General features: G+C 48.0%; 45 protein-coding genes and 2 pseudogenes. 23 read left to right on the forward strand and 24 right to left on the reverse strand.

Annotated elements, in window-relative coordinates; translation table 11 throughout:
* On the reverse strand, window positions 1-407 hold a 407-nt coding region (locus QMA35_RS07570), incomplete at its 3' end, for a transposase (protein ID WP_281646539.1).
* A gap of 308 nt (window positions 408-715) precedes the next feature.
* Between QMA35_RS07570 and QMA35_RS07575 the strand changes: the two genes are divergently transcribed.
* From QMA35_RS07575 to QMA35_RS07585, 3 genes are all read left to right on the forward strand, one after another.
* Window positions 716-1,000, forward strand: coding sequence for a hypothetical protein (locus tag QMA35_RS07575; protein WP_281646540.1), 285 nt, complete (start codon window positions 716-718; stop codon window positions 998-1,000).
* On the forward strand, window positions 970-1,284 hold the full coding sequence (locus QMA35_RS07580) for an alpha-ketoglutarate-dependent dioxygenase AlkB (protein ID WP_281646541.1): 315 nt from the start codon (window positions 970-972) through the stop codon (window positions 1,282-1,284). Before QMA35_RS07575 ends, QMA35_RS07580 begins: the two co-directional genes overlap by 31 nt.
* A gap of 82 nt (window positions 1,285-1,366) precedes the next feature.
* Window positions 1,367-1,756 carry a hypothetical protein gene (locus QMA35_RS07585; protein WP_281646542.1) on the forward strand — a complete coding sequence of 130 codons (390 nt, stop codon included), beginning with the start codon at window positions 1,367-1,369 and terminating at the stop codon, window positions 1,754-1,756.
* Between the two features lie 52 nt (window positions 1,757-1,808).
* On the opposite strand, the gene QMA35_RS07590 is transcribed toward QMA35_RS07585, so the two are convergent.
* A complete protein-coding gene (locus QMA35_RS07590; RefSeq protein ID WP_281646543.1) occupies window positions 1,809-2,777 on the reverse strand; it encodes a ribonuclease Z in 969 nt (322 codons plus the stop codon).
* A 230-nt stretch (window positions 2,778-3,007) separates the two neighbouring features.
* On the opposite strand from QMA35_RS07590, the gene dapA reads away from it, so the two are divergent.
* The 4 genes from dapA to QMA35_RS07610 all read left to right on the forward strand — a co-directional run bounded on the left by dapA (window position 3,008) and on the right by QMA35_RS07610 (window position 8,014).
* Window positions 3,008-3,886, forward strand: a complete 879-nt coding sequence (dapA, locus tag QMA35_RS07595) for a 4-hydroxy-tetrahydrodipicolinate synthase (RefSeq protein WP_281646544.1) — start codon at window positions 3,008-3,010, stop codon at window positions 3,884-3,886.
* Between the two features lie 64 nt (window positions 3,887-3,950).
* Window positions 3,951-5,099: an outer membrane protein assembly factor BamC gene (gene bamC / locus QMA35_RS07600; protein WP_281646545.1), complete on the forward strand. Its 1,149-nt coding sequence runs from the start codon at window positions 3,951-3,953 to the stop codon at window positions 5,097-5,099.
* 143 nt (window positions 5,100-5,242) lie between these two features.
* Window positions 5,243-6,346, forward strand: coding sequence for a phosphoribosylaminoimidazolesuccinocarboxamide synthase (locus tag QMA35_RS07605; protein WP_281646546.1), 1,104 nt, complete (start codon window positions 5,243-5,245; stop codon window positions 6,344-6,346).
* Between the two features lie 762 nt (window positions 6,347-7,108).
* Window positions 7,109-8,014 (forward strand): tetratricopeptide repeat protein, encoded by a 906-nt coding sequence (locus QMA35_RS07610; RefSeq protein ID WP_281646547.1) that lies wholly within the window; start codon window positions 7,109-7,111, stop codon window positions 8,012-8,014.
* A 40-nt stretch (window positions 8,015-8,054) separates the two neighbouring features.
* Here the strand turns inward: QMA35_RS07610 and QMA35_RS07615 are convergent, their stop codons facing one another.
* Window positions 8,055-10,802, reverse strand: coding sequence for a response regulator (locus QMA35_RS07615; RefSeq protein ID WP_281646548.1), 2,748 nt, complete (start codon window positions 10,800-10,802; stop codon window positions 8,055-8,057).
* Window positions 10,803-10,931: 129 nt separating this feature from the next.
* Here QMA35_RS07615 and cysM point away from each other — a divergent pair, with 129 nt between their 5' ends.
* The gene (gene cysM, locus QMA35_RS07620) at window positions 10,932-11,855 is read left to right on the forward strand and encodes a cysteine synthase CysM (protein ID WP_281646549.1); all 924 of its coding nucleotides are present in this window, start codon (window positions 10,932-10,934) and stop codon (window positions 11,853-11,855) included.
* Between the two features lie 49 nt (window positions 11,856-11,904).
* On the opposite strand, the gene QMA35_RS07625 is transcribed toward cysM, so the two are convergent.
* On the reverse strand, window positions 11,905-12,717 hold the full coding sequence (locus QMA35_RS07625) for a transporter substrate-binding domain-containing protein (protein WP_281646550.1): 813 nt from the start codon (window positions 12,715-12,717) through the stop codon (window positions 11,905-11,907).
* A gap of 284 nt (window positions 12,718-13,001) precedes the next feature.
* On the opposite strand from QMA35_RS07625, the gene QMA35_RS07630 reads away from it, so the two are divergent.
* Window positions 13,002-14,585, forward strand: a complete 1,584-nt coding sequence (locus tag QMA35_RS07630) for an alkaline phosphatase (protein ID WP_281646551.1) — start codon at window positions 13,002-13,004, stop codon at window positions 14,583-14,585.
* 41 nt (window positions 14,586-14,626) lie between these two features.
* On the opposite strand, the gene QMA35_RS07635 is transcribed toward QMA35_RS07630, so the two are convergent.
* Window positions 14,627-15,391: a transporter substrate-binding domain-containing protein gene (locus QMA35_RS07635; RefSeq protein WP_281646552.1), complete on the reverse strand. Its 765-nt coding sequence runs from the start codon at window positions 15,389-15,391 to the stop codon at window positions 14,627-14,629.
* 232 nt (window positions 15,392-15,623) lie between these two features.
* On the opposite strand from QMA35_RS07635, the gene rlmD reads away from it, so the two are divergent.
* The 4 genes from rlmD (at window position 15,624) to QMA35_RS07655 (ending at window position 21,432) form a co-directional block, all read left to right on the forward strand.
* Window positions 15,624-16,991: a 23S rRNA (uracil(1939)-C(5))-methyltransferase RlmD gene (rlmD, locus tag QMA35_RS07640; RefSeq protein WP_281646553.1), complete on the forward strand. Its 1,368-nt coding sequence runs from the start codon at window positions 15,624-15,626 to the stop codon at window positions 16,989-16,991.
* A 75-nt stretch (window positions 16,992-17,066) separates the two neighbouring features.
* On the forward strand, window positions 17,067-19,325 hold the full coding sequence (gene relA, locus QMA35_RS07645) for a GTP diphosphokinase (protein WP_281646554.1): 2,259 nt from the start codon (window positions 17,067-17,069) through the stop codon (window positions 19,323-19,325).
* A 57-nt stretch (window positions 19,326-19,382) separates the two neighbouring features.
* Window positions 19,383-20,201, forward strand: coding sequence for a nucleoside triphosphate pyrophosphohydrolase (gene mazG / locus QMA35_RS07650; RefSeq protein ID WP_281646555.1), 819 nt, complete (start codon window positions 19,383-19,385; stop codon window positions 20,199-20,201).
* Between the two features lie 295 nt (window positions 20,202-20,496).
* On the forward strand, window positions 20,497-21,432 hold the full coding sequence (locus QMA35_RS07655) for a hypothetical protein (RefSeq protein WP_281646556.1): 936 nt from the start codon (window positions 20,497-20,499) through the stop codon (window positions 21,430-21,432).
* Between the two features lie 51 nt (window positions 21,433-21,483).
* Here QMA35_RS07655 and trmJ read toward each other — a convergent pair whose 3' ends face one another.
* Window positions 21,484-22,224 (reverse strand): tRNA (cytosine(32)/uridine(32)-2'-O)-methyltransferase TrmJ, encoded by a 741-nt coding sequence (gene trmJ, locus QMA35_RS07660; protein WP_281646557.1) that lies wholly within the window; start codon window positions 22,222-22,224, stop codon window positions 21,484-21,486.
* Between the two features lie 203 nt (window positions 22,225-22,427).
* On the opposite strand from trmJ, the gene cydD reads away from it, so the two are divergent.
* Together cydD and cydC are read left to right on the forward strand one after the other, a co-directional pair.
* Complete coding sequence (gene cydD, locus QMA35_RS07665; RefSeq protein ID WP_281646558.1) at window positions 22,428-24,275, forward strand: cysteine/glutathione ABC transporter permease/ATP-binding protein CydD; 1,848 nt, start codon at window positions 22,428-22,430, stop codon at window positions 24,273-24,275.
* On the forward strand, window positions 24,268-25,971 hold the full coding sequence (gene cydC / locus QMA35_RS07670; RefSeq protein ID WP_281646559.1) for a cysteine/glutathione ABC transporter ATP-binding protein/permease CydC: 1,704 nt from the start codon (window positions 24,268-24,270) through the stop codon (window positions 25,969-25,971). Before cydD ends, cydC begins: the two co-directional genes overlap by 8 nt.
* A gap of 45 nt (window positions 25,972-26,016) precedes the next feature.
* Here cydC and QMA35_RS07675 read toward each other — a convergent pair whose 3' ends face one another.
* Complete coding sequence (locus tag QMA35_RS07675) at window positions 26,017-27,165, reverse strand: SbmA/BacA-like family transporter (RefSeq protein ID WP_281646560.1); 1,149 nt, start codon at window positions 27,163-27,165, stop codon at window positions 26,017-26,019.
* Between the two features lie 163 nt (window positions 27,166-27,328).
* On the opposite strand from QMA35_RS07675, the gene QMA35_RS07680 reads away from it, so the two are divergent.
* Window positions 27,329-28,078 (forward strand): DUF1223 domain-containing protein, encoded by a 750-nt coding sequence (locus QMA35_RS07680; protein ID WP_281646561.1) that lies wholly within the window; start codon window positions 27,329-27,331, stop codon window positions 28,076-28,078.
* Window positions 28,079-28,208: 130 nt separating this feature from the next.
* On the opposite strand, the gene QMA35_RS07685 is transcribed toward QMA35_RS07680, so the two are convergent.
* The 5 genes from QMA35_RS07685 to QMA35_RS07705 form a co-directional block, all read right to left on the reverse strand.
* Window positions 28,209-28,379, reverse strand: coding sequence for a hypothetical protein (locus QMA35_RS07685; protein ID WP_281646562.1), 171 nt, complete (start codon window positions 28,377-28,379; stop codon window positions 28,209-28,211).
* Between the two features lie 138 nt (window positions 28,380-28,517).
* On the reverse strand, window positions 28,518-29,843 hold the full coding sequence (locus QMA35_RS07690; protein ID WP_281646563.1) for a dicarboxylate/amino acid:cation symporter: 1,326 nt from the start codon (window positions 29,841-29,843) through the stop codon (window positions 28,518-28,520).
* Window positions 29,844-30,308: 465 nt separating this feature from the next.
* Window positions 30,309-30,419, reverse strand: coding sequence for a cytochrome bd-I oxidase subunit CydX (cydX, locus tag QMA35_RS07695; protein ID WP_281646564.1), 111 nt, complete (start codon window positions 30,417-30,419; stop codon window positions 30,309-30,311).
* 13 nt (window positions 30,420-30,432) lie between these two features.
* On the reverse strand, window positions 30,433-31,566 hold the full coding sequence (gene cydB / locus QMA35_RS07700) for a cytochrome d ubiquinol oxidase subunit II (protein ID WP_281646565.1): 1,134 nt from the start codon (window positions 31,564-31,566) through the stop codon (window positions 30,433-30,435).
* A gap of 11 nt (window positions 31,567-31,577) precedes the next feature.
* Complete coding sequence (locus QMA35_RS07705) at window positions 31,578-33,158, reverse strand: cytochrome ubiquinol oxidase subunit I (protein WP_281646566.1); 1,581 nt, start codon at window positions 33,156-33,158, stop codon at window positions 31,578-31,580.
* Window positions 33,159-33,491: 333 nt separating this feature from the next.
* On the opposite strand from QMA35_RS07705, the gene QMA35_RS07710 reads away from it, so the two are divergent.
* Window positions 33,492-34,034, forward strand: a complete 543-nt coding sequence (locus tag QMA35_RS07710) for a hypothetical protein (RefSeq protein WP_281646567.1) — start codon at window positions 33,492-33,494, stop codon at window positions 34,032-34,034.
* Here the strand turns inward: QMA35_RS07710 and QMA35_RS07715 are convergent.
* Window positions 34,025-34,270 carry a LysR family transcriptional regulator gene (locus tag QMA35_RS07715; RefSeq protein WP_281646568.1) on the reverse strand — a complete coding sequence of 82 codons (246 nt, stop codon included), beginning with the start codon at window positions 34,268-34,270 and terminating at the stop codon, window positions 34,025-34,027. The genes QMA35_RS07710 and QMA35_RS07715 overlap by 10 nt on opposite strands.
* 135 nt (window positions 34,271-34,405) lie before the next feature.
* Between QMA35_RS07715 and QMA35_RS07720 the strand changes: the two genes are divergently transcribed.
* Both QMA35_RS07720 and fghA read left to right on the forward strand, forming a co-directional pair.
* Window positions 34,406-35,539: an S-(hydroxymethyl)glutathione dehydrogenase/class III alcohol dehydrogenase gene (locus QMA35_RS07720; protein ID WP_281646569.1), complete on the forward strand. Its 1,134-nt coding sequence runs from the start codon at window positions 34,406-34,408 to the stop codon at window positions 35,537-35,539.
* Window positions 35,540-35,607: 68 nt separating this feature from the next.
* On the forward strand, window positions 35,608-36,450 hold the full coding sequence (fghA, locus tag QMA35_RS07725) for an S-formylglutathione hydrolase (protein ID WP_281646570.1): 843 nt from the start codon (window positions 35,608-35,610) through the stop codon (window positions 36,448-36,450).
* On the opposite strand, the gene QMA35_RS07730 is transcribed toward fghA, so the two are convergent.
* The 3 genes from QMA35_RS07730 to QMA35_RS07740 form a co-directional block, all read right to left on the reverse strand.
* Window positions 36,443-38,338 (reverse strand): hypothetical protein, encoded by a 1,896-nt coding sequence (locus QMA35_RS07730; RefSeq protein WP_281646571.1) that lies wholly within the window; start codon window positions 38,336-38,338, stop codon window positions 36,443-36,445. The genes fghA and QMA35_RS07730 overlap by 8 nt on opposite strands.
* A 102-nt stretch (window positions 38,339-38,440) precedes the next feature.
* The gene (locus QMA35_RS07735; protein WP_281646572.1) at window positions 38,441-40,186 is read right to left on the reverse strand and encodes a diguanylate cyclase; all 1,746 of its coding nucleotides are present in this window, start codon (window positions 40,184-40,186) and stop codon (window positions 38,441-38,443) included.
* A gap of 294 nt (window positions 40,187-40,480) precedes the next feature.
* Window positions 40,481-41,032 (reverse strand): RimK/LysX family protein, encoded by a 552-nt coding sequence (locus QMA35_RS07740; protein WP_281646573.1) that lies wholly within the window; start codon window positions 41,030-41,032, stop codon window positions 40,481-40,483.
* 202 nt (window positions 41,033-41,234) lie between these two features.
* Here QMA35_RS07740 and QMA35_RS07745 point away from each other — a divergent pair, with 202 nt between their 5' ends.
* Complete coding sequence (locus QMA35_RS07745) at window positions 41,235-41,855, forward strand: 2OG-Fe(II) oxygenase (protein WP_281646574.1); 621 nt, start codon at window positions 41,235-41,237, stop codon at window positions 41,853-41,855.
* A 62-nt stretch (window positions 41,856-41,917) separates the two neighbouring features.
* Here QMA35_RS07745 and QMA35_RS07750 read toward each other — a convergent pair.
* From QMA35_RS07750 to QMA35_RS07760, 3 genes and pseudogenes are all read right to left on the reverse strand, one after another.
* Window positions 41,918-42,031 (reverse strand): annotated as a pseudogene (locus QMA35_RS07750) (transposase); the annotation flags it as partial.
* 176 nt (window positions 42,032-42,207) lie between these two features.
* Window positions 42,208-44,202 (reverse strand): hypothetical protein, encoded by a 1,995-nt coding sequence (locus QMA35_RS07755; protein ID WP_281646575.1) that lies wholly within the window; start codon window positions 44,200-44,202, stop codon window positions 42,208-42,210.
* A 241-nt stretch (window positions 44,203-44,443) separates the two neighbouring features.
* Window positions 44,444-44,565 (reverse strand): annotated as a pseudogene (locus QMA35_RS07760) (ATP-binding protein); the annotation flags it as partial.
* Between the two features lie 290 nt (window positions 44,566-44,855).
* Here QMA35_RS07760 and QMA35_RS07765 point away from each other — a divergent pair.
* Together QMA35_RS07765 and QMA35_RS07770 are read left to right on the forward strand one after the other, a co-directional pair.
* The gene (locus tag QMA35_RS07765) at window positions 44,856-46,169 is read left to right on the forward strand and encodes a hypothetical protein (RefSeq protein WP_281646576.1); all 1,314 of its coding nucleotides are present in this window, start codon (window positions 44,856-44,858) and stop codon (window positions 46,167-46,169) included.
* Between the two features lie 645 nt (window positions 46,170-46,814).
* Window positions 46,815-48,098: a protein kinase family protein gene (locus QMA35_RS07770; RefSeq protein ID WP_281646577.1), complete on the forward strand. Its 1,284-nt coding sequence runs from the start codon at window positions 46,815-46,817 to the stop codon at window positions 48,096-48,098.
* Window positions 48,099-48,192: 94 nt separating this feature from the next.
* Here the strand turns inward: QMA35_RS07770 and QMA35_RS07775 are convergent, their stop codons facing one another.
* The 4 genes from QMA35_RS07775 to QMA35_RS07790 all read right to left on the reverse strand — a co-directional run bounded on the left by QMA35_RS07775 (window position 48,193) and on the right by QMA35_RS07790 (window position 54,435).
* Window positions 48,193-49,851, reverse strand: coding sequence for a hypothetical protein (locus QMA35_RS07775; RefSeq protein WP_281646578.1), 1,659 nt, complete (start codon window positions 49,849-49,851; stop codon window positions 48,193-48,195).
* Window positions 49,852-50,275: 424 nt separating this feature from the next.
* Complete coding sequence (locus QMA35_RS07780) at window positions 50,276-52,078, reverse strand: ABC transporter ATP-binding protein (protein ID WP_281646579.1); 1,803 nt, start codon at window positions 52,076-52,078, stop codon at window positions 50,276-50,278.
* Window positions 52,078-53,871, reverse strand: coding sequence for an ABC transporter transmembrane domain-containing protein (locus tag QMA35_RS07785; protein ID WP_281646580.1), 1,794 nt, complete (start codon window positions 53,869-53,871; stop codon window positions 52,078-52,080). The genes QMA35_RS07780 and QMA35_RS07785 overlap by 1 nt, the downstream gene beginning before the upstream one ends.
* Before the next feature lie 129 nt (window positions 53,872-54,000).
* Window positions 54,001-54,435 (reverse strand): MarR family winged helix-turn-helix transcriptional regulator, encoded by a 435-nt coding sequence (locus QMA35_RS07790; RefSeq protein WP_281646581.1) that lies wholly within the window; start codon window positions 54,433-54,435, stop codon window positions 54,001-54,003.
* 457 nt (window positions 54,436-54,892) lie between these two features.
* Here QMA35_RS07790 and QMA35_RS07795 point away from each other — a divergent pair, with 457 nt between their 5' ends.
* Window positions 54,893-56,212: a hypothetical protein gene (locus QMA35_RS07795; protein WP_281646582.1), complete on the forward strand. Its 1,320-nt coding sequence runs from the start codon at window positions 54,893-54,895 to the stop codon at window positions 56,210-56,212.
* Between the two features lie 86 nt (window positions 56,213-56,298).
* Here QMA35_RS07795 and QMA35_RS07800 read toward each other — a convergent pair.
* Window positions 56,299-57,087, reverse strand: a 789-nt coding sequence (locus tag QMA35_RS07800) for a transposase (protein ID WP_281646583.1), incomplete at its 5' end; no start/stop codon positions are given.

A 57,087-nucleotide genomic window follows, 5' to 3' on the forward strand; every position in this document is an offset into this window, starting at 1 on the left:
CGCTTGACCTTCAGATTCTGCTTGATCCACTTGAAGAACAATTCGATCTGCCAGCGGGATTTATACAAGGCGGCAATCTCTGCAGCACTTCTCTTCAGGGTGTTACTGATAAAAACCAGTAATTTGCCGTCTTCTTCCCGGCAAATCTTGACCCGCCTGAGATCAGTTGGACAGTCCTTTCTACCTTTGTTAGAAGAGAGTTTGATGATTTGGTCTTCCAGGATAGAGTCGTCTATCGTTTCACGGCATTCAACGACTTCGTAGACGGCTGAGGTTTTCATCCTGCCCACAAACTGCCTACCCTGACAGGTCATTTCGTGATACCAGCTGTAGTCGTCGTAAGCTCGGTCAAAAACATAGATGACACCGGCTATGATGGGAAGGTTCTGAGCCTGCTTTTCAGTCATTTCTCTTGGCGGTGGTCAGTTCGAAAAAAGTAGGCGTATCTGCCTTCGGGTCATACATTGTATGCAGCTTTATGCCTGTCTTGATTTTTTTACCGGCCAGCAGTGCTTACGACTATGTTATCTCCCGGCTTACGGCTATGTTATTTCCCGGCTTATGGCTATGTTATTTCCCGGAAAGATAGAGGCCAAGAGCATGAGTATTCTGTAGTTCTTGAGGCAGATGATGAGGATCTTGATGAGTGAAATGAGCTGACAACTGCCGGGATGACGGCTCAAGCCGAGGAGGCGGGAACTGGCCGAAACGTGTAATGCAACAGTTACCGGATATTATTGATCTTCCAGAAGGCCAGTTGTGTTACTGGCCTGAATGGCTGTCTCTCCCAGAAGCTGACCATTTCTATCAACAGCTTCTGGAAGAGGTGCCCTGGCGCCAGGATTCTATTCTGCTTTATGGCAAGGTTCATAAACTGCCGCGCCTGCAGTGCTGGTATGGAGATTCTGGTACTGGTTATTCCTACAGTGGCATCCGGCTCTTAAAGATATTCAGGAGCGGTTGCGGGGGATGGGTTATGACTTTAACTCTGTGCTGGTGAATCAATACAGAGGTGGCAGAGACAGTAATGGTTGGCATGCTGATAATGAATCAGAGCTGGGTGAACAGCCTGTTATTGCATCGGTAAGTCTTGGTGCCGTTCGTCGCTTCCGCCTGAGAAATAACAAAAATAAACAACAGACCTATTCTATAGATCTTCCCCATGGCTCACTGTTGATTATGGGAGCCGGTGTTCAGGAATTCTGGCAGCACACGTTAACCAAAACTGCAAAAGCTGTTGAACCACGTATTAATCTGACTTTTCGAAAAGTTGTCCATTCATAACAGGCAGTAACCTATAGGCTTCAGTGGAGAGAGCTTCTATTATTGCGAACAAACTGTTTCTCAGCATTTAGAGAGAATGCCTATGAAGATGCTTAACCGGTCAGCCCTGCGCCTGCGTGCCAAACCAGCATTTTTGGAGTGGTGCGCCAGTGTTGCCCCCGATGATGCTGATGAACTGGCTGCATTAAAAGCTCAGCTGGAGCAGACTGGCACGGTGTACCTGGTACCAGAGGTTGAGTCTGAGCAAGACTTTATGGACGCTGTCGTTGAAAATGCTCAGGATATTCTGACTAATGAACTAATGGCCTGGTGTGTGGATAACAGTCTGTGGCCAGAGTTAAGTGCTGAGCTGCTGGAGAACTGGTTTACGATTGATACCGAGTTGATGTGTTTTGATCTTTCTAACCAACCGTTGTTGCTGGCAGACCCGGAAACACTGGGTGGTGATGGTGAGATTGTTGAGAGCTTTTAAAATGTAGATGGTGTTGGAGCCTGTTGTCTCAACAGGCTCCCATAGATCGAATTTAAACTTCTTTCAGATGCCTGTCCCGATCCATCTCCCAGCAACCATGATCTGACGCCAGGGTTACGGTACCGGAATAAACCGCTTTCGCTTCTTCCCGTAACTCTTCCACTCCGAACTGCCCGGGGCGTGGACGCTTCTGGTAGCGATTACTGAAGTGGGTCAGGATCACGTGTTTGACTCCAGCTTTTTCGGCAGCAGTCCCCACCTGAGCCGGTGTGCTGTGCATCCACTGCCCACCTACTTTTTCACGAACGGATGTTGAGAAGGTTGCCTCATGCACCAGAATATCCGCTTTAGTCAGTACATCGTGGAGAATCTCCGGCTGATCATTGTCGCCACCAATGACAGCAAAACGACCTTTAGGAGAAGGTTCCCGCACCATACTTGAATCAACAATTCGACCATCGGGAAGTGTCACTGGCTTCCCCTGTTGCAAAAGCCCCCAGAGTGGGCCGCGGGGAATGCCTAACTGAGCCAGTTTTTCCGGACACAGGTGGTCAATGTCTGGTTGTTCATCAAAACCATAAGCAAAACAAGGTACCCGATGGGACAGAGGATGGGAGGTGACTTTGTAATCGCTGGTGGAGTATTCGAAACCATCTTTATCTGAAGCTTTGAAAATCAGTTCAAAAGGCAGCTGTGAAACGGCTGCGCAGGCCAGAGAGTGGCGAACAAAGCTTTCAACACCATCTGGCGCGCAAATCACCAGTGGCTCTGTTCGCCCCTGCATACTGGCACTGGTAATCAGCCCGGGCAGGCCAAACATATGGTCGCCATGAACATGGGTGATAAAAATAGCTTGAAGACGTTTCAAGGTATAGCGACTGCCAAGCAGGCGATGTTGCGTGCCTTCTCCACAATCAATCAGGCACCACTCCTTGCTGTCGTCTTTGGCAAGAATCAGGGCTGTTACATTTCTGTCTCTCGAAGGAAGGCCGGCGGCCGTACCGAGAAAAGTCAGACGCATAGAGGATGTCCGGCTGGTTTATTACATACTGCAGTTATGATCTCTTTTCTGGCGCGGCGGTTCAATACAACAAGCTGGAATCTGGAAGCTATGATTATTTGTCAACACGCCTTATCAATAGATTGTTAAGCGGTGTTCTAAACGGTAACATTTCTGGTTTCGATATATGTGCAAGAAATCCGGCATATATCAAACTCGTATTATCAAAAAAACGGATTCGGAGTGAACAAATGATATCTGGCAGTTTAGTGGCTCTTGTGACCCCGATGCTGCCCAACGGTGAGCTGGATTGGCAGCGTTTACACAATCTTGTTGAGTTCCATATTGAAAAGGGAACCGATGGTATTGTGGCCGTAGGGACAACCGGTGAGTCTGCAACTGTAACCGTAGAAGAGCACTGCCAGATTCTTAAACGGGTGGTTGAGCAGGTGGATGGCCGGGTTCCGGTAATTGCCGGCAGTGGTGGTAATGCTACCCAGGAGGCTGTTCATCTCACCGCTGAAGCCAAGGCTATTGGCGCGGACGCCTGTCTGCTGGTAACGCCTTATTACAACAAGCCAACCCAGGAAGGCTTGTATCGTCATTTCGCGACTATTGCCGAAGCTGTGGCGGTTCCACAGATTCTCTATAATGTGCCCGGTCGTACATCTGTTGATATGCTCAACGAAACAGTCAATCGACTGGCTGGTTACGAAAATATTATTGCCATTAAAGATGCTACAGGTGATCTGGCACGAGGTAAGGAACTCATTGATCTTTGTGCTGATCGTATCAATGTTCTTTCTGGTGATGATGCTACAGCAGCAGAGTTGATTTTGCTGGGTGGTAAAGGCGATATTTCAGTAACCGCCAATGTAGCACCTGCCGAAATGCACGAGCTCTGCGCATTGGCTCAAGAAGGTAAAGCTGAAGAAGCCCGAGCTTTGAATCAGAAACTGATGCCGTTGCATCAAAAACTGTTTGTTGAATCGAACCCGATTCCTGTGAAATACGCACTTCAGGAAATGGGTTTGATTGATTGTGGTATCCGGTTACCGTTAACGCCTCTGGCGTCTTCATATCATGAAGATGTTAAGGGGGCGTTATCTTCCTGCGGGATCATCAGCTGACCACCGTTGGGGATCATAGATAAGGGGCGTAATTCCGGGGAATTGCGCTGCTAAAGGAGAGTGCATGAAGCACACACATAAGCTTACGACACTAGCCTGTGCCACACTGGTGCTTGGCGGCTGTAGTAGTTTCTTTGGTAAAGATGGCTACATCCGTGACAAGGGGGGCGATTATGTTCAGGAAAAAATCGCGCCAGCGCTGGTAGTGCCTTCCTCTTTGGACGCCATTCCTCCAGTTGAATATATGGTGATCCCTGATATCTCCAACAAGGCCGTACCTGATGAGGGAGATGTTGTTCCTCGTGCAGATCGCCGGGTTGTTCGGGATGATGGTGATGCCTACCAGATCAGCATGGGTCAGAATGGTCGTCAGCTTTTCGCTGATCGTGCACCTGATGAAGTGTGGACCCAATTGATCCGGTTCTGGGAAGCCAATGATATTTTACTGGCTGATCAGGATCCCCGCCGGGGCGTTATGGAAACCGACTGGGTACAAATCAGTGGTACCTCCAATCCTGGATTAATGAAGCGGATGGTTGGCCGGGTTATTGATCTCGATAACTCTCAGGACAATCAGGAAAAGTTTCTGGTACAGGTGCGTCAGGGTGTTCGTGCTGGCACCAGTGAAATCAAACTGCAACATGCGCGCAGGCTGACAGGTTCTGATCTTTTTACTCCTGTAAACTGGAGTAGCAATACTGAAGCGAGTGACAGCCTGGAAAACGGCATGCTTAACGAGATGCTGGTCTTCCTGGTTCAGAATCGCGATGAGCAGAGTGTGTCTCTGCTGGCCAAGGATCTGGATATTGGTGATCAGACCAGCCTGGTGCGGGATGGTAATGGTAATCCGGTTCTGAAGATTGATCAGGGCTTTGCCCGCAGCTGGCAAGGTGTAGAGGTTGCCCTGAAGAGTGCTGGCATCAAAGTACTGGATAAAAACCGAAGTGCTGGACTGATTTTCATCGACTTGCCTGGTGGTAAGGTTGATGGCAGCGCTGAAACAGAAGAAGACAGTGGTTGGTTCGGCGGTATGTTTGGTGGTTCAGGCGATGAGAAAGAAAAATCGGATGTGCCTGGGCAGGATGAATACCGTATTCGTGTACAAAGTGTGGGTAATGCCACTCACGTAACTCTTGAGAAGAGCCTTGATGTTCTGCCTCCGGAAGAGCTGAGTGAGAAGTTCCTGGAGCGCTTGAGAGAGAATCTCGGGTAACTCCAGTGCAAGACAAGAAACCAGGCCTGTTAGCCTGGTTTCTTTTTTTAGGCAGGATGTTTGTACTCATCACCCAGGGTGCAAATAAAAATATGAAACAATATGCAGTAGCCTTCATAGGCCATTTCAGGGGTCGTTCGCGTATGTCTCTTGCAGATAAAGTTCTGGCAGTAAATAACGATCTGCCGATTCGTACAGATAGTCCGGTGCACAGTGGTAAGGTACGCTCAGTTTACTGGCTCACTGAATCAGATAGTCGTCGTTTAATCAGAGAGAAGAACTACGATGTTGCCGAAGATGCCCATCTGGCGATTATGGTGATCAGTGACCGCATTTCGGCTTTTGACTGTATATGGCGCGGCGAAGGTGGAATGAATGGCGTGCCGGGGAAAGGTGCAGCCCTCAATGCTATCTCCAATCATTGGTTTAAGTTGTTCCGTGATCAGGGGTTGGCTGACAGTCACATACTGGATATTCCCCATCCGCTGGTATGGATTGTCCAGAAGGCCCGCCCGGTCATGATAGAAGCGATTTGTCGTCAATATATCACTGGTTCTATGTGGCGCTCTTATGAGAAAGGTGAGCGCACATTCTGTGGGATTGAACTTCCCGACAATCTTGAGAAGAATCAGAAGCTAACAGAACTGTTGATTACGCCTTCTACCAAAGGTGTTATTCAGGGAGTGCCCGGTGTGCCAGCTGTGGATGATGTTAATATCACCCGCAAGAACATTGAAGAAAACTACAGCGCTTTCCAGTTTTCTTGCACCGAAGATATTGGTCTTTATGAAAAGCTTCTAAAAGAAGGTTTTGATGTTATCAGTAGCGCGCTGGCAGAGCTGGGTCAGGTGTTTGTGGATACCAAGTTTGAGTTTGGCTACGTGACTGATGCTGATGGTCGTGAAAAGCTGATTTACATGGACGAAGTGGGTACGCCTGATTCTTCCCGCATCTGGGATGAGTCTTCACTGCGGCGTGGTAAGGTTGTGGAAAACTCCAAGGAGAGTTTCCGCCAGCTCCTTCTTGGTCACTTCCCTGATCCAGATATTTTGCTCAATAAAGACCGTATGGATGAGCGTGAGGCTTTAGCGAAAGACAACGCACTACCAGAAAGCGTGCTTAGGGAAGTGTCCCGAACCTATGTAGAACTTGCTGAAAAAATAACCGGCGAAAAGCTGGTGCTTTCAGATACTCCTAAGGCTGACATTATTTCTATACTTCGTAATGAGTACGGTTTGATAGATTAGGGGCGTTCTCAATTAAACATACAACTCAGTGGCGCTGAAGCCGCCAAGCGTTAGAAAGGCTTGTGAAAATCGTATTCTACATTGAGCAAGCCTGACGCCACAAATGATGGCATTCAGAGTCACCCGAAGGGTATTCCCAAAAGTTTCTATGGCTACGTCTTACCCTGTAAATTTTTGGGAATGCTGAGCCCGATGTTTAATTGCAAACACACTCTGGTTAGCCTTTTGAATGAAGGTTTTTTTGTGGAGGTGCATCAGTTGTGCCTTTTTTATAGTTCGCCTTTTGTATAGCCAAAAGTTATTCACTTATCGAATTGACATACGCAGGGTAAAGTAAGCGACAAGGACGTTGCTTTATTGGCCTGAAAGTCGCCATTTCTACGGTGTTGTTGGGTGTCACTACGCATCGCTATTGTTTTTATGCACAAACCCGAAGGTTAAATAGTCTCATGTCAATAGGTCTTGGCAGAAACTTTTGAAATTCTTGTAGTTGTCGTAACTTGTTGATTTTAAAGATATTTTATACCTGTACAAAAAACGTACAATTTGCTGCGAACCAAGGCGTTGCAAGGGGTCACGCAGGGTGAGTAATAGAATTCCACAGACTTATCCACAGATATGGTGGATAACAGGTAGTGATGAACAATTCATGTTTTTTGTTTTGGGTAACTGCCTTTGTCAAGTCTTTTTCAGTACAATTTCGTGCATTAATTCGTGCATTAATTCGTGCATTGATGAAACGTCAAAAGAGATAATAACTCCATGAATGATCAGCCTGTATACGACCATGGACAACCGCTGGCGCCAGTTGTTGAGGTAACCGCTGATAATCTTCAGTCTGAAGTGCTGGAAGCATCCCAGCAGATTCCTGTGTTACTGGATATTTGGGCCGAATGGTGCGAGCCATGTAAGGTTCAGTTACCAATCCTGATGAAACTTGTAGAGGCTTATCAAGGCAAGTTCCGTCTGGCAAAACTGAATGCGGAAGATGCTGACCCCAGAACACAACAGCTTGCACAGCAATTGATGGCGCAGTTGCAAGTAAGAAGTATTCCTACTCTTGTTCTGATTCATCAGGGCCAGCCAGTTAAAATTTTAACCGGGTTGCAAAAGGAAAGTGATCTGCGTGACTTGCTGGACGAACTGACAATGAGCCCTGCTGATCGTGTTCAGCAACAGATCGATCAGTTGATTGAGGCTGGGCAGCCAGAGCAGGCTTTAGCACTGCTGCAGCAGATTCTTACTCAGGAACCGGGTAACGCTGCACTGCAGGTTTTACAGGCAAAGCTGTTGTTGCAGTTGGGGCGTATCGACGACGCGCGTCAAGTAATTAATGCTCTGCCCGATGATGCTCCTGGAGCAGAACAGCCAAAAGCAAAGTTGGCCTTTCTGGATATGGCCCAGGGGATTGATGCTCGTCTGGTTGTTGAAGAGAAGCTGGCATCAGACGACACTGACCTGGAAGCTCGTTATCAGCTGGCTGTGCATCAGGTTCTTGCTGATGAGGATGAGGCAGCCTATGAGAATCTGTTGCTGATTGTGCGCAAAGATCGCGGCTTTCGTGAAGATGGTGCTCGTTTGCTGATGTTGAAAATGTTTGAACAAAAAGGGGCGACAGATCCTGTTGTCCGTCGCTACCGCAACCGTCTGTTCAGTTTGATGCACTGATACTCTGTCGTATTTTTTCGTTCCAGGGGGGCATGGCTTGCTAAGCTGAAGCGATTTCTTCTGGGGCGAAGCGTTCCCGCCAGATGAGTAGCCTGTCTATTTCTTCCAGAAGGGTGTCAAACAGTTCATCGATATCCACAGCCTGATTTGATTCTGAGCTTGCTTGCTTGATCCGGTTTTCCAGTTCGTGGCAAGCAGTTCGTAGTGGCGGTGTTCCACAGTAGCGCGCAGCTCCATGAAGTTTATGTACTTCAGCCAGTAAAGTGCTGGTATTGTTCAGGTGGTGATAATTCACCAGATCTTCACGGGTCGCCTCCAGAGTTCCCAGTAACATTCCCAGAAGTTCGTCAGCAAGATCTTCACGACCACCAGCCAGTTTGATGCCTTCATTCCGGTTAACCGGTGCCTGACTGTCACTTTTCAGCAAGGTTTCATGACTGTTCTGGAATCTTTGCTGAACAGGCTCTGAATTCCGTGGCTTATCTGCCCAGTCGGAGATGATATGGAGTAGTTGCTGTTCGCTGACAGGCTTGGTCAGGTAATCGTTCATACCCGCTTTCATTAACTCTTTCTGCTCCTCTGCAAGAGCGTGGGCAGTCAGAGCGATAACCGGAAGGTGTTCACCTTGCTTTTCGTTTTGTCTCAGTTGACGAGTTGCCTCAAGGCCATCCATTCCTGGCATCTGAATATCCATAAACACCATATCGTAGCTGTGTTTGGCAATAAGGTTCAGAGCCTCCTGACCGGATGTGGCAGTGTCGGTGGTTATACCTGCATCGGATAAAATTGTATCAAGAAGTATGAGATTGGGCTCATTATCATCGACAGCCAGAATGCGTAGCTTTCTCAAAGACTGAATGACTTTATCCCCAAGCGGAAGGGGGTGTTGAAACTCGCTCTTTTCGGGGAATAGTTTGGATAGTGATTCACGCAGGCGCAGTTGAGACAGGGGACGAGATAGAAGCATAACATTATGACTATTAACCTGACTCGAAAGGGTTTCCAGATAGTCGGCATCTGTAAGAATCAACGTTTTGCAGCCCTCCGGGATATCACGTAAATAATCTGTTAACGGAGGCATGGTATTGGGCTGATATCCCAGAACCATCAAGCTGGGTTGGCTACCCTCTATGGTGTTTATCTTCGATGGGTGATCTATGGCTTGTGCACTGAAGCCCTCGCTCTGCAGAAGCTGGCTGATACCCTTTTGTGATTGAGGGCGGGATTCTATAAGAGCAGCCTGCCCGCGAGCTTCTGGGGCTGGTGTTTCTGCCCGATGATTAATAGGTAAACGTAAAGTAAACCAGAACCGGGTTCCACGCCCGGGCTGACTATCAAAGTCAATCGTGCCCTGCATCTGTTCTATCAGGCTTTTGCAGATAACCAGACCCAGTCCGGTACCATGATTGTTGCGATTGCGGGTCGAATTGACCTGAGAGAAAGCTTTAAACAGTTTTCGGGCGTCTTCCTGACGGATACCTATGCCGGAGTCTTCCACGCTGATGCGGAGTGATGCATGGCTTTTCGAGAGTTTGTCACAGGTTACCTGGATAGCAACAGAGCCAGAGTTGGTGAACTTGATGGCGTTACTGACGAGGTTGCTTAAAATCTGTTTTAAACGGTTTGCGTCGCCTGTTAACTGAACAGGTAGGTCCGGGCGCATAAGTGCGGCCAGTTCCAGACCCTTTTTCTGCGCGCTTGGGCTGCTCATGGCCAACACTTCATCCACTACTGTACGAAGGTTGAGGGGCGCATTTTTCAGCACAAGTTTACCAGCTTCCAGTTTGGCAAAGTCCAGAATGTCATCAATAATCGCTAGCAGGGAATCAGCAGCAGTCGTGAGGGTGCGAAGATGCTCTTTCTGGGAATCTTCAAGGTGAGAACGTTTTAGAAGTTCCGCGTAACCAGAAATACTGTTGAGTGGTGTGCGCATTTCATGGCTCATATTGGCCAGGAAAACGGATTTGGCTTCATTGGCCTGAATGGCTAGCTTTCGGGATAGATCCAGCTCGGCATTATTCAGTTCCAGTGTTTCCATATTTTTCTGAAGCTCATCAGCTACGATATCTACTTCATCTTTCATTTCCCGGTAACTGGCCTGCATTTTTGCCAGCAGGGAATTAATATGCCTGACCAGTACATCTAAACTGGCCGGGTGCCCGGATGGAATGCGGGCGGATAGATCAGCAAAACGGATCTGCGAAATCGCTGTGGTTATGTGTTCAAGTGGCACTGCAATGCTGTTGCCAAGCCGAAGATTGAAAACCGTAGCCAGAAGCATGCAAAGGGTGCAGATGAGAGAGCCTAAAAGAATCCACTGATACTTATTTAGCAGAGTGGCAGAAGTGTTGTATTCCAACTCAAGCCAGAGTCCGTGATCCTTTTCGGGGGGGATCATCCGGCTGGTAATCAAAATAGCGTTATCTTTTTCTAAATAAGGAGCTCGGAGGGCAGGGGAATGTGGCCAGTCTTGCACAAGGAATGGCGGGCCAGCCTGGTAAAGCACGACACCGGTGTTGTTGCTGACGCGCACACCCCGCAAACCACTTTGCTGCAGGGAGGCTCTGGCAACCTTTTGTATGGTTTGCAGATCATCCAGTTCAACGGCTGTTGTCGCCAGAAGTGCAATCTGGCTGGCTGACGTCCGTACCTGTTCTTTAAAGATGAAGTTGGTCTGGTACAGAGCCAGTACTGTGGATAAAACGCTTAAGGTGAGGGACAGGGTTAGAACCGGAATAAGCCCGGCTTTCAGAATATGGTGTTTTAACCCCCTGTACATATGGGTCATGGCTTGGTTCCAGAATCTGGTATTGTTATTCGTTATTTTTCTATTTATATGAAAAAGCAGTATACAAGTCTTTAGCCCAAGACCGTTACTATGTCTTCAACAAAGACATAACAGTAAAAAGATACTGGAATGATTCCAAAACAAAAAAATGATCGCGGTTCGCTTTCTTACCCGACGGTTGAATCGCTGGTTGGCCATACTCCCCTTGTTCGTCTGCAGAGACTGGCAACCACCGATAGAAATAATGTGGTACTGCTGAAGCTGGAGGGGCAAAACCCCGCAGGTTCCGTGAAAGACCGTCCGGCGCTTTCCATGATCAGGGAGGCGGAACATCTTGGGCGCATTCACCCTGGGGACACGTTGGTTGAAGCGACCAGTGGTAATACTGGTATTGCTTTGGCGATGGTCGCTGCGATTCGCGGTTACCCCATCAAATTAATTATGCCTGATAATATGAGCGAGGAACGTAAGGCGGCCATGAGCGCCTACGGCGCTGAGCTGATTCTGGTCTCTAAAGATGAAGGTATGGAAGGAGCCCGGGATCTTGCTTTGGCAATGGAACAAAGAGGTGAAGGTGTGGTGCTGGATCAATTTGGTAACCAGCATAATCCTCTTGCCCACACGCAGGGAACGGGGCCTGAAGTTTGGGAGCAGACTCAAGGTCAGGTAACACACTTCATTAGCTCAATGGGTACGACAGGCACGATTATGGGAACGTCTTCATTTCTAAAACAGAAGAACCCTGATGTCGAAATTATCGGTTTGCAGCCAGCGGATGGAGCCAGCATTCCGGGTATACGGCGTTGGCCGGAAGAATACCTGCCCGCCATCTTTGACGCATCGAAAGTAGATCGGATTATTGATGTTGAACAGCAGGCTGCTGAGCAGACCATGCGCGCGTTGGCTAAACAGGAAGGTATTTTCTGTGGTGTGTCGTCAGGAGGTTCCGTTTCAGCCGCTCTTGCTATTGATAAGGTTGTAAAGAATGCGACGATCGTAGCTATTGTATGCGATCGGGGAGATCGCTATCTCTCCACCGGGGTGTTTAATTGAGTAAAAACAACGCCGGGTGAACACCCGGCGGTCTCACGGGTTGGTTTAATTAGCTGGCATTTTCTTCTGCTTCATCAAGATATTTGCTATAGAACACACTCATCAGGTCTTCATCTTCACGTACACTGCGCAAGGCATCCCAAAGCATTATGCGGGTTTCTTCCGGGAGCTCACTTTTTCTGGAAAAGGTCAGGTAATAATTTTTTGATTTCAGTTTGACCTTCTGAATCGTGTATTTGCCTTTAAAAAATCTATTATTTTGAAACTGTTCTGCAATATTACCCATGAGGGCTGCAGAGCCGGTTTCCATTCTTACCAGGTCAACCAGCGCGCTTCGGTCTGTCGAGAAGCGGTTTTTTACCGGAGCACTTTGTTTTTTCAAATCGTCTGCAATGGAATAAGAGCGGGGTACCCTTACCGGGCCTGGGAGAGAGGCCGGTTTTCCATCATACACATAAGAGCTTTTGGTGGGGGTGGCAATAACATAATCAACCAGGCTCATACTGTGTTCTTCAGACTTCCCTTTTTCAGCATCTGCTGGATACTCCATCCATTCATTCCGTTCATCCTTGTACGAGGCTCCGAGTATGCCGTCGATCTTTCCCTGTTTGGCCAGGCGCAGGCAGCGGGACCAGCTGGTTGGACGAACAACTATACGTTTCCCCGTACGTTCGCCCACTTCCTTGATCATGTCGATAAAAACACCTTCGGCTCGATAATCTTTCATCAGAGTGAAAGGAAACCAGTAAGAGTTATCGCTGCATAACTGGATAGTTTCTCTGGGGGTAGCTGCCTGTGACTGAATGCTGATAAGTGAAAAAACAGCTGTTGCTATTGCAATACTGTGACTGCGCCAAAACATCCTGAACTCCATTGGCTTGTTTTTATAAAGGTCATAACCCTGAAATCAATCAGGTGTATTTTTGTTGAGATTGTTGAAGGGTTTTGCTTCACATTGGATCCGACATCCCCTGCCTTGTCGGCATACATGGCGATTTGTGAATAACCCCTAATCTATTGATATTTGTGGTGGGAATCTTCTCAGAAAACTCTATTATCTGTCACTTGTCGTTAGATAAACGGTCAAAGAATTTCCGGAGATTAACGGCATCACTAATAATCATTACCTCTACGAGAAAGAACAAAATGGGGTTCAAAAAAAATCTTTGTGCTGTTGCTTTGGCAATGGCAGCTTCCACTGGTGCGTTTGCAGAGGCCGGTAAAGCAAAGAATGTTATTCTAATGATTGGCGATGGTATGGGGCCGCAGCAGCTGAGCATGCTGGAGAGTTATGCCCGCTTGGCACCAAGCTCAATCTATAAGGGTGGTGAAACGGCTATGACCCGGCTGGTTAATGCCGGCACGATGGGCTTATCCATGACCTACCCTGACGGTTCTGTGGTGGTTGATTCTGCCAGTTCCGCGAGTCAGCTGGCTACCGGAAAGCCTTCTCCATCTGAAGCTATTGGTTTGGATCAGAGCGGAAATCCAGCAGAAACCATCCTGGAAAAAGCTAAGAAAATGGGTAAGGCGACCGGCCTGGTTTCTGATACTCGTTTGACTCATGCAACACCAGCTTCTTTCGCTGCTCACCAGCCACACCGCTCGATGGAAAACCAGATTGCTGAGGATATGCTGGCAACTGGCGTAGATGTGATGCTATCTGGTGGTATTCGTTATTGGATTCCTAAATCCGTTAACGAGAAGGGTGACACTTATAAGCAAGTGGTTGATCTGACTGGTGGCAGTGTCAAGATCAAATCCAAGCGTAAGGATGAGAAAAACTTGCTTCTGGATGCTCAGAAAGCTGGTTACACTCTGACCTTTGATCGTGACCAGCTGGCCAAAGCCGACGATGATAAGGTTCTTGGACTGTTTGCTTATTCTGGCATGATGGACGGTATTGCTTACACCAAAACCAAGGACAGCAAGGATCGTACTCAGCCAACCCTGAAAGAAATGACCGTGAAAGCTTTAGATATTTTGTCTGAAGATAAGGACGGTTTCTTCCTGATGGTTGAGGGCGGTCAGATTGATTGGGCAGCACACAGTAATGATGCGGCAACTATGCTCCATGAGCTGCTGAAGTTTGATGAGGCTGTTAACGCTGTATATGAATGGGCCAGCAACCGTGATGATACTCTGGTTGTCGTTACCGCTGACCATGAAACCGGTTCTTTTGGTTTCAGTTACTCTGCGGCTAACCTGCCCAAGGCTCAGAAACTGCCAGGTGAAGGTTTTGCCAAGCGTGACTACCAACCCAACTTTAACTTCGGCGCGCCAGGCATTCTGGACAACATGTACAAGCAGACCGAGAGTTTCTACGGCATTATGGGTAAATTCCGTAAGCTGCCAAAAGATCAGCAGACTCCTGCTGCGTTCTCTCAGGTTGTTGCCGAGACCGGATCTTTCTCCATTACCGAAAAGCAGGCTGAGCGCATCCTTCTGCGTGGTCCAAATCCTTACATGACGGAGGGTCACAAATATCTGGCTAGCAAGACTTTGCCTAAAGTATCTGATTTCCGTGCTTTCTTTGTGTATGGAGATGATATTCACCTGAACCTGCTGGCTCGTGAGCTGGCAGAGCAGCAGAATGTTGTTTGGGGTACAGGAACTCACACAAGCACACCGGTTGCTGTGATGAGTTACGGTCCAAAAGATGTCATTGAAGCCTTCGATGGTATGAATCATCACACCGATATTGGTCAGAAGTTGAAGAACGCCCTGTAAGTCGTTCTGGTAACGGAAAGCCTCATCAGTGATGAGGCTTTTTATTCGGCGGCTACTTTAGCTAAAGCTTGCCAGAATCGATTCTTTTCTGAATCGGTCATCTTGCTGTTGCGTGAAAAGGCCAGATAATACTGTTGTTGATAAAGCACTTCCGGGTAGACGATGTACTTGCCTTTGAAAAAATCTTGCTGACTATAGTGTTCCGCTGAGGTCTTTGAAATAATAACCGCCCCTTTCTCTGTTCGTACCAAGTCAATTAACGCCACCCTGTCATTTTTGAAATCAGTATCAATATTCAGGTCGTATTGCGCTACCTCGTTAGAAAATGAATAGGCATAGGGAATGCGAATTGGCTGTGGTGGTGATGTGAGGGAGAATGTTGACACATCTATGGACGATGAAGCTATCAACATATAGCTGGCACGGCCAAGCATGCTCGGCGACCTTTCGGTTTTACTAGCATCCGCTGGAAAGTGAAAAAGCTTTAGTCTCTCTTCCGTGACAGTTATTGGAAGAATGCCATCAACCTTTCCTTGCAATACTTGCCTGAGGCAACGGGGCCAGCTCGTAGGAATGACTCGTAAAGAAAAGCCAGAGAGATCGGCAGCCTGAGTCACAGTATCGATGAACAGACCTTGGGCTTTGCCATCTTCTGACATAGTGTAAGGTGGCCAATCTGAGGAGTCTGTGCAAAGTGTGATCAGTTTTTTCTGAGCTTGCGCTGCCGCTGTCCATACCAACATACTGGTTAACAGGAGAAGGGGCGAAAACTGTTTGTAGGCAATAGCCGTTAAAGGTGAGTACATTCGAGTACTCCGCAGTAATTTCTTTGTACTAAGTCCATTTGTGGCTGGATCATACAGTTGTGCTGGGTAAAAGGGAGCCTAACCCTTATTAAAGTGTGAGGTCAGTGGCAAAAATGATAAAGAACTGTTGAATAATAGTCACTATTGAAGATTTGGATTGCCACCTTTTTCATTACAGCAGCGATAGAAGGCTATACAATGCAGATCTTTTCTGTCTGTCTGCTTTATTTACATGCAAACCAAGCGTAACCCATCTAATCGTTTCGTCTCCTCCCGCCGAACACGCAGCAGTGCTCGTCGAAGCTCAGGTCCGTTGGAAGTGACTATTGAGTCTCTGACCCATGATGGGCGTGGGGTCGCCAGAGATAAGGGGCGGGTTTTATTTGTGGATCAGGCTGTACCTGGTGATGAAGTGTCAGTTCGTATAACCAGGCAGACAACGAAACTGACAGAGGGAGTGATTGCCAGGGTCATCTCTCCCTCGCCAGATCGGGTGACCCCTCCCTGTCCATGGTATAGCCAGTGTGGAGGTTGCAATCAGCAGCACATTTCCGGTGCTCGATTGTTGGAAATAAAGCAGGACATTGCACTCGGGCAGTTGAAACGTTTTGCCTCCTGCGAACCCGTAACTCTGGAGAAACCTCTTGAAAGCCCGACCTGGGGTTATCGAACACGTGCTCGACTGGCGGTGCGCTGGTGGAATGGCAAGCTCCACTTTGGTTTTCGAGCGGCAGGCTGCAAAGATATTGTTGCCATTGAACGTTGCGACGTTTTGGTAAAGGAACTTTCTAATCTTTTACCCGTTTTAAGGGCACGTCTTGAACGGAATAAAAACAAACGGGTTGTTTCCCATATAGAGCTTGCTGCAGCGGATAATAGTCATGGTGTGCTGCTCAGAACCGTAGCGCCTATGCCAGATGAAGATCGGGAAAGATGGATGGCACTGGCCCAGGAACAGAGTGTGCATCTGTATTTTCAGCCAGAGGCATCAGCTGAGTCACTGATCTGTATCCATGCACCCGATGGTTCCGATCGGTTACGCTACAGGCTCCCGGAACAAAATATAACGCTGGAATACCTGCCGGTTGATTTCACCCAGGTCAATCCGCACATCAATCGTCAGATGGTGACTCAGGCTTTGGAGTGGCTGGCCCTTGATTCTCAGGATCAGGTGCTGGATCTGTTTTGTGGTATGGGTAATTTCACTTTGCCTCTTGCTAGCCGCTGTGGTTCGGTTGTAGGGGTGGAAGGCGTTCAGGAGCTGATTGATAGAGGGGAACAGAATGCCCTTCTCAACAGTCTTGATAATATAAGTTTCGCCAGAGCTGATCTGGCGGCAGAACCGGGTCAGAGAGCCTGGCTGAAGAATAAATACAGTGCGCTGTTGCTGGATCCGCCCCGTACGGGGGCGCTGGAAATTCTTCAGTTGATGGCTGACAGTCTGCCGAGCAGGATTCTCTATGTCTCCTGCAATCCGGCTACGCTGGCGCGAGATGCGGGATATTTAAAAGAACAGGGATTTCGTCTGGAGCGTTTTGGCGTTATGGATATGTTTCCCCAGACAACCCATGTTGAAAGTATGGGTCTATTTATCAGATAAGTGCCCCGGTGGTTTTGTTTTCAGAGAGGCATTTATAGGGCATGGCTGTTTACCAGAGGTTAAAGTTGAATCCTTATGGTTAAGGTTCGTGATGATCACCCGGTAACCCCGGATGGTGCAATTGATGTGAATTCCTGGCTGGCGAAGCTGAAAACACTCGTCACTCTCAAGGATGAACAGGCTGTGCTCGATGCCTGTGAAATGGTTCGCAACGCTGCCACCGCACCAGGCAAGAACAGCGCCTGGTCCCAGCAGCAGAGCCTGCTGGCTATCGGCCTGCAGATGGCCGATATTTTGTCTGAGCTGAAACTGGATCAGGCATCTTTGATTGCTGCTGTGCTTTACCGTGCTGTGCGTGAGCATCGATTAAATCTTGATGTGGTAGAAAAGCGGTTCGGACGTGAAGTTTCAGATTTGATCAAAGGCGTTCTGGGTATGGCTGTTATCAGCTCAATTCAGAACCCTGCTCGTACGCAAGTTCTTGGTCAGCAGCAGGATCAGCTGGAAAAAGTCCGTAAAATGCTGGTTTCCATTGTCGATGATGTGCGGGTCGCCCTGATCAAGTTGGCGGAAAGAACCTGTGCCATTCGAGCAGTAAAACATGCTGATCGGGAGCGTCGCCAACGGGTTGGTCGGGAAGTTTTTGAGATTTATGCCCCTCTCGCTCACAGGTTAGGCATCGGTTACATCAAGTGGGAACTGGAAGATCTGGCGTTCCGCTACCTGAAGCCTCAGGACTATAAAAAGATTGCCCGTTTGCTGGATGAACGGCGTATTGACCGTGAGCAATATATTCAGGACACCATGGGCAGTATCCGTAATGCTCTGGCAGCGGAAGGTATTCATGCAGAAGTCAGTGGTCGGGTAAAGCATATCTACAGTATCTGGCGGAAGATGAAGCGCAAGGGCGTAGAATTCCGTGAACTGTACGATATTCGGGCTATGCGGGTGTACGTAGATCAGGTACAGGAGTGTTATGCCGCCTTGGGTATTGTGCATTCTCTCTGGAACCACATTCCCAAAGAGTTTGATGATTATATCGCCACACCTAAAGAGAACGGTTACCAGTCTCTTCATACTGCTGTTGTAGGCCCGGAAGGAAAAACTCTTGAAGTTCAGATTCGTACTCATGCCATGCATGAGGAAGCTGAACTGGGGGTTTGTGCCCACTGGAAATACAAAGGTACAGATATCAAGAATGAGAGCGACAGCTATGAAGAGAAACTGAACTGGTTGCGTCAGGTTCTGGACTGGCAGGAAGAGATTGGTCAGGGCATGGAAGGCCTGGCGGATCAGTGGCGTCTGGATGTCGAGCCGGATCGGGTTTATGTATTTACCCGCGATGGTCATGTAGTCGACCTGCCCGTTGGTGCAACTCCGGTTGATTTTGCCTACCGGGTGCATACCGAAGTGGGCAATAAGTGTCGTGGAGCCAAAGTAGCCGGGCGAATTGTTCCCCTGAACAGTACGTTGAAAACTGGCGATCAGGTTGAAATTCTTACCGCGTCCAATGCTGTTCCCAGCCGTGACTGGTTGAACTCAAATCTCGGTTATGTTGGTACCAGCCGTGCTCGGGCAAAAATTGTCAGTTGGTTCCGCCGTCAGGATCGTGATTCCAATATTTCTGCCGGTCGCGGTATGCTGGAATCCGAGTTGAAGCGGATGGGTATTGTTGGGGTTGATTACGAAAAGCTGGCTGACTCCATCAAACTTCAGGACGAGGATGAGTTGTTTGCCAAAGTGGGGGCCGGTGATCTTCGTACCCTGCAGGTTGTACATGCCGCCCAGCGACTGGTAGAGCCGGAAAAAGAGACCGAACCCTTTACCTTTAAGCCACGCCCGGCCACAGCCCATTCTCACAGCGACAGTGATGTCGTTGTCGAAGGCGTTGGTAATTTGATGACCCAGATGGCCAAGTGCTGCCAGCCTGTACCCGGTGATCCAATTATTGGTTACATCACCATTGGTCGTGGCGTGTCAGTTCACAGAACCGACTGCACCAACGCTTTGCAGCTGCGGGAGCAGGAACCTGATCGGGTGATTGAAGTGAGCTGGGGGCGAGAGCATGAATCAACATATCCCGTGCGGATTATTATTGATGCTTATGATCGCGCCGGGCTATTGCGTGATATTACTATCGTGATTGCCAATGAGAGGGTGAATGTGACAGACATGAGTACCCACACCAATCCTGCGGATAATATGGCCAAAATGTCGTTTGTGGTAGAAATTTCCAGTCTGGAAACCCTTGGCAAGGTGCTGGCTAAAATTAACCAGTTACCCAATGTTCTTGATGCTCACCGGGATCACAAATCCCTGAAAACCCCTGCCTGATCGATTTGATAGTCGCTGGTTATATTCATAATCGGCGACTATCGCTACAATCTTCTGATGAAAAACACTGATGACTACACACTGGATGACCTGTTGCAGGTTATGGCGCGTCTGCGTGATCCGAAAACAGGTTGCCCCTGGGATAAAGAGCAGACCTTTCGCTCTATTGCTCCCTATACTCTTGAGGAAGCTTACGAAGTTGTTGATGCCATAGAGCGGGGTGACCTTGTTCATTTGGAAGAAGAATTGGGCGATTTGCTGTTTCAGGTGGTTTATCACGCCCGTATGGCTGAAGAGCAAAGGGCTTTTGATTTTTCCCGGGTCGTACAGGTGTTGATTGAAAAGCTTGTGCGACGTCACCCGCATATTTTCCCCGAGGGTTCGCTTGAGGAATCACAGCAAAGCAGTAACCTTTCTTCGGAAGATGTCCGAGAAAACTGGCAACAAATCAAATCCAGTGAAAAGCCAGAGAGTCAAGATAAGTCATTACTGGACAGTGTTCCGATCAATCTTCCCGCACTTGTTATTGCCCAAAAGCTTCAGGATAAAGCGGCCAGAGTCAATTTTGACTGGCCAGATGTTCGCCCGGTTCTCGATAAGATAAAAGAGGAAATAGCTGAGATTGAAGAAGCTATTGACCTGGGCGATCAAAAAGCAGTCGCTTCTGAAGTGGGAGATTTCCTTTTTGCTGCAACCAATCTTGCCCGCCATCTCAAAGTTGATGCGGAACAGTCAGTGCGGGGCTGCAATCAAAAATTTCGAGCCCGCTTTGCTTTTATCGAAGAACAGGTAAAAGCCCTAGGTTTGAAGATGGAGGAGTGTTCTCTGGAGCAATTGGACCAGTTTTGGGATTTGGCTAAGAAGAATAGCCTTTAACTACCATTTTTATCGGTATTAATGGCGTGTCGTATGGCAGTTTTAATGTGTGGTGTGTCTGCTTTTTGCAGTTTTTACGTAAAGCCCCTTTTTAATTCTCCAAAAACAAGGCATTTCTTGGCTTGAGACAATGTTTTTGTTTGTGCCTAGTTCAGTATGGAGCCCGCAATAGAACTTTGGTGCTTTATCTGAGTGAGCTGTACACACCTTAATAAGTCTAAATGTCACAGGTAGGCAACATGGAGCAAGCAGCCAGAAAATTAAGTGCAGTGATGGAATAAGAAGGGCAGTACCTATGTTGGAGAATTTCGGATCTTACCTGAAAAATCGGCGCAAGGAAGCCGGCCTGACACAGGATCGGCTGGCCATGGCTTTGTCATGTTACTCCTCGGTGTTATCCGGGATTGATTCGGTCACAATCAGTCGTTGGGAAAGGGCAACCACTGAGCCGACAGGAGAACGGCAACGTCAGGTGATTGCTTATTTTCATGATGATGTAGAGAAAATTTTTCCATTCCGTTCCAGTCGGTCACAGATCCTGACACCAGATCAGTCTATGGAATATTTAACTCGTCATTACCTTAATTCTCCCAAACTGGGACACAAGATAGGTACCTTTCCTGAATTGGAGGGCTGCCAGTACCGGTTGCAAAAATTAACCGCTGATCCGGAGCACCATCGCTTTCTGGATATGATCATCGAATATGATGATGCGATCTATGAAAGTGCGGTACCAACAGACAGAGATCGTATGGCAGGATGGATCAACCGTTGCAACCGATTAAGTCTTGTGTGCTGCAAGTATTCACACTATTTTGGCCACGTGATTGCACTTCCTTTGAAAGAAGAGATTTTCTGGCAGTTAATACAGGGGAAACGGGAAGAGGCCTCCATATCTCAAGATGACATTGTTGCAACCCATGAGCCGCACTGTCTTTATATCTACTCTTTGTACGGTGCAAGCCGTCTGGCAGCTGGCCGGTTGATTATGGAAATCATCTGCTATCTGGGGCGTCATTACGATCATGTGAATTATATCGGTGGACTGTGCGCGACCAGTGATGGTACCCGTCTGGCTCGGTCGTTCCATCTGGAGCCTTATGAAGTGGGCCCTTCCACTCCCCGTGGTGCGGTGCGTTATCAAGGGCGGGAAGTGAAATTTGTGACTTACGCCGCGCAGCTGGCCCATATTCTGGAAGATCCAGGTCTGCGTAAATTACTTCCATCCTGATGGTTAATGAAAAGAACCGGTAACAGCTTTTTGTTACCGGTTTTCTGTATGTCACTCGTTCTCTGCTTTGACCGCTGCATTCTGTCGAATACGGCTAAGTATACCCCTTAAAATATTCATCTCTTCCTGCTCTGGCCGGGCTCGGTTAAAGAGTCGGCGCAGCCTGGTCATAATCTTGCCCGGATGCTGTCGGATAATAAAATTGATATCGCCCAGTGCCAGTTCCAACTGTTTATAAAACAGCTCCATCTGTTGGGTGTCTGGATAGGGAACCTGTTCCTCGTTTGTGACTTCACGACCTGATTGCTCAATGCCCGCCTGACGAATTTCATAACAAAGAATCTGGATAGCGGAAGCCACATTCAGAACAGGGTAATCCGGATTGGCATCAATGGAGACATGGAAGTGACACTGTTGCAGCTCGTCATTGGTCATGCCTGATGTTTCCTGGCCAAATACCAAAGCCACTTCTCCGGTGCGGGCTTCATTCACCAGTTTTTCACCGCACTGGCGGCTGGTCAGCATCGGCCAGGGAAAGCTACGGCTGCGGGCAGAGGTACCTAGAACCAGATTGCAACCATCAATGGCTTCTTCCAGGGAGTTAACGACTTCAACCTTGTCCAACATATCAGCGGCACCGGCTGCCATTGTTTCTGCATCGTTATGGGGCCACTGGTTGGGCTTAACCAGAACCAGACGGGAAAGCCCCATGGTTTTCATAGCTCGCAGTGCAGAACCAATATTGCCGGGGTGCCAGGTTCGAAGCATGACGATACGGATGGAATCAAGCATGGGAGAATCACAGGATCAATGAAATGCCGGGATTATATCGTGAAAGTGGCTGGCCTGTGATCAGGCAGGGAGCCCTATTGCCAGTATCTCGGGATACAACAGGTTGTGATTTAGGTTTTTGCGCCGGTAAGCTGGGTTGATTGGTGTTTGGTGCGTACAATACTTGGCTGTTTTTTCATGTTAACAACTAAGTGTGGTAGTGAATGCACAAGGATCGGGAACAGGTATTGCAGTCCTGGCTCCAGCTCCGTCAGGCAGCAGTTCGGTCTCTTATTGGGCGAACTGTCGCTTTTGGATTTGGTCAGTATGTTTTTGTTGTTTGTCAGGCCGCTCTGCTGGCTTGGATTATTGATCAGGCAGTGATGAGTAGTGCTGCCGTTTCAGAACTTATTACTCCCTTTATTTTATTAATTGTTAGTGCTTCAGGACGGGCTGTGTGTGCTCGCGGGCGGGAACTGGCAGGCCAGAAAGCTGGTGCCGAGCTCAGGCAGAAGTTACGTGGTGAAATTCTTGATAAGGTTTCAGCAACTGGGCCAGCCATTCTGGCAGATAAACAGGCCGGCAGCTGGCTGACTCTGCTGATGGAACAGGTGGATAAACTCCATGATTATTATGGCCGTTACCTCCCGCAGATGAAGCTTGTGCGCATGTTGCCGGTTATGACGGTTTTGCTGGTATTTCCGTTCAGCTGGGCGGTGGCGGTTATTCTTCTGCTGACTGCACCACTGATTGTTGTGTTTATGATTTTTGTGGGCAATCGGGCTGCGGCGGCCAGCCAGAGAAATGTTCAGGCATTGTCCCGGTTAAGTGGCCACTTTCTGGACCGGCTGCAGGGGCTTTCCACCCTGAAACTGTTTGATCAAAGTCAGAAGGAAAAGCAGGCTATCGCTTCTGCTGCGGAATCGTTTCGGGAAAAGACTATGCAGGTGCTGAGGCTGGCATTTCTTTCCTCGACGGTACTGGAATTCTTTACTGCCATATCGATTGCCATGACTGCTGTATATCTCGGTATGAACTATCTCGGTTACATGGATTTTGGTATATGGGGAGAACAGCTAACCCTGTTTACTGGGCTGTTTCTGCTGTTGCTGGCGCCGGAGTATTACCTTCCCTTGCGGGAGTTGGGCACTCATTACCATGCCAAGGCAGATGCCATTGGTGCGGCTGACGATATTGAGGCATTCCTGAATCAGAAGTCATCTCTTGAGCATGCCGGTGTAACCGCCTGCCCTGAGCAGACGGCTGCCAGTATTGCCTTTCAGAATGTCTCAGTAGTCACGGCGAGCGGTCGCCGTATTCTCGATAATGTGTCTTTTGATGTGTCTACAGGTGAACGATTGGCCATTATTGGCGAATCCGGAGCGGGTAAAACCACGCTTCTCAATGTGCTTCTTGGGTTTATGCCCTATGAGGGCGCAGTACTTATTAACGGCATTTCACTGAAAGAACTGGCGATTGATAGTTGGCGCCAGCAGGTTTCGTGGCTGGGGCAGAACCCGCAGCTGTTCCATGGTTCTTTACGGGAAAATATTACACTGGCCGACCCTGATGCCAGTGAAGCCCGCATCGAACAAATCGTAAAGTCAGCCCATATCCATGAGTTTTTGGAGCGATTACCCGGCGGTTTAAATAGCCCGATTGGTGATGCTTCAGCCGGACTTTCCGTGGGACAGGCTCAGCGCGTTGCACTGGCACGGGCATTACTGAAATCTTTTCAGTTGCTGATTCTTGATGAGCCAACCGCAAGCCTTGATTCCCATAGCGCCGGAATTGTCAGTAACGCTGTGGATCAGGCGGCATCAGGACGAACCATCGTGACTGTCAGTCACCGACCTGAAAGTCTGACTCATGTGGATCGGATTCTCATGATGAAAAGCGGCAGGGTCGCTGCATTCGGTTCAAAAGCAGAATTGCTTGAAAGTAGCCCGGATTTTCAGGAATTGAATGAATACTGGCAACAGTTGTCCAGACTGGAAAAGGGCGAGCTGGACGTTGGTGAACTGGGCGTTGGTGAGCTGGGCATTGATGAACAGGAGATAGCCCATGTCTAACAGTTTGGTGAAGGCTTTTCGCGATATCTGGCCTTACCTGAAACTCACAGGGCGTTATGGTGGGCGGTTTGGTATTGGTTACCTGTTGTCTTTAGCGACGCTGGTAGCCAGTGTTGGGTTGCTGGCTTTGTCCGGTTGGTTCATCACCGCAACGGCTCTGGCCGGACTGACAGTTGCCACAGCTCAGGTATTTAACTTCTTTACTCCTGGAGCCGGAGTCCGCGGATTTTCTATTGCCCGTACTGCAGGTCGCTATGGTGAACGGCTGGTGACTCACGATGCCACATTCCGTTTGCTGGCCGGTTTGCGAGTCTGGTTCTTTGAAAAGGTCGAGCCGCTGGCTCCAGCAGGGTTGAGAAACTTTCGGCAGGCTGACCTGCTGAACCGGCTGGTGGCGGATATTGATACTCTCGATGGACTGTATCTTCGCTTGCTGAGCCCGTTATTGCTGGCTGTTACCGGGAGTGTGGCACTCGTTATCCTCAGTGCTGTATTTGCCAGTGGTACCAGTGCTTTTCTAACCGTTGTACTGGCAGGTATTGTTTTGATTCTTCCGGGGCTGTTTTACCGACTTGGCAGGGAATCTGGCGATAGTTTGGTAAACACGCGCAGTGTTTTAAGAACCCGGCTTCTGGATTTTGTTTCCGGACAGACTGAGCTGCATTTATCTGGAGCAACAGCGCGATACCGGGAAAGTATTGAGCAAGCGGAGGCCCAGACTTTTGCGGATGAAAACAGTATTGCCCGCGTAACAGGTTTATCCCTGTTTCTCATCACATGGCTAACGGGCGTAACGGTTGCCGGAGTTTTATGGCTCGGTATCCATGATATGCAGGCGGCTTCATTGGAAGGCCCGTTCGTTGTTATGTTGGTGCTGGCAACCATGGCCGCTTTTGAAGCGATTATGCCACTGCCCGGAGCTTTTCAGATGCTGGGGCAAACTCGCCGCTCTGCCGTGCGGCTGTCGGAAGTGGCCGAACAGAAACCTGTTGTTGTTTTTCCTGGTAAATCGTTGAACGAAGAAGACGATTTGTTCTCAGCTGGTCGGTTGGATATACACGGTGTCAGCTTCAGTTATCCAACCAATAATTCTGTACTCCGTCACTTTAATCTGACGCTTGAACCGGGCGAGCGAGTTGCACTTGTTGGCCCAACCGGCTGTGGTAAATCTACTCTTTTACAGCTGTTAACTCGGGACTGGCCTTGTGAAGGTTCCATTTCCCTTAATGGACAATTACTGGAAAGCTTTTCAGAACGTGATCTGCGCCGCCAGATGGCAGTGATGCCCCAGCGGATTCATATGTTCAGCGCAACTCTGCGGGATAACCTGTTAATGGCCTGCACATCTGCAATCGATAAGCTCAGTGATGAATCACTGCTGGAAGTGCTGGAACAGGTTGGTTTGAATCATCTGGCTCCGGAACATGAACTGCTGGATATCTGGTTTGGTGCGGCCGGGCAGTCGCTTTCTGGAGGAGAGCTGCGTCGTATAGGTTTAGCCAGAGTCTTACTTAGATTGCGTGATCCAGACTGCCGACTGGTTCTTCTTGATGAACCTACGGAAGGTCTGGACCCGGAAACTGAGGGGCGGATGATTGCGGTGCTAAATGAAGAGCTATTGGGTAAAACATTATTGATGGTGACCCATCGCCCAGCAGCTCTGGAGTTAGTTGAACGAGTAGTTAAACTTGATTGAGCGTTTTACCTGTAGAAGTTTTACCATCGGTTGAGGTGATTGGATCTATTCAATCGTCTCAACAGCTTCAATGCCTTTTGGCTTACCACCATTGTTGTAACCGTTATTGTTGTAACCGCTATTGTTGTAACCGCTATTGTTGTAACCACTATTGTTGTAACCAATATTGCGTTCAAATTCTTTCAGTCGTTTGACGACAGACATCAGACTGGTAATAGTGACCCAGTTTTTGATCAGGTAAGAAAAGCTTTCAGACACATTGGAGAATGCATGAGATACCTGGTTTAAAACCCCCAGAGTGACCAGACCGGCCAGAATCCCCGGTGCAATAAGAATGAAATCAGCAATGATAAGAGCCTGATAGAAGAAGTACTCCCAGAGACGGAAGTAGCTGGTATGCATAAACAGGCGGAAATAATTAGTTCTTAAACCCGTAAACAGCTCCATAAATGAGGGTAGGTCAGCAAACTGTTTGTCATCTTCTGCATATGTCATCCGCTTTCGGAAAGAAGCCTCTACTCGCTGATTGTTGTAATGCAGCCCCGGCAGTTTGATTCCCACAATATAAGAAATACCGGTTCCGGCAACTGCGATACCAATCGCCATCCACACCAGTGATCCAGGAACATTGGCAATAAAATCCATACCAATAAGAGATGAGTAAATCATCTCCTGAGTGTCTGATGGAAGTTCTGCCAGCTTTTCCCTGATATCCGGCATATTTGTGGTAATGGTTTCGACCAGTTGAGTGCTGAGAGTCCAGAGAATAGGGATAAAGGCCAGCAGTGTGAGAATGGCTCTGACAAAGCCTAACCCCAGGTCTTCAAGAATCAGGGCAAAATCCCGGGTGTCTTCCTGAAGCCTTTGGGATGCCCCTTCGATTTCGTGTTCTGTATGTTGCCAGTAAGGGCGGTAGGAGAATGATATTGCCTGACGCCAGCGGAAGGTGAAGTGCTGAGCCAGAAAATTAGAGCCTACACGCAGAAACATCAGTGGCATAACCAGATAAACAAACTGCACCAGCAAGCCCAGAAATTCATATACGGAGGCGCTGGTTTTGTTAACGTCAGAAAGGCCGGCCGCGCCACCAAGTAAGTCCCAGATGACCCGATACCAGTCATTGAGCTGGGCCAACAGGTAGACTTCGGCTACGACCAGAGCGATCAACAGAGTCATGCCGCCCCAGGCCCACATTCTCCACTCTTTAGATAAGAAAAAACTACGTAGCATGGCGTTCCCTCTGTCATCTATCTGTGCATCGGCTAATGCTTTTATATGTGTGCAGATCGTTCCTGCAACTGACTCCAAACCACTCAGGTCTGCGTACTATGGGTAAATGGATGGAGGTTATTCAGATATGGGACTTCTAAAGAGTTTCCTGGTTCCGCTGGTATTGTCAGTGCCGCTAACAGTGCAGGCAGCGACAATATCATTGGATTCTGGAGAGCGGCAGAACCGACTTCTGGAGCTTTTTACATCAGAAGGCTGTTCCAGTTGTCCACCAGCAGACGCATTTCTGTCGGAATTAAAGGAAGACAAAAAATTGTGGAATCCCTGGGTGCCAGTGGCTTTTCATGTTGGTTATTGGGACTATCTCGGCTGGAAGGATGTGTTTGCCCAGCCAAAACATCAGGAGCGTCAGTACGCGTATAGAAAGGCTGAACGTTCCAGAGGGGTTTATACGCCGGGATTTTTTATTAACGGTCAGGAGTGGCGTGGCTTCTTTAACTTATTTCGTAGCCTTCCCGATTACACACCCGCACCAGCAGGTCGTTTGCGGGCAGAGATTGAAGGAGGCCAGTTAAAAGCCACTTTCTCGCCTTTGCCGAGTGAAGCAGGAAACCCGGGAGGCTTTATTCTGCATTGGGCTTTAACGGGATCGGGTCGTGTTACCAAAGTTCAAAGTGGTGAGAATGCTCGCAGAACTCTTCCCCATGACTTTGTCGCTTTGGCGTCGGGAACCCTGAACAGTGCGAACCTGTCCTGGTCTGCTGATCTTTCTGTAGAGTCTTATGAGGGACCACTGGCCTTAAGTCTTTGGGTGACTCCAAGGCGTGACCCGTTCGAGGTTATTCAGGCGACGGGGGGGTGGTTGAGCACTCCCTGAGTACTGTTTGCAACATATTGACACCCTGATCAATCTGGTCGTGATAATTCCTGCAGTAGTGTTGATGGCTTTGCTGAGGGAAGAGGTAACAAAATCTGCGCCTTGCTCTGGTAAAATCTGGAAGTGCTCTTCAATCCCCCGACCTGAATGGCCGATGACTTCCCTCTTGAATTGCCCAGGCAACCAGAACAGTGCCAACCGTTGTAAGAACAGCTGCAAAAGGGATAGCCGTTTTCTTTGGGCGGATATCCATAGCAAAAAAGATAAAGGCTATAAAGGTCAGCCAGAGCCAGCCTGTCATATCCAGTGCTCGAAGTTTTGAGGAGGCTAGAAGTTTTGAGGAGGCTGGAAAAGTTAGCTGAAACTGAAGGTATTACAGGGAAGGTGTTGTATGTTTTTGTAACCTGCCAGCTATAGGCTGGCAGGTATTTGGGAGGGATCAGCTGGTTTCAGCGACATTCAAATGATGAACATCAATCTTCTCTTCACTGGTGGCCGCTTCTGGATTGTTGAATGTGTCGAGATCAAGCTCTCCTTCAGACTTCGCAACAATACAGGTCACAGCGCAATCACCAGTAATATTAACGGCCGTACGTACCATATCCAGAAGTCGGTCTACGCCCATAATTAAGGCGATACCTTCCAGAGGCAGGCCGACTTGTTGCAGAACCATCGCCAGCATTACCAAACCAACGCCTGGCACACCGGCAGTACCCACAGACGCCAGGGTAGCAGTAAGAATAACTGTCAGGTAATCGCCCATGCCCAGTTCAATACCAAACGCCTGAGAGATGAATACAGTCGCGACACCTTGCATCATGGCCGTGCCATCCATATTGATCGTGGCACCCAAAGGAATGGTGAAGGATGAAACCTTGTTAGATACCCCCAAGCGACGGCTGACAGTCTCCATGGAAATTGGGATGGTGGCATTACTGGAAGCCGTGCTGAATGCGAACATTATGGCATCTTCCATCTTGCGCAGGAAAACACGGGGGCTCAATCCTGCCAGAATTTTCAGCATGGAGCAGTAAGTCACCAGCAGGTGAGTAATCAGAACAGCAACGAGCAGAACGAAGTATTTTGCCAGATTGGCGATGGCACCAAATTCGATTTCTGTGAACAGGCGCGCCATCAGGGCAAACACTCCATAAGGGGCAATGTTCATCAGCAATGCCACCAGTTTCATCATCACTTCGTTCAGTGACATAAACAGATCGGCGGTTTTTTTACCTTTATCCCCGGAGGCGGCGATGGATATGCCGAACAGCAGAGCAAACATAATAATCTGCAGGGTATTGCCACTGGCCATGGCATTAACAGGATTGCTGGGGAACATGCCAATAATCACATTGACCAGTGAGGGCGCTTCTTTGGCAGCAAATGTGGAGGTGCCTTCGAGGTTGGCTCCAGCGCCTGGTTCAATCAGGAGAGCTCCGAGAATGGCAATGCTGATAGCAATACAGGTGGTCATCAGATAGATGCCAACAGTTTTGAAACCGAGGCGGCCAAGAGAGGTGGCATCGCGCAGAGAACAGGTACCGCATACCAGAGAGGTGAAAATGAGAGGGACAACCAGCATCTTCAAACAGGTGATAAAGATTTTGCCGATGACCAGAAACAAACCATCGGTGAAGTAGGTGGTTACAAATGGGTCAAAAGGGAACAGGGTTCTGGACAGCAGGCCGGTGAACACACCAAACAGCATACCAACAAGAACCTTGGAGGTTAGGGACAACATCGTCCAGCGTTGAACTACAGTCATTCAGTCTTTCCTTTGTTGAATTTGTAAAAACCACATGTGTCAGGACTGAGCAATATGCCGCGATAGTCAGCAGCGGGCACTGTCTGCGCAGTGTCGCCAGAAGGCTTGCAGTCCTGGTGTGGTGTCTCTTGTCTTGTGTCCGGAGGGAAAGTTAATTTAACGGGGTTTTACTTCCCAGTGAGCCAGCAAAAAAACAAGGCTGACAGAGACCTAAGTATCAGGTCCAAAATTTAATGAGCCGGACAGGACAGATGGAGTAAGGCTGACGGGTTGGCAAACTATCAGGGCTTTACCAGAACAGAACATGGCATTGGCTATGTGTTTTTGTAGTTTGTATGCCTATTTTTTGTGGTTTTCTTCTGTTTGTTGATGTGTTTTTGGGGAAAGTTTTTGTTCGTGTTGATCCCATTAACAATGGGATGAGTCTGAATAACAGACTCATCCCTAATAAACACTCTGTAAACGTTACTTATCTTCGTTATCAAAATCATGCTCGTGAAATTCATACCACATCACATTAATAATCCCGAATGAGCAGGCTAGCAGCACGCCCAGTATCCATGCGAAGTACCACATACCGCGCCTCCTCTCAGTAAAGTGAATGGCTGTTGTTTTCAATATGAGCGGAATCCACCCGCCCCCACATTTTGTAGAAGCACCAGGTTGTGTATCCCAGAATGACTGGCACCATCACACCGGCAATAAAGGTCATAATCCCCAGAGTTAATTCACTGGATGTGGCATCCCATACTGTGAGGCTGACATCGGGGTGACTGCTGGATGGCAGAATAAATGGGAACAGAGACAATCCGGCAGTTGCAATAATGCCGCCGACACTCATGGAGCTGGCAATAAAGGTCAGAGTCGGGAAGTTGCGAACCAGCAGCACAACACCAATGCTGCCCACAAAACCAAGAACCGGTGCCAGTATCGTTAGTGGGTACTGGGAGTAGTTATTCATCCATGCACCGACTTCACCAAAGGCAACAGTCTTATTCAAAGGGTTGGAAGGCCCGTTAAGATCTATTGCGCTGGTAATTTCATAGCCGGGGAGTTGTGCAACCCAGATACCTCCAATGGCGAACGTGACCAGTACAACAATGGCAAGAATGCGGGCTATGCCAGAAGCGCGCTTTTGAACAACACCAGACGTCCGCAGGTTCAACCAGCTGGCTCCCTGCATAAGCAGCATAGACAGGCTGACTACACCACATAACAATGCAAACGGATTAAGCAGGTCAGAGAAGCCGGAGGTGTAAGAAACCCGCAGGATAGAATCCAGGCTAAATCCATAACCCTGGAACAGATTACCAAAGGCCACACCGAAGATCAGGGCAGGAACGACACCACTGATCACCAAACCAAGGTCACACCACTTTTTCTGGTGCTCTTCTACTTTGGCCCGGTATTCAAAAGCAATAGGGCGCATCATCAATGAGAACAGAACCACCAGTAAAGCCCAATAAAAGCCATTAAAGGCGGTGGCATAAACTGTGGGCCAGGCGGCGAAAATGGCACCGGCACCGGTGATCAGCCAAACTTGGTTACCGTCCCAGTGGGGAGCTACGGCGTTAACCACTATTCGGCGTTCCGCGTCGTTTTTGCCAAGAATAGTCAGCAGGCCTGCGGCACCCAGATCGTAGCCATCCATAATGGCGAAGCCAATCAGCAGGATGCCGATCAACAGCCACCAGATAAGCTTTAACATTTCATAATCAAACATGGCAGCCTCCGTCAGTGAGTGCTCATGGCGGTTTCGCCAGAAGAGAGTTGTTCATGGTGATAGCGACCAGTATGCAGACTGCTCGGCCCCAGCTTGGCATATTTCACCATCAGGTACATTTCGATCACCGCAAATACACCGTAGAACACGGTGAAGCCAGCAATACTCATATAAAGGTCATTCACTGTGAGATTGGAGGCTGACATCCAGGTGGGCAGCATTCCCGCAACTGTCCAGGGCTGGCGACCATACTCGGCCACAAACCAGCCAGCTTCGGCGGCGATCCAAGGCAGTGGTAATGAGAACAAGACAATAGTCAGGAATGTGCGACTCGTGTACTCGGTGCGGCGTGCGGTTTTGTAGAATGCGGTTGCAAACACAAATAGCATAATAAAGCCGCAACCCACCATAATGCGGAAGGCGAAAAACATCGGCCAAACCTGAGGAATGGTATCTTCAGCAGCCATGCGAATCTGTTCTGGTGTTGCGTCTACCACATCGTCGGTATAACGCTTAAGCAGCAGTCCGTAACCGAGAGTATCCTGGATAGAAAGGAAGGCCTCACGTTTTTCGGGAGTATCATTACCAGACTTCAGGTCTTCTAGCAGGCGGTAGGCCTCCATACCATCGTAAATACGGCGCTCGTTACGATCGATCAGGTCTTTGATACCCATAACTTCTTTATCAAAAGAGCGGGTGGCAATAATGCCCATAGCCCAGGGAACACGGACGGCAAAGTCGGTTTCCATATTTTCCTGATCAGGCAAACCAATCACTGTAAATGGTGCAGGGGCAGGGTGGGTGTTCCATTCTGCTTCGATAGCTGCCAGTTTCACCTGCTGAACATCACCCAGCTCATAGCCAGATTCATCGCCTAGCAGAATAACAGAAAGGATTGAAGCCATGCCGAAGCCTGCGGCTACAGCAAAGGAGCGTCGGGCAAAGCCGATATCACGGTTCTTCAACAGATAGTAAGCACTGATAGACAGCACAAACATAGAGGCAGTTGTATAACCGGAGGCAGCGGTATGAACGAATTTTACCTGAGCAACGGGATTAAAAATCACCTCAGCAAAGCTCACCATCTCCATACGCATAGTTTCAAAGTTAAACTCAGCGCCGACCGGGTTCTGCATCCAGGCATTGGCAATCAAAATCCACAGAGCCGAGAAGTTGGAACCAATAGCAACCAACCAGGTGCAACCCAGATGTTGAACACGGCTCATACGATCCCAGCCGAAGAAGAACATGCCAACAAAGGTGGATTCGAGGAAGAAGGCCACGAGGGCTTCAATGGCCAGCGGAGCACCGAAAATATCACCCACATAGTGGGAGTAGTAAGACCAGTTGGTGCCAAACTGGAACTCCATGGTCAGGCCCGTTGCAACACCCAGAGCGAAGTTGATACCAAACAACTTACCCCAGAAACGGGTCATATCTTTGTAAACCTGCTTGCCGGTCATAACGTAGACCGACTCCATAATGGCGAGCATAAAGCTCATGCCAAGAGTGAGGGGAACAAAGAGGAAATGGTAAAGCGCTGTCAGGGCAAATTGCAGCCGCGACAGATCGACAACGTAGTCTGAGATCATAGGGACACCATGCAGCAGGAAAGGGTGTTCAGTAAGGCCAAAACCGAACGGCAGACGAAACGCTGCTGTGGTTGGTTCAGGGTATTCCTGTAGCCTTGTCGGTAACCTTGCGTAGTATAGGTGGTGGTTGTTTTATGGCCGGTTGATGCAGGTCAATGTTTTCTCGGCGGCTTATGATCTTTTCCTATCGACATGTTTAGTTTTTTCTATGAGTTGTGAACTTCTGGTAGTAACCGTTCGTATAGCTTGTGTTGATGTTAGGGGATGTGTGGAACTAGTGCTGTGTGGTTGTCTCAAAGAAGGGTGTGTCTTTACCTTTCGGAGATTATAGAGATGAAAAAAACGGTACTGACTTTGTTTGGAGTCATTCTTTTTATGGGGGCGGCCAGCGTATTCGGTGAATCATTGAGGCTGAGAGCTTTGAATAAAGACCCCTTTAAGATTGACTGTAACTACGATGTTTATTTTTCTAACGATAATAACAGTTCGCTAATTAAGGCTACGGCAAACTATGTGGCTCCGGGGTATATGGTGTTTAATTACTACAATACCTTGAGAGTGAAGCACGAAGCTTATCAAGATTATAACGGTACAGTCCTGCCCAAACCGGGTAACCGTTTACCTTATAAGACATACCTGATCAGTTATCTGAAGAAAAGTATCGCCTACCCATATTCCGTAACAAAAACTGTGGATAAGAAAGAAACCGGGCTGGCTGTTTGGGATGGATATTCTCTCGACGGAGCTTATGGCGAGGACAATAATTATCTGAAGCCTGGCTCTGTTTATCTGGCACCTGCTGCGCTTGACACTATGAACGATATTGCCGTTAGCCATATTGTTCAACGCTGTGAAGAGATTAATACTCAAGAGTGAGGCAGCTGTTCCGTCAGTAAATCAACCAATACGCGAACCTTGGGGGAAAGGTGTCTGTTCGGTGGATAAACCGCCCAGATGCCTTCGTCCGGCTCCTGAAACTGTTCAAGTAATGTCACCAGTTGATTGTCTTCAATAGCCTGCGCTGTAGATAAACCAAGTTTACGGGACGCCTCGGTAAAACTGCCCAGCTCTGCTATAGCTACAAACTCTGAAATACCCGCCCATTGCAGCATAATTATTACATATAGGTAAAAATGAATTACTTTAGCTGAGGATTATCTCTTAATTAGAAGTGAATACAATGTACGGTATACATCGCAGCCAACGAGTGCTCCATATACACATGTTATTTATTCGGGAGGCAGATTATGTCTGAGCAACAATTTATCAAATCCAAAGCCGCTATTGCCTGGAAAGCAGGTGAGCCACTCTCTATAGAAGAAGTGGATGTTATGTTGCCAAAAGCTGGCGAAGTACTGGTGCGTATTGTAGCAACAGGGGTTTGCCATACCGATGCTTTCACCCTTTCAGGCGATGACCCGGAAGGTGTGTTCCCAGCCATTCTTGGCCATGAAGGTGGTGGTATTGTTGAACAGGTTGGCGAAGGCGTGACCAGTGTTCAGGTGGGTGATCATGTTATTCCGCTTTATACCGCAGAGTGTGGCGAGTGTAAGTTCTGTACATCCGGGAAAACCAACCTGTGCAGTTCCGTGCGTGAAACCCAGGGCAAAGGTTTGATGCCCGATGGTACCACCCGTTTTTATAAAGATGGCCAGCCTGTTTATCACTACATGGGTTGCTCAACTTTCTCTGAGTACACTGTTTTGCCAGAAGTATCTCTGGCCAAAGTGAGCCCTAAAGCGCCTTTGGAAGAGGTGTGTTTGCTGGGTTGTGGTGTGACTACCGGTATGGGCGCAGTACTGAAAACCGCTAAGGTTCAGAAAGGTGACACTGTTGCTATCTTTGGTCTGGGCGGTATTGGTTTGTCTGCCATTATCGGAGCGACTATGGCAGGTGCCGGTCGGATTATTGGTATTGATCTGAATGAATCCAAGTTTGAGTTGGCAACTAAATTAGGTGCGACTGACTGCATTAATCCCAAGAGTTTCGATAAGCCAATTCAGGAAGTCATCGTTGACATGACCGATGGTGGGGTGGACTTCTCCTTCGAGTGTATTGGTAACGTGGACGTGATGCGCAGCGCGCTGGAATGCTGCCACAAGGGTTGGGGTGAGTCTGTGATTATTGGTGTGGCTGGCGCAGGGCAGGAAATTTCTACCCGTCCGTTCCAGTTGGTTACCGGCCGTGTATGGCGTGGTAGCGCGTTCGGTGGCGTGAAGGGGCGCTCTGAGCTGCCGGGTATTGTTGAGCAGTATCTGGCCGGTGAGTTCAAACTGAATGATTTTATTACCCACACCATGGGGCTGGAAGATATTAATGAAGCTTTTGAGTTAATGCATAAAGGCGAAAGTATTCGCAGCGTTATTCATTACAACAAGTAATTTGCCTTGAGGCTCCTGTCGCTCCTTTAGCTAGGCTGTCAGGGGCTTTGACTTTATCGGGTGCTCGAATGTCTCTTGAAAATATAAGTGCTAATAAAAGCTTTGGTGGCTGGCACAAACAATATCGCCACCGTTCCCAGATCTTGAACTGTGAAATGCGGTTTGCTATTTACCTGCCACCGGCCGCTGAATCTGCAAAGGTTCCAGTTTTTTACTGGTTGTCGGGGTTAACGTGCACAGATGAAAACTTTATGCAAAAGGCTGGAGCCTTTCGTACTGCAGCCGAGCTTGGTATTGCCATTGTCGCTCCTGATACCAGCCCCAGAGGAGAAGGGGTGAGTGACGACCCGGAAGGTACCTATGATTTTGGTTTAGGGGCAGGCTTTTATCTGAACGCGACACAGGCACCGTGGAATCGCCACTATCACATGTACGACTATGTTACGAAAGAGTTGCCTGCGCTGATTGAGGAGCACTTTCCTGTTTCTGATATTCGCAGTGTCAGTGGGCACTCCATGGGCGGACACGGGGCCTTGACCATCGCCCTTAAAAATCCGGAGATGTACCAAGCTGTTTCTGCGTTCAGCCCTATCTGTCATCCTGTAAACTGCCCATGGGGGCAGAAGGCTCTGACCGGTTATTTGGGAGATAGTCGCGAAGCATGGGAACAGTATGACGCCAGTCTGCTCATGCAAAAGGCGGCGACAAAAGTTCCTGCTTTAGTGGATCAAGGAACAAATGATAATTTCCTGAAAGAGCAGCTAAAGCCGGAAGCTCTCAAGCAAGCAGCCAAAGTGTCTGGATACCCTCTGGAACTGCGCATGCAGGAAGGTTACGACCACAGTTATTATTTTATCGCCAGTTTTATTGATGAGCACCTAAGGTTTCATCACCAATACTTGGTTAACTGAACAGACTCAAGGTTCTGCGGGCATTGTAAGTAGTGGTTTCCCATTGACGAGGAATCTCCGGCACAGTAATTGTTGGGCTGGTTTGGGTGTTACCTGGTGTTTGTGGCGTTTCATGCTGGGCGATAAACTCCAGTCTTGAACGATCTGCATGGTAATTTTCTGCCAGAAAACTGATAGTGGCCTCCCCAAGCGGAACTCTATAGTAACGTATCAAGTTTTGGGCCAGCTTCTCTGCCATATCCCCAAGATTGACATGAACAGCGCTGGCCATGGCCTGCCCTAACGCAGCCTTGGTCATGGGGCTCATGCCCGGTTCCAAAGGCGCCATGGTCGACAGTGGTGTGTTATCTATCGCTCTTTGCACCTCAGGAGAGTGGAGGTGAATATGAGGGGTTAAAATTAATACCGTTTCAATCGCCAGTTCCCGTGCCCGGCTGATAGTCAGTATCCTCTCATGATTGTTGGCATCTTGATTATAACCGCTGTAATGACGCAGGCGGGTTTCTTCCAGCCAGCTTCCGAGATCCCGGGCAACAGCCATTTTTTCTTCATCATCCAGCATGATGACTTGTTCGGAGATGCGTAACCCCCGTTTCAGGGCAGAGTCTGTGTCGCTTTGCCATTTGCGACTTCTGTGTTGCCACACTTTCAGGGCTCGATTGAATCGGCGGCTGGCTCGCCCCTGCTGTTGGTTAGCAGATTGAACTTCTTTGTAGAGTTCCTGAGTTTTATCCAGTTGAGCCAAGCGCATCTGTAAAGCACCCAGGTTTTGCCCGGTTTGGTTAATATGGCGACGTGCGTCGTTCACTTCCTGAGCTAGCTTGCTGATACCGTCAATGGACGCCTCCAGCAGAACCCGAACACTCAACCCTTGTGCAGCAGCAATATCCTGGTTGGGGAAAACATAATCGATGTACGCTGTCAGGGCGCGTAAGCGGCTGTATACCTTTGCCCGGGCAACCCGGTAGTCATTCCTGCACTGCTCAAGGCGATCCAAAGCTTTGCTCAGGTTCCAGTCACCACCGGTGTATTCCACTTTCAGGTAAGTAATTTTTCGTCCGCACATCAGCTCAAAGCAGAGCGCCATCATGTGCTCAACATCGGGCAGGGTGATAAGTTCCTCATTCTCCTGCTCTATCGCTGCCAGAATACGTTCAAGGAAGAGTCGTTCCCGTGGCTGCCCCTGACGAATATCGGGAGCCTGACCGGCAAGGCGCGCTGCCATAGCCGTTGCAATGCGAGGGTGAGACTGTCGCAGTGTGGCAACATGTTCGGCCGAAGCATCAGCAATACCACTGACAATATCCAGCATCCGGTTATAAAGACCGGCCCGGCGAAACTGTTCGATACGTTCAGCACTGCGAGCAAGGTTGCTGTCGTTTGTTAAATCTTCAATAGCGCCGGCTACCCATTCCGGGCCGAGATCAAATTTACGTAGCAGGATACCTGCGGACTCTATGCGACGGGTATCCTGGCCCAGATTGGCAAGGCGCAGGTCGCGCACCATATAGATAATTTCTGGCAGGCGGTCGATCACTTCCAGTAGTCGTCGGCTATCGTTGGATTGTTTGCGCCCCTGGGTAATGCCATAGAAAAATTTTGTTGCCAGACCAAGCAGGCCGGCAATGATTGAATAGGCGACAAAGTAAAGAGAACGCTCGAGATCCATGGGGTGGCCGTAGCCGATCCATGTTGCGCTCCAGGCTGCCAGGAGTGTGACCGGGCCAGCCGTCCAGGCCAGCATGATCAAGGTCAGGCCGACGGGTTCTTGATGTGGGGCGCTGGCAACTTTTTCCAGGAATTTCTGACCACGGGTTTCCAGCTCCAGACTGCTGGTTCCCTTACTCAGACCTTTACTGGTTCCTTTTCTTAATGAGAATAGCCACATGACAGAACACTGGAATACAAGCACCGATAGTGGGTGGATTGTATGATAACGTGAGAGAAAAATGCCATGGCACAGGTGGTCATAGCACAGGAATATCTATTGTTATGAGCCGATCACAAGTTCAGTCACTGTGACAGTGCGATTACGACCTTCAGCTTTGGCCTTGTAGAGGGCTCTGTCAGATTTGGCCATTAAGTGGCGCAGTTCAAAACCACAAGTTTCACTGTCAGCAACACCAATACTGACGGTGACCGGGCGGCCTTCCAGTTCTGCGAAGTCGAGGCTGGATACACCTTTACGAATCCGTTCGGCAATATTGATCGCCGCATTCATATCCGCCTGCGGCAGAAGTACGATAAATTCTTCTCCACCAATACGAGCCAGCAGATCCCGTTCCCTTAGGTTATCCCGACACACTTCAGCAAACTGTTTAAGTACATGGTCGCCAAAAGCGTGGCCATGGTTATCGTTCAGTGGTTTAAACAGGTCAATATCAAGATAGAGCAATGCTAGCCCGTAGCTATTTTCCTGTAAGCGGCGAATGGTTGCTCTGGCTTCCCTGAAAAACGCTCGACGATTAAGAATGCCTGTCAGACTATCGGCATCAGCTTCGTGTTGCAGCTTTCGATAATTGTTGCTGGCCATAAACAGGGTGCAGGCATGATTAGAGATATCCATGCTCAACTGGAGGTGATCGGCTTCAAGGCTCTTGCCTTCAAGGGACTGCATAATGACCAGTGTCCAGCTGTTACTGTCCCAATACACCGGCACCACATTCAAATGACGGCTGTCTTCTGCTTCCGGTAAAGGGGGAAGAGTGCTGATTTGACCGTGGCGGGCAATACTTTCCAAGAGCTGAACACGATTCTCAAGAGTTCGCTCAAAATATATCTGTTCACTGAAGGTCAGCCCCACAACCTTCATCTGTTTGTCCCGGAAAAGAACCACAACAGAGGTTTCAATGGGGAGGAGGTTGTTGAGAACTTCCAGCAGTCTTGTACCAACGCTCTGCTCACTCATATTAGGAATGTTATGCAGATATTGCCGTACAGCATCATTGTACACTCGGCGCTGATTATGCTGGCGCTGCAGGTTATGCTCCATCAACTCATAACCTTCCTGATACATACGATAACGTTGGGTCGTAAAAGCAGGTAGGGCCAGGCTGTTGGCTATGGCCTGGATAACAATACCGACATTTATACTGAGCGCCAGCCAACTTTGGTGCTCAGTGTTGGAAGCAAGGGGGCTGTTGCCGTAAATCTCTGAACCCAAAAGGCCAAATACCAGAGCTAGCCAGCCGGTGAGAAAAAAAGCGGCGCTGCTATGGCCACGGCTTAACATGTTCAGGCTGCAAATGGCCCCAGCGGTTGAGAACAGTATGACCATTGGAGCTGACCATTGTTCTAATAATGGGGTGAATAATGAAACATTGGCGGCGGAAATAATCGCCAGTATGACTGTCAACCATCGGCCGGTATTGAATGTCAGCCAAATGTTATGACTGGTATGGCGAACGGGAAGAAGGGCAAGTTGAAACTGGATGGCGGCGGTTAAGGCGCAGAATAAAAACAGATGGTTGGGCAGCGGCCAGTTGAAAATAGACAACGACATACTGGTGTTATAGCCGTAATCCCAAGAGTAGAGATAGAGAGCCATTAACAGGCCATACATGCAGTACTCAAGATAGCTTCTCTTGAGAGCTCGCACCAGAATGCAGAAATTGTAAAACACCAGAGACAGGATCATGCCTGTCGTCATGATCTGCAGGTTCTCTATGCTCATTGACCAACCGGTCAGCACCGGCTGTGCAGCAGCCAGTTCTTCTGCTCCTATCGTCTCAATCATCCCTGACGATACCCCCGTCAATTATTGTTTTTCACTTTCAACGGTGTTCCCTTACCCGTGCCTATGATACAGAAAAGGCAACTATCGAGCCAATCTGTGATCTTTATCAATAAATTTATGGTTATTAGTGAGTTAGCTCTGAGTTGTGAGATTGAGCACAGACTCTCGCTTAAATATATGGTGACGTGCCGTGTCACATTATTCGATGAGAAAGTGACACAAAAGTGTCGTTTTTGTTGGAAGTTGTCAGTTGTGGATATGACCAGTTGTAGGTTTGATCAGTTGTAGGTTTGATCAGTTAAAGGGTGAGGAGCTTTTAAGCAGATAGTTGTGGCTGACATCTACAATAGCTTTGCCATGGAGGTAACTTCTACCCAGCAGGATAGGGTGCTCAAAGTTCCTGCGATCCGTTAGGGTGAACAGAGTTTTGTTAGTATCTTCTCCCAGTGAAATTCCCATGCAAACTACCGGACGACACTGGCTCTTCTGAGCATGACGTTTGATCTTTACGTGATTTTTGATAGGCAGTGACAGTTTTTTTTTAACTCCGGATTGACGATCAATAATCTGAAAATTTACCCATTTCTCTCCATCTTTCTTAAATTCCCTGATTTCTCTGGCATCAAGGGATGATAACTCCGCACCGGTATCAATCCGGGCGTCCATCAGCAGGCCACCCTCTGAAAGAGTCAAGGTTTCAACAGCGCCTAATAGAGTTTGTTTGGTTTTTGTAAAGTTAGCTGTCTTTAGCAAGTGAGCGGGTAGCTGAAGTTCATCGGCCTGTAATGGCGTGTGTAAAAGCAGAAGAAGGCTTATAACAGTGAATTGTTTTGTAACCAAAAACACGCGCCCTCTCCTGCTGCCTTAGGGATTGTTCAGCCTAGCAGTGATTTTTTGGTTTTGTAGTACGGTTGTTCTTAATTGCTCTTGCAGCCTGTTCATAATCCTTTCCCGGATACGCCTTTACACCAAAGTTACAGCATCGAAGAAGGGTGGAAACCCTGTTCCCTATACTTTTTGTGAGTATCCGGCAGAAAGGACATCCGCAGTGATTCAGATACCCGTAACTTATAGCACCGGGCAGGCCATCAATGAGGCACCTGTGATCTATCTGTTCGAAAATATTGTCTCTTCCCAAGAGATTGCGGCGATTATTGGAGCGGCTTCGTCAAGGATGGAGCGGGCACTGGTAAGTTCAGAGAAGGCAGGGGTGCTCAGTGAAGGGCGAACAGGTGATAATTGCTGGTTGCCCCATAATCACAGCCCTGAAACGTTTAACCTGGCTCAGCGGGTAAGTGAGCTGGTGGGTATTGAATTGTCTCAGGCTGAGTCGTTTCAGGTGATTCACTATGGTGAAAGTCAGAAATATGCGGCCCATTATGATGGCTGGGATGCCGACACTATACGTGGTCAGCGCTGCATGTCCCGTGGTGGACAGCGGTTGGTGACGTGTTTGATCTATCTGAATAATGTTGCCAAAGGCGGAGGCACAGTATTTCCAAAGCTGGGTCTGGAGATTCAGGCTGTTGTCGGGAGGATGGTGGTTTTCCATAACTGCCTTGAAGGTACCAATAAACGTCACCCAGGCAGTCTTCATGGAGGGTTACCTGTAGAGAAAGGCGAGAAATGGGCGGTTAACCTGTGGTTTCGGGAGAAGCCCTGCCATTGACACAACAGGGCGTACAAAGCCGAATCTGTTCAAGGCCGGTTTCCAGCTCTCTCCTAATTGGCGGAGTCATCCGTAGGAAAGGCTTTACGCTTACTGGTGGCCTTGCGAACGACACTGTTAAGCGATTCTATCGCGTTGGTCGTATAGATGGCCCTGCGAATATCCTGAGGGTAACTGCCCCAAGGCCTGCATAGCTTCTTCCTCGGTGGCGGATTGATGGATCGCCTTGTTGATATCCATGTTTGCCTACCTCAACCTGAATAGGTTTCAAGATAGGCAGAAACACGGTTTTATCTACAGTCTCCAGGGCGTACAAAGTCTCATAGCAATTGAGTTGGCGTTTAACTGGCCATCAAAGATGGCCCCTTTCCATTAACGCACTATTCTTACCGCCAACATATATCTTCCTGCCAACAACAATAAGGCTTTTGACGTTATTGTTGTCGAGACCTGAGTTGAGAGATTTCCATCTATTGTCTGCAAAGGTCAGCTTAACCACACCAAACTTATCAACAGTGATATACAAGCCATTTCCATCAGCGGTAATACTGTTAATTGCGTTGTTACCAATCACACTCTTCAGGTTGTAAGTGAGATCTGCCCAGCTGCTTGCACCATCTGGTCTTCGGTACACGCCGTTACCGGCGCCAAAAAGAGTATTGTTGAGGTAATCCATTGTCTGGACATCTGTCGTGTTATTGAGTCCGTTCTGATAAGGCTGGTAGTTTGTACCGTCGGAAATCAGTACACCCTTCTTGTTACTGACAGAAAACATATTCTTCACCCCTGCAAGCTGTTGGGTAAAGATTTCTCCTTCTGTCATATTGTAAACAATCTTATGATCCGGCGAAGGAGATGAATAGTGACTGATTTCAGAGACTCCTTCTGATGTTGAAGCATATATTTTATCTTTGAAGAAAGTGATAGTGTCACCCGGCCCGTTACTACGTGGCAGACTAATAACCTGCTCCAGTGTTTCTCCTTCATTCACACTCCGTACAACTAACCCGTCGCAGGTTATGGCGAAGATCTGAGTTCCATCTTCAACAATATCTTCAAGGGGACTAATATCTGAATGGCTTACATTCAGCTTCCATGTTCCATCCGGGTACCGAATAAAAGATTGGTTTGGATTACCGCATGTCTCCCAATATGCATCTTCATCATGAAGATCTTCAGCGCCAGAGACAGAGACAATGGCTTTACCACTCTTGAGGGTAATCATCTTATGGGTATAGACACTGTTAATATTTGTTATATTTTTGGGGGTCTTGATACGCTCGTTGAGATCAATACTCAATACATTCCCGGAGTTAACCAGCCCGAAAATCAGCTGATCATCAGATGTGTGCATTGTGGAAACTTTGACTTTTGGATCATAGAGAACGTTCCAATCCCTGCCATCAAGGTGCCCTTCCAGGATGGCGAAAGTAGAGAACCTGTCTTGTTGCTTCAGATATTTATTGTTTAACTTTGATTGTTCACTTTTATCGCTCAGCTGACCTAAATCAATATTCCCTGAGAGATAGAGTTTATCTGTCTGAGCGTTATAAACCATAAAACCATAGGCTGTTAGGTCGTCCAGTTCCTTCACATCGCCGGCTTGTGACCAGGTTTCTCCATCTGTACTTGATGCCAGAATGGTTTTAGGCTCGACAGTTATCAGAACAGCATAAAACTTTCCATTAACAACAGTGATCGGCTTAAAACTGTTCTTAGGTGCATTGTAGTGGGCATACTCCCAACTTTCACCATTGTCATGGCTATAATAATAGGGAGAGTAACTTGCTTCGGTGGCAATGGCTGCCATGACCAGATCGGTACCATTGGATATAATAAACTGAGCAGCAAAATCCTTAGATCCTTTGATATTGAGCTTTTTCCAGGAGGCACCATTATCCTGGGATTTGAACAGACCTTCATTTGTAGCAGCGAACAGATCGTGTCCGTGAGTAATGACAGAGCTCACTGCGTATCCAGACAGCTCTTTGACCGGATCCCAGGTCTTAAGCCCATCGTGGCTTGTATATAGCCCATAGTTCGTAGCAATAAAAAAAATCCCACTGTCTTGTATAAGGTCATTAATGCCATAGATACCAGAAGGACTGATAGGGGTTTGCTCTCCCGTAATGCTGTCAGCTTCAAAGAGCTCACCTGCAGCGGAACCAAAGTAAGTTTTACCGTTAAACTCTTTAATAAAAGTCACGGAACCTGCGTAAACTTCTGTGACAGGGCTCCACTCCTCCTCTGTGGTGGCTTCTGCCTGCTGGGTAAACGACAACATCAAAAAGAGTGTGGTGCAAAGCGTACAAGCCAGCTTTTGCAACCGAGTAAGGGAATCATTCATGAACGGAATCCTCGTGGTTAGGGAATTGATAAACTTTCTTTATATATCGCCTCCGTGTAGATACCGCGTCCCACAAAAGGTTTCAGAATAAGGAAGGATTGTTAACCAGGAAAACAGTGCAGTTAAGTTATGTCCCGAGCCATGTACTGTCTGTATATGGCATATAGTCACTCTATGTGCTGGCTGTTGATGGCATCCGTAGCCGGGCAAATGGGCGGTGAGCTGCTTCCGGCAGTGAAACATCAGAGGCTTTCACTGTTAAAGCAATGGCCAGGTGGGTTTCCCCACTCCGGGAGGGTCAAGCAGCACAACATTTTCTGCTCGATCTACGAAGCCTAACCCCGACAGCTCGCGGAAAACTTCATCCGTGAAAGCTCAGAAGTGGGTGGGGTTGCGGATTCTGGCTGGTATGGTCTGAGTTTGCAACAGAACCTTGTCCCGTACATAGCTTGAACGTTTACCCTGGAGTAGAAATATTTCATGCAAACGGAAACCAATTTTTCATTAACATTTGTTAGTGAAACGATACAGATCCGTTATGAACACCTTAAATTTGAGCATGTAATATTTCTTTTTTTGAGCATGTAATATCTCTTTTTTGGCACATTTTAACGAGCAGACTTAATTCTTTATTACATCTGCAGGGAGGCATTATGGAAACGAGATTACGTTCTTTTCAGGCAAGCCCAACATCAACTCTTAAACCGAGCAGAAAACGACCTTGTAATACAGAAAGTAACGAGGCCACCAAACGTCCCCGTATTGTAGTTTCATGCCAGAGATATCCCGGCCCCATGCGTCATCAAGGATGGGGGGATTTCGCTTTTGGTAAAAAGATCTGTGATGGGCTGAATAAAAGTTTTCCATCTGCATCTTTGCAGCTGGTTGCGCACGGGGAGTGGAGTTCAATTGATAACAGGCGAGTCGAAAAAATTATCGAAGGGGATGGTTTGCCTGTCACACTGGTTAACTACAACAAGACGCAAACACGAAAACAGAAACAGTCCATAGAGAAAACTTACCGGGAAGCTGACATTATAATTAGCGGCCCGGCGGTTGTTGTAGACGAGGTTTTACCTTATCTTGCTGATAAAACAATTGTTATTAGAGAATATAAAACCTGTGCTGACCAGATTCCCAAATATGCTTCCCCCCCCATATCCTTCAGTCAGACTGGATTGCACCACAATGGCGTTTTCATGTGCTCACCCAGGATAGAAGATAGGAAACTACAGAATCCAATACTGAAAAAATACTTGGGAGAAACAATTCCAAGGTGTGAATTCGACTTCCCCTCAAAAGCCTTATATTACAGCTACAACAAGATGTGTGCTCCAGCCTTCGTTTTTGCAGCAGCTTCTGTAGAGCAGGATAGAGCAAAGGATGTCTACGTAGTAACTACCATCCCTCAAGGCGAGGTTGAATTTTTATTCAGATATAAGAACAAACTCAAACGTTTTGGTATTACAGAAATCATCCTCGTCAAAGATGGAAAAGAGCAGAAAACACCTTCCTCCAAAAAGCCCAATCAACCTGGAAAACGGCTTTTTGTCATAGATATACCAGTGGTTACAAACCACGACTTAGAACTTCTTATTGATGGAGCAGGCCCTCTTATTGGAATAACAGGTGATATCAGTTTCTCCTCAGTTTTAGCTGCTGGAAAATTCCCTACCCCTTATTACTTTGATGGCTACTACAGGCAACTGATTTCATGTATCCCTGAGCAGCTGCAGGACCAGAAGCATCCCTTGAGAGAATACTTGTCCTGGACGTGCCATGTTCTTAATACAATCTCGCCGGATGAGTTACTTGAGGATCGCCCTTTATGCTTAACCTGCCCAAAAGAAATGGAACGTACAAATAATGAAATAGTGAAATTAATCTCTCAATTACGCCAGGAACGCTGCCTTGAGAATTTTATTGAACAAGAAGTCAGAAGAACCGAGCTTATTACAAAAAAATGACTTAAAAAGACATTCAGAACGACTTAAATTGAGACGATGCTTCTTAAAAATCTGATCTGAAGCAGTAAAAATGGACACCGGCTTAAGCAACTTCTGCCTGCTGGGTAAACGACAACATCAAAAAGAGTGTGGTGCAAAGCGTACAAGCCAGCTTTTGCAACCGAGTAAGGGAATCATTCATGAACGGAATCCTCGTGGTTAGGGAATTGATAAACTTTCTTTATATATCGCCTCCGTGTAGATACCGCATTCCACAAAAGGTTTCAGAATAAGGGAGGATTGTTAACCAGGAAAACAGTGTAGTTAAGTTCTGTACCGGGCTATATGCTGCCCGTATATAGCATATAGTCACTCTATGTGTTGGCTGTTGATGGCATCCGTAGCCGGGCAAAGGGGCAGTGAGCTGCTTCCGGCAGTGAAACATCAGACACACCAGACAAAATGCCTGACAAAAGAGCTTGAAGAACAAACAAACAACTGCCCGCCGCTGTCTTATTCCCTACATCCAGAGCCAATTCTAGCCACAAGCTAGTGAGAAAAGTGTCAATACGGAGGATTACGATGTGAAAAGTGTTGATGTGAAGTGTTTCGATATGAAGTGTTTCGATATGAAGTGCTTCGATATGAAGTGCTTAGGATAGCGCCGTGGCCTACTCGACAGCTTTCCTCTCAAAAACACGGAGTGGTGCGAGTTACTCTCTGCGACCACCAGATCAGGACGAGCATCTTGCCCACTCAAGGTACGCTGACTTTTGCCTGCATCAGGTACGCCCCTATCAGTGCTCTTCCAGCTGCAATCTCTATTTGCGTAAAAACAGTCAATCCGATATACATGCTCACTCGATTACGACACTGCTCTCAACTTATAACCTGAAAAGCCAGGGCGTACGGCAGCGACTGGCAGAAATCGCGCCCTGGGACGTGAAAGGCGAACGCAACAATATTCAGATCAGGGGAATTGGTCTTGGTGGCTTCGCTGCGGTTGTTGCTTGTCGAGAATCCACTGAAGCGGAAGAAGAGCATGCCATTGCCGTTAAGATTGCTCATGTCCCCACAAAGAGCGATGCCACATTGGCTCAGGCTAACAATCAAATCAGCACTGAAATTGCGGGGTTAACCCAATTCAATCATGACAACATTATTTCACTGCTCGGGTTTATGGAGGATACGAGTCAGATCCCTTCCCACCTGTTAATTATGCCTCTTTGCACCTCCTCCCTTAAGGAATGCCAGAAACTGACCGGCGAACAACAAGAACGCTACTGCCTGGGATTGACCGCAGGACTCAGCTATCTCCATAAGCAGAGCTACTGTCATCGCGACATTAAATTAGCCAACTGTCTGATATCTACAACCGGTGTACTGAAAATTTCAGATATGGGAATGCTCATAGCTTTTGACAAAACAACAGGGGTATACAAACACACACAACAGAGTGGGACTCGTAACTACCTCCCCCCCGAAGCCCAGAAGAAAGATAGTGAAGGACAGTATATTTATGGGGCAGCCGGCGACAGCTATGCTGCCGCTCTTGTTATGGGACAAATCACAGATTTGATCCCCCGTGTTGGGAATACTTTACCGGCTTATCGAACGATAATCCCCAATACAGACAGGAGAATGACCGCCTGGCATACTCCTGCTGATTACCTGCAACGTACTGAGCTATTAAGGCAATCTTTAACCTCTGCATTAACCGCCTTGGGGGGTATTCCTTCCATTGAGACCTGGCTTGAACAAGACCAGGCACCATTTAGAACGTTCCCCTTCAACATCATAAGTGAAACGCTGACACCTCCTGTTTATGCACTCATCATCGCAGCAGGACTCCGGGAAGATATATCTCTTCGCTTAACAGCAACGAGGATGCATGAGTGCCTGCTGAGTTGGTTACCAGAAAAACCTGACAGCCCCGTTAGATATTCCTGAATATCATCCCAGTAAACTGATCCAGCTCTGATTTTTTATCTGACAGTTGCCTGTCATTCAGGAGCTCCGATCCGATCATATTCAAAAGGAATCACTATTCAGATTTCTGCATCAACATTGGCTCATTCAAACAAATACGTTTCTTCGGAATATTCCACCCTTCACAGCACTTGATAACTCGATATTCAGCACTTCCCTGACCGACATGTTCTGCCAGCGCTATAGGGACAACCTTGTTATCAACACATGTGAAGAATACTGTCGCTTTTCTATTACTTTGATTGTCTCTCACTCCAGCCGATTTATGATAAACAGGGAGATTCTTCTTACCAGTGCCCAGCATTGTCGCAGATAGCTTCCCGTCACAACTCTGCAGCATTTTTAAATCATTCCAGGAGTCACAGTTTTCAATTCTCTCAATACACTTATTAATAAATTTCGATCGACCTGTATGGTCACACAGGCCCGTAATCGACGACTTTGCAGCGTCTGGCAGCAGCCCAACAGGTTTCTTATACACCTCCTGAACCGTATGAATGCCAGTGTCCCGTGTACGCCTTTTTTTCTTGCTTTTAACGGGTTGGGCGGGCGCTTTCTGAGCTGAAACAGTAGAAGGCGATACAGGACTTTCTAAACAGGGGATTTGAGTAGAACTGCTTTGACCACTGTTCTGTTTTTCAGTGAGGTAGTTTAACACTGCATTGTGCATTGTGCGGGTTGCATCCGAGTATCGTGTTTTAGTACGCTCTTTCTCCTGAACCGTTGCATTATCAAGAGTAGGTCTAACAACTTCGTAGTAAATGATATTAATCAATATGCTTGAAGATGGAACGCCGTACATAAACTTTTTGATAAATTCAACAAGCCAAAAAGCGAGGTGGTTTTTTTTAATAAGTTCCATTAATGCAGATCTTGTAATCTGGAGTTCTTCATTGCCCTTGTAATTTTCTGATTCGTCATAATTCTGGTGCATTTTATTTAAGAGCTTGTGATAAAGTTGACCTTCGTGACTATGCTGACATGCATGATAAGAACATTGAATAGCACTCTGCTTTAGCTCTTCTTGTAATGCTTGGCTAACGAATTCTTTTTGTTGACCAGGAGACATCCTACTCCATCGGTTACATTTGTTTGCAACTCCTTCGATAAACTCTGCTATTTCATCACTTAAATCCTCTAGATTTGCATTTTTATTAAGGTTGCTAGGATCATTGATCTTAAAGGCTTTAGCTATGTAGCTTTCAGCAAGCTGCTTACCATGATGATTTTTTAGAACTGAAAGCCATTTTGTACCTTCAATCTGGGAAAGACCATGATCATAACACCACCTCATTGCCATGCTATGAAGGTCTGACGAAACAAACCTTATTCCTATCAAAGCAGCAATGCTTGTGATTCCTCCACTAATAATGGGGTACGATAGCAATGTAAAGTTATCAAGTTCTGGCAGAGCCAGTTTTAAAGCTAAGCAAGTAGCACCATAAACAAATCCCCCAAAAAACAAGGCTGTTACAGGTTGGGCAAATACCCCCCTATCTGCTGACGTTACGTCCGCTACCATATTGCAAGCGTAGCCATAAACAGTACGGCAACAGCGACTGCACAAGCTGACATTATCCGGGGGAGGATATTCATTAATAATACGCTGTCCTACTTTTAAAAATTCACTCCTTTTCTTTTCTTCAGGAGATGCTCTGTGCCTTTGAGTCACATGTTGGTATCGAGGACGAGGCATTGCTAGTGGATTGGCCATAAATCACCTCCTGTTAAAACACTCACAACTGTTAAAACAATCACAACGGGAATAGGTTCGACACTTACAACGGGAATAGGTTTGGTTGTTCATGACATGACTGTTAGGAGGCGTTCTCAATAAAGCATCGCACTCAGTGTGTCAGGAAGCCGTTTATCGTTAGAAAGGTTTGTGAAAATTGTAGTTACTCTACATTAAGCAAGCCTGGCGTCAGGAAGGACGGCCTTCTCGAAAAGGCTGAGTGCGATGCTTTATTGAGAATGCCCTCTGGTTACTGTCGCAATGACATCAATAAAGTCGTTGAAGAGCTTCGTTTACATAACGGATTCTCTTTTTATGGAAGGTATGACAACAATAAACGGGGAAGAATGAAAAAGGGCTACGAGAGCAGCCCTTTAAAGATCACAGTGTATGAGAAAGGTGGCTATGCTGGTACTGACTCAGCTGAGCCAATCACTGTTTCCATATTTTCCTGTAATTCTTCTTCCGCTTGTTGAGAAAGGTAGAGGTCACGATAATGGCCTGGTTCTCTCAGCAGCTCAGAGTGTGTGCCACGTTGGGTAATTCGTCCTTTATCCATTACCAGAATCTGGTCTGCATCCTGAATGGTTGAGAGGCGATGAGCCACGGCAATTGTCGTGCGACCTTCCCGCAAAGTAATCAACGCATCCTTAATGTATTGCTCGGTCTCACCATCAATATTCGCGGTCGCTTCATCCAGCAGAAGGATGCGGGGATTCTGGGCTATAGTACGGGCAAAAGAGAGCAGTTGTCGTTCGCCAGTGGAAAGTGATTGCCCGGCAGTTCCCGGTTGGTGATCGTAATTATCCGGCAGGCGTTGAATAAAACGATCAGCGTGAACCTTACGGGAAGCAGCTTCCAGAGTTTCACGATCAACGCTGGCATTGCCCAGGCTGATATTTTCAGCCACAGAACCGGTAAATATATAAGGTTCCTGGAACACCAGCCCGAGACTTTGGCGCAGAGCTGTTTCGTCCATATTTTCAAGAGGGCGGTCATCAATCAGCAGCTGTCCCTGCTGATGCTGATAAAAGCGCATCAACAAATTAATAATGGAACTCTTGCCACTGCCACTGTGGCCCACAATAGCCGTGAACTGCCCCGGTGTGACCGAGAAACTCACATCATCCAGTGCCCGGTTCTTTCCGTCGTAAGAAAGAGTCACATTACGGAATTCCAGCTGCCCCATTTGTACTGGAGTATCTTCGACTTTAACCGGCTTATGCTGCTCAGGTTCTTGCTCCAGAACCTCAAACACTCGCTCAGAAGCCACCAGTGATTGCTGCAGACTCCCCAGTTGCATAGCTATCTGGCGGAAGGGTTCAAAGAATCGCGCCAAGTAATTAATAAAGGCATAGATAGTGCCCACTTCCACTGTGGTGTATCCGGACTTCCAGCCAAACCAGGCAACGATGCCTGCCAGAGCGGAGGTTTGCACCAGATGACCAAAAGGCATCAACAACAAGCTGTTGATGTTGATTTCCTTACGGCGCAGCTGACTCCATTCAAGGTTCTTATCACTGAAGTCATCACACAGGCGCTGTTCATGGTTAGTCGCCTGAATAATACGCATACCCAGCAGAGACTCGTTGAGGGACGTATTGATATCCGCCAGTCGTGAACGAATTCCATGAACAATGGGATGACTGAGCTTCTGGTACAAGCGCATGCTGCCCAGCAGGATAGGAATAATGACCAGCATCAACAGCATCAGACTCCAGTCCAACAGTGCCAATGCGATAAATATACCTACCAGTTTCATCATGCCCCGCAGGATGGCAGGGATCACGCCCACAAACATCTGGTGCAGAACTTCGGAATCATTGGTTAGGCGGGAAACCAGCCGACCCGTTGGTTCGCCATCAAAGTACTTCATTGGCAGTTTCAGCATATGGTTGAACACTTTCTGACGAATGTCGTGTATCACCTCCAGAGAGTTATCTTGAAAAATTACGCTCTGAATATACTGGAACAGTGCTGAGCCCACGTAAGTCATGGTCAGTGCAGCACCTAACCAGGCGAGGGCGGTAATATCGCTATTACCAGCGGCAATATAATCATCCAGAATGATTTTCATCACCCAGGGAGATGCCATTTCAAAAGCCGTCGCCACCATCAGCAGAGCGAAAGCGGTCATAAATCCTTTAGCGTAGGGTTTGCTGTAAGTGAGTAGTCGACCTAAACCGGAGAACTGAGAAAGCTTCATCAGGCAGACACCTCCATTTCTGCATCTTCATTGGTGGCACCCTTCACTAGATCATTGATCTGCAGGGTACGAGCCTGCTGCTGGAATATCTTGGCGTACCAGCCTTCGTTATCCAGCAAGTGATGATGATCACCCTGCTCAGTAATCCGACCCTCATCCATTACCACAATATTATCTGCATGAATCAGTTCCGGCAGACGTTGGGTAATCAGCAATATGGTTTTTTTGTTCCGGTAAGCGGTCAGATTCTTGAGAATGGTAGCTTCGGTTTTCATGTCCAGTGCACTGAAAGAGTCATCAAGCAGCAGAATGCTGGAATCTGCTAACAGAGCACGGGCAAAGGCGACACGTTGTTTCTGTCCACCAGAAAGGTTGATGCCATGTTCGCCCAATTCCGTTTGATAGCCATCTTTAAAGGCCATTATTTCATTGTGAATGGCAGCCAGTTTGGCGGCTTTCTCGATGTTTTCCTGAGAGGCGCCAGGTTTTGAAAGTGCGATGTTGCTGGCAATGGTGCCGGAGAATAGCATTGGCTCCTGCGGTACCCAGGCTAGCTGCTGGCGCAAAGCTCTCAGCTGAATATGGTTCAGGCCGGTATCGCCCATGGTTATGGATGAACTTTCCGGCAGATTAAATTCCCGCAGCAACAGGCGGAATAAACTGCTTTTGCCGCTACCAGTACGCCCGGTAATACCGACAAAAGCACCGGCAGGCACCTTCATATAAATATCTTTAAGTACCAATTGTTCAGCGTCGGGATAGGTAAAAGATTCCACATTTATATGGAGGTCTTTATTTTCCGGAGCCGGTACAGAATCGGGAGTATCCTGAATGGCAGGCTGCTGGTTAAACAGTTTTTCCAGACGGTTCCAGGATGCGCTGCCTCGCTGGAACACACTGAACTGCCAGCCAAATTGCATCATTGATCCGAGCAACTGGCCAAGGTAAAGGGTAAAGGTGGTGAGCATACCAATAGTCATTTCCCCTTTCTGGATATACCAGGCACCTCCCATCAGGGTGATCACAAACGCCAGACCAAAGAACACCTGAACGCTGGGAATAAACAAGGCTTCAACCCGCGCCACCCGGCGGTTAGCTTTCACCGTTTGGCGGGATTGATTATGGAAATGCTGTTGTTGACGTTTATCCAGCTGGTGGGCTCGAACTGCGCGAATGCCGGAAACTGTTTCCCGAGCTTCTTCATTTAAGTCAGAAAATGCCGCCTGAGCTCTGCCAAAACGCTCATGCATCAGAGTGCCGTAACGGCTGGTGGCCCAAATTAATAAGGGGAAAGGGGCGAGAATCATCAGGGTCAGCTCGCCACTCACTGCAAAGACCATCGCTGCAAGAACGGTAAAGCCGGCGATAAAGGAGTCCACCAGAGTCATAATGCCGCCACCGGCACTTTCTTCTACTGCGTTGAGATCATTGGTGGCGTGAGCCATCAGGTCGCCGGTGCTGTGACGCTGATAAAAGTCTGGCGACATCTTGGTGAAGTGGGCAAATAGTTTGTCCCGCTGACCACGTACCAGATCAACAGATGCACCGAACAACAATGCGCGCCACACATAGCGCAGCCCATAGATTATTACGGCTATGGCAATAATGCCGACAACCGTCATAACCAGCTCCTCACCGGCCAGGCTGTCCATGGTGATTTCATCCACTACCCAGCCAATCATCCAGGGGGGCAGTTGGTTGAGTACAGCAACAGTCTGAAGGCTGATAAATGCGAGAAGGTACTGCTTCCAATAATCCTTGAGGATAAAGCGCATCTTCCATAACAGCGTCATAGACAGATCTCCAAAAGGGATAACGCTTGGGGCATAAGTAATTTCCGTAAAAGAGTAATGGTTGATACTGTCAACTAACTGGTGACAAAAAAGGCCGAATGTGTGCTGGTTTAATCCGCGGTATCGGCCTTAATCAGAATGGGGGCGTGGTAGCTCTGCTAACAGAGATAAAATGCCCTCTTCTAGTTGTTGAGAGTTACTTTTCCCAAGTTTGTCTAAGGCTGTAGCGATAGACGCAGACTGTTTTTTCTTCACCGAAACAAGGCAGGCTTTTCCCTGTTCGGTCAGGCTCAGGCATTTGATGCGGCCGTCATCTGGATTTTCGCTGATGGTGACCAGTTCACGACAAACCAGCCTTTTCACGATACGTGTTGCGCCACTCTTGGTAATGCCGAGGCGTTTGCCGACTGTCTGCACCGGACAGTGGCTTTCGCACTGGATAACGCGCATGGCCATCAGGTCGATCAAGGAGAAGTCTTCGCAATCTCCGGAGCTGCATAGGCTGTTAAAGCGCCAAGCCAGTGAAAGCAGGTGATGGTATAAACGTTCTGACTGCTGACTCATAGTGACTGCGGAAGTCGTTTCCTGAAATTTTTTAAAAATGCATTTGAAGATAAATGGTTGACTCTGTCAACTGGTTTTTATGCCTACTACGGTATGTCAGTGCTGTAAAAAAGCACTACATTAATGGAGTGCATGACGCTAACAGGGATTGTTGAAAATGAGTGTCCGAAGCTTCGCCTCTGTTTTTCTTCTTGCCATTATTGGGCTGCGAAAACAGTACAGCGAAGAACAGAGATAAAGACCACAGGTAGCAATATCAACAGGTTCTCCGGGGCTACGTTTCCGAAACTTTTTATGGTGTAAACGTCGAGTCTCCTTAATAGTGGTCATGGAGCAGGTATGTCCCGCAAGGTTCAGGCAGATGGGATAGCGGATATGTTTCTTTGGCGTTCTACAATATGGGTTTAGCAATACCACCAGCAGAACAATAACTTCAATTCTCAGGCTGGAGCTACGGATGGCAAGTATCAGCGGTGTTTATCAATCGCTAAAAACGGTTTTGCATCCTCGCTGGATTTCTTCGGTTATCAGGCAGTGGAAGCATCGATTGGTACAAGTGCTCTGGAAAACCTTCGGTTATTTGCCCAAAAGCGGGGAAGTAGCCAGACCGGAGCGCACCTTTCGTTTCGAAGATGGCTGTGCAGTCAAAGAGGTTCAGCTTCCCAGACCTTATGTAACCAATGAATTGCCCCGGCAATCTTTTGAGCTTCTCCTGTCAGATACCACAGGGTTGTCATCGGAGCAGTGGGTGCAAACAGTGTTTGGGGAAAACCGCAGCAGGCTGCCAAGGTTCCGCCCTGATACTTTGCAAACAAAACGCTTTCTCGCGCAAATGAAAACAGTTATCCGACAATTGCCTGCGATTGAGCAGCGTGAGCAAAAGCTGGCTGCGCTGGATGATCTTATGGCTTTTAATGATCGGGATCCTGAATTGTGTGTTCCTGGAATTCCCCCATCTCTGCTGGCTTTTGGTTTGGCCTTACGTATTTATGATCCTGGACTGATTATGGCCCAAACCCGCCTGCCTATCGCTGATGACGTTGGTTTTTCCGGAACAGGAGTTTGTGGTCCAATAGCCATAATGAATATATTCAGTCATCTTAGGCCCCATGAATTTGCTCGTTTTTCCCTGAACCTGTTTGAAAAAGGAAAAGCCGTACACGAACGTTTTACTCTCAAAGTTCCCACCATTCTTAAGGTTGTCCCTGAGTATATGGAGGTGGTGCACCCTATTGAGCGCACCTTACTTGGTAGTTTTATTCCTACCTACAAAGCATTTCAGGTATTTCGGGGTGTCAGCAGTATGAAACTTCTGGGGTGGATGAAAAAGATAGGGTGGAAACATGCCCGAAGAGAGCTGATATGGCATGGCGGCAATAAGCGGGAAGAGAGTTATAACAAGGTCACGAAACTGCTGTCAGCAGCATCCTTCAAAAGCCCGATTGTATTGTCTACAGATGCCTCCGTTGCTGCAGCAACATTACCAAAGGAGGAAAACATAGAGCATGGGCTGGTGGAGAATTACCATCTGGTCAAGGATGGCAGTAAGCACTTTGTACCTGTGTTTGGTTTCAGGGATATTGGCGAGGATATGGCCCAACTGACCATTGGTAGTTATGGGCGTATCTGCGATATAAGAATTAAAAAGAGCACTCTTCTGGAGTTTTCTGAAGATCTTATTTTGCCAAACCCTGTGCTGGCTCCTGATGCTCAACCCACAGCAGAGTTGTTAAAGAGAAAAGTGCGGCAACATCCTGCTGCCAGCCGCAGGCGCTAGCAGTCTGTCGGACTGATCCGTCCATTTGAGTCCTTTTTGATCATATCGGCCTACGGAGCTCATATCTGCCTTCAGAGGTCACTTACTCAAACAGAACGCCAGCGTAACCTCATGAGACAGTGGCTGACTACAAGCCAATAAAGCACCAGAGCCAGCCATTTTTTATCATCGACTTGCTTCAGGTTGAACATTCGGCGCAGGTTGAATGTCAGGCAGACCAGATCCCACTCTTTCGAGACCACTTCCAGTCCCCGCACCAGGAATCGCCGATATCCCATTGCCTCCTTCTGTATTCCGAAGGTGGGCTCTATCGTGCATTTTCGTCGGCTGTAGATGGCTCGCCCTTCTTGTGTCTGCAAGCGCCAGCGCATCCACTCCAAGACACTGGCATCATCATCCGGGACTGGCGGGTCCGGCTGGAAACGCTGCAAGGGGGGCGGGTTGTGCTCATCCCGTTTTATAGCAATGTAGGGTGTCAGTTCTTCTTTATCCACAGCGCAGACATTAGCCTCGCTGAAGTAGCCCGTGTCGGCCAGTAACCCCTCAGCTTTTCCAAGCACGGGGGCCAGTATGCGTAACTGTCTGAGTGTTGGCTCAACTTCTTTTTTGTCATTCGGTGCCTGAGTCACATGACGTGTCACGATCAGACCACTCCCGATGTCTACAGACGCCTGGGCATTGTAGGCTTGTTCGAATGCACCACCGGCAGTGGGCATAATACGAGATTCGTCGTCTGTCAGGTTGACCTGGTCTTTGTCCCCTGCACCTGGTTCCGGTGGCTTTGGCGCTTTGCCGGGATGCTTGCGCTTATTGCGTTTCTCTATTTTCTCTTCGTACTCTACCTGTTCTTGCTGGTAGCGTTCGTCTGCTCGGCG

The organism is Parendozoicomonas sp. Alg238-R29 (assembly GCF_947331445.1).
Taxonomy (GTDB): Bacteria; Pseudomonadota; Gammaproteobacteria; order Pseudomonadales; family Endozoicomonadaceae; genus Sansalvadorimonas.

Excerpts from the sequence above, each read along its gene's own strand:
- QMA35_RS07705 (WP_281646566.1), bottom strand. The coding sequence starts at position 33,158 with ATGATCTCAGACTACGTTGTCGATCTGTCGCGGCTGCAATTTGCCCTG.
- fghA (WP_281646570.1), top strand. The coding sequence starts at position 35,608 with ATGTCTCTTGAAAATATAAGTGCTAATAAAAGCTTTGGTGGCTGGCAC.
- QMA35_RS07775 (WP_281646578.1), bottom strand. The coding sequence starts at position 49,851 with ATGGCCAATCCACTAGCAATGCCTCGTCCTCGATACCAACATGTGACT.
- QMA35_RS07630 (WP_281646551.1), top strand. The coding sequence starts at position 13,002 with ATGGGGTTCAAAAAAAATCTTTGTGCTGTTGCTTTGGCAATGGCAGCT.
- dapA (WP_281646544.1), top strand. The coding sequence starts at position 3,008 with ATGATATCTGGCAGTTTAGTGGCTCTTGTGACCCCGATGCTGCCCAAC.
- QMA35_RS07590 (WP_281646543.1), bottom strand. The coding sequence starts at position 2,777 with ATGCGTCTGACTTTTCTCGGTACGGCCGCCGGCCTTCCTTCGAGAGAC.
- cydX (WP_281646564.1), bottom strand. The coding sequence starts at position 30,419 with ATGTGGTACTTCGCATGGATACTGGGCGTGCTGCTAGCCTGCTCATTC.
- QMA35_RS07765 (WP_281646576.1), top strand. The coding sequence starts at position 44,856 with ATGGAAACGAGATTACGTTCTTTTCAGGCAAGCCCAACATCAACTCTT.
- mazG (WP_281646555.1), top strand. The coding sequence starts at position 19,383 with ATGAAAAACACTGATGACTACACACTGGATGACCTGTTGCAGGTTATG.
- QMA35_RS07710 (WP_281646567.1), top strand. The coding sequence starts at position 33,492 with ATGAAAAAAACGGTACTGACTTTGTTTGGAGTCATTCTTTTTATGGGG.
- QMA35_RS07575 (WP_281646540.1), top strand. The coding sequence starts at position 716 with ATGCAACAGTTACCGGATATTATTGATCTTCCAGAAGGCCAGTTGTGT.
- QMA35_RS07585 (WP_281646542.1), top strand. The coding sequence starts at position 1,367 with ATGAAGATGCTTAACCGGTCAGCCCTGCGCCTGCGTGCCAAACCAGCA.
- QMA35_RS07635 (WP_281646552.1), bottom strand. The coding sequence starts at position 15,391 with ATGTACTCACCTTTAACGGCTATTGCCTACAAACAGTTTTCGCCCCTT.
- cydC (WP_281646559.1), top strand. The coding sequence starts at position 24,268 with ATGTCTAACAGTTTGGTGAAGGCTTTTCGCGATATCTGGCCTTACCTG.
- QMA35_RS07615 (WP_281646548.1), bottom strand. The coding sequence starts at position 10,802 with ATGACCCATATGTACAGGGGGTTAAAACACCATATTCTGAAAGCCGGG.
- QMA35_RS07780 (WP_281646579.1), bottom strand. The coding sequence starts at position 52,078 with ATGAAGCTTTCTCAGTTCTCCGGTTTAGGTCGACTACTCACTTACAGC.
- QMA35_RS07715 (WP_281646568.1), bottom strand. The coding sequence starts at position 34,270 with ATGCTGCAATGGGCGGGTATTTCAGAGTTTGTAGCTATAGCAGAGCTG.
- QMA35_RS07755 (WP_281646575.1), bottom strand. The coding sequence starts at position 44,202 with ATGAATGATTCCCTTACTCGGTTGCAAAAGCTGGCTTGTACGCTTTGC.
- QMA35_RS07625 (WP_281646550.1), bottom strand. The coding sequence starts at position 12,717 with ATGTTTTGGCGCAGTCACAGTATTGCAATAGCAACAGCTGTTTTTTCA.
- bamC (WP_281646545.1), top strand. The coding sequence starts at position 3,951 with ATGAAGCACACACATAAGCTTACGACACTAGCCTGTGCCACACTGGTG.
- trmJ (WP_281646557.1), bottom strand. The coding sequence starts at position 22,224 with ATGCTTGATTCCATCCGTATCGTCATGCTTCGAACCTGGCACCCCGGC.
- QMA35_RS07655 (WP_281646556.1), top strand. The coding sequence starts at position 20,497 with ATGTTGGAGAATTTCGGATCTTACCTGAAAAATCGGCGCAAGGAAGCC.
- QMA35_RS07610 (WP_281646547.1), top strand. The coding sequence starts at position 7,109 with ATGAATGATCAGCCTGTATACGACCATGGACAACCGCTGGCGCCAGTT.
- QMA35_RS07580 (WP_281646541.1), top strand. The coding sequence starts at position 970 with ATGGGTTATGACTTTAACTCTGTGCTGGTGAATCAATACAGAGGTGGC.
- QMA35_RS07675 (WP_281646560.1), bottom strand. The coding sequence starts at position 27,165 with ATGTGGGCCTGGGGCGGCATGACTCTGTTGATCGCTCTGGTCGTAGCC.
- rlmD (WP_281646553.1), top strand. The coding sequence starts at position 15,624 with ATGCAAACCAAGCGTAACCCATCTAATCGTTTCGTCTCCTCCCGCCGA.
- QMA35_RS07795 (WP_281646582.1), top strand. The coding sequence starts at position 54,893 with ATGGCAAGTATCAGCGGTGTTTATCAATCGCTAAAAACGGTTTTGCAT.
- QMA35_RS07790 (WP_281646581.1), bottom strand. The coding sequence starts at position 54,435 with ATGAGTCAGCAGTCAGAACGTTTATACCATCACCTGCTTTCACTGGCT.
- QMA35_RS07605 (WP_281646546.1), top strand. The coding sequence starts at position 5,243 with ATGTCTCTTGCAGATAAAGTTCTGGCAGTAAATAACGATCTGCCGATT.
- QMA35_RS07685 (WP_281646562.1), bottom strand. The coding sequence starts at position 28,379 with ATGACAGGCTGGCTCTGGCTGACCTTTATAGCCTTTATCTTTTTTGCT.
- relA (WP_281646554.1), top strand. The coding sequence starts at position 17,067 with ATGGTTAAGGTTCGTGATGATCACCCGGTAACCCCGGATGGTGCAATT.
- cydD (WP_281646558.1), top strand. The coding sequence starts at position 22,428 with ATGCACAAGGATCGGGAACAGGTATTGCAGTCCTGGCTCCAGCTCCGT.
- QMA35_RS07735 (WP_281646572.1), bottom strand. The coding sequence starts at position 40,186 with ATGATTGAGACGATAGGAGCAGAAGAACTGGCTGCTGCACAGCCGGTG.
- QMA35_RS07720 (WP_281646569.1), top strand. The coding sequence starts at position 34,406 with ATGTCTGAGCAACAATTTATCAAATCCAAAGCCGCTATTGCCTGGAAA.
- cysM (WP_281646549.1), top strand. The coding sequence starts at position 10,932 with ATGATTCCAAAACAAAAAAATGATCGCGGTTCGCTTTCTTACCCGACG.
- QMA35_RS07690 (WP_281646563.1), bottom strand. The coding sequence starts at position 29,843 with ATGACTGTAGTTCAACGCTGGACGATGTTGTCCCTAACCTCCAAGGTT.
- cydB (WP_281646565.1), bottom strand. The coding sequence starts at position 31,566 with ATGTTTGATTATGAAATGTTAAAGCTTATCTGGTGGCTGTTGATCGGC.
- QMA35_RS07785 (WP_281646580.1), bottom strand. The coding sequence starts at position 53,871 with ATGACGCTGTTATGGAAGATGCGCTTTATCCTCAAGGATTATTGGAAG.
- QMA35_RS07680 (WP_281646561.1), top strand. The coding sequence starts at position 27,329 with ATGGGACTTCTAAAGAGTTTCCTGGTTCCGCTGGTATTGTCAGTGCCG.
- QMA35_RS07730 (WP_281646571.1), bottom strand. The coding sequence starts at position 38,338 with ATGTGGCTATTCTCATTAAGAAAAGGAACCAGTAAAGGTCTGAGTAAG.